52 protein-coding genes, 4 tRNA genes, 1 pseudogene and 1 riboswitch (1 of these 58 running past the window's edge) are annotated in these 56004 nt (G+C 61.7%); of the genes and pseudogenes, 25 read left to right on the top strand and 32 right to left on the bottom strand.

Annotated elements, in window-relative coordinates:
- From ACK3BK_RS04780 to ACK3BK_RS04770, 3 genes are all read right to left on the bottom strand, one after another.
- Positions 1–165 carry the 5' portion of an N-acetyltransferase gene (locus tag ACK3BK_RS04780; RefSeq protein ID WP_186710684.1) on the bottom strand. 522 nt of this gene lie to the left of the window's left edge, so only the first 165 of its 687 coding nucleotides appear in the window; it begins with the start codon at positions 163–165; its stop codon lies off the left edge, out of view.
- 166 nt (positions 166–331) lie between these two features.
- Positions 332–1543: an enoyl-ACP reductase FabV gene (fabV, locus tag ACK3BK_RS04775; protein ID WP_186667709.1), complete on the bottom strand. Its 1212-nt coding sequence runs from the start codon at positions 1541–1543 to the stop codon at positions 332–334.
- Positions 1544–1868: 325 nt separating this feature from the next.
- Positions 1869–2720 (bottom strand): LysR substrate-binding domain-containing protein, encoded by an 852-nt coding sequence (locus tag ACK3BK_RS04770; protein WP_411383827.1) that lies wholly within the window; start codon positions 2718–2720, stop codon positions 1869–1871.
- 135 nt (positions 2721–2855) lie between these two features.
- On the opposite strand from ACK3BK_RS04770, the gene ACK3BK_RS04765 reads away from it, so the two are divergent.
- The 5 genes from ACK3BK_RS04765 to ACK3BK_RS04745 all read left to right on the top strand — a co-directional run bounded on the left by ACK3BK_RS04765 (position 2856) and on the right by ACK3BK_RS04745 (position 8407).
- Complete coding sequence (locus ACK3BK_RS04765; protein WP_186667705.1) at positions 2856–3911, top strand: agmatine/peptidylarginine deiminase; 1056 nt, start codon at positions 2856–2858, stop codon at positions 3909–3911.
- Positions 3908–4804, top strand: a complete 897-nt coding sequence (gene aguB / locus ACK3BK_RS04760; RefSeq protein WP_288374270.1) for an N-carbamoylputrescine amidase — start codon at positions 3908–3910, stop codon at positions 4802–4804. The genes ACK3BK_RS04765 and aguB overlap by 4 nt, the downstream gene beginning before the upstream one ends.
- Positions 4805–4807: 3 nt before the next feature.
- Entirely contained in the window at positions 4808–5902 is a 1095-nt protein-coding gene (locus ACK3BK_RS04755; protein WP_186711812.1) for an extracellular solute-binding protein, read from the top strand.
- 3 nt (positions 5903–5905) lie between these two features.
- Positions 5906–7024, top strand: coding sequence for an agmatine/peptidylarginine deiminase (locus tag ACK3BK_RS04750; protein ID WP_411383826.1), 1119 nt, complete (start codon positions 5906–5908; stop codon positions 7022–7024).
- Between the two features lie 204 nt (positions 7025–7228).
- Complete coding sequence (locus ACK3BK_RS04745; protein WP_186667700.1) at positions 7229–8407, top strand: acetyl-CoA C-acetyltransferase; 1179 nt, start codon at positions 7229–7231, stop codon at positions 8405–8407.
- A 51-nt stretch (positions 8408–8458) separates the two neighbouring features.
- On the opposite strand, the gene ACK3BK_RS04740 is transcribed toward ACK3BK_RS04745, so the two are convergent.
- On the bottom strand, positions 8459–9178 hold the full coding sequence (locus tag ACK3BK_RS04740; RefSeq protein ID WP_411383825.1) for an SDR family NAD(P)-dependent oxidoreductase: 720 nt from the start codon (positions 9176–9178) through the stop codon (positions 8459–8461).
- 344 nt (positions 9179–9522) lie between these two features.
- Between ACK3BK_RS04740 and ACK3BK_RS04735 the strand changes: the two genes are divergently transcribed.
- Entirely contained in the window at positions 9523–11016 is a 1494-nt protein-coding gene (locus ACK3BK_RS04735; RefSeq protein WP_411383824.1) for a methylenetetrahydrofolate reductase C-terminal domain-containing protein, read from the top strand.
- Between the two features lie 87 nt (positions 11017–11103).
- The gene (locus tag ACK3BK_RS04730) at positions 11104–12060 is read left to right on the top strand and encodes an arsenic resistance protein (RefSeq protein ID WP_411383823.1); all 957 of its coding nucleotides are present in this window, start codon (positions 11104–11106) and stop codon (positions 12058–12060) included.
- Positions 12061–12076: 16 nt separating this feature from the next.
- On the opposite strand, the gene ACK3BK_RS04725 is transcribed toward ACK3BK_RS04730, so the two are convergent.
- The 4 genes from ACK3BK_RS04725 to ACK3BK_RS04710 all read right to left on the bottom strand — a co-directional run bounded on the left by ACK3BK_RS04725 (position 12077) and on the right by ACK3BK_RS04710 (position 15660).
- Complete coding sequence (locus tag ACK3BK_RS04725; RefSeq protein WP_411383822.1) at positions 12077–12499, bottom strand: organic hydroperoxide resistance protein; 423 nt, start codon at positions 12497–12499, stop codon at positions 12077–12079.
- 79 nt (positions 12500–12578) lie between these two features.
- Positions 12579–13142, bottom strand: coding sequence for a hypothetical protein (locus ACK3BK_RS04720; protein WP_411383821.1), 564 nt, complete (start codon positions 13140–13142; stop codon positions 12579–12581).
- 310 nt (positions 13143–13452) lie between these two features.
- On the bottom strand, positions 13453–14382 hold the full coding sequence (locus ACK3BK_RS04715; RefSeq protein WP_063543033.1) for a carbon-nitrogen hydrolase family protein: 930 nt from the start codon (positions 14380–14382) through the stop codon (positions 13453–13455).
- Positions 14383–14400: 18 nt separating this feature from the next.
- Complete coding sequence (locus ACK3BK_RS04710) at positions 14401–15660, bottom strand: MFS transporter (RefSeq protein WP_411383820.1); 1260 nt, start codon at positions 15658–15660, stop codon at positions 14401–14403.
- Between the two features lie 137 nt (positions 15661–15797).
- On the opposite strand from ACK3BK_RS04710, the gene ACK3BK_RS04705 reads away from it, so the two are divergent.
- The 3 genes from ACK3BK_RS04705 to ACK3BK_RS04695 all read left to right on the top strand — a co-directional run bounded on the left by ACK3BK_RS04705 (position 15798) and on the right by ACK3BK_RS04695 (position 18422).
- A complete protein-coding gene (locus ACK3BK_RS04705; protein ID WP_288374260.1) occupies positions 15798–16724 on the top strand; it encodes a LysR family transcriptional regulator in 927 nt (308 codons plus the stop codon).
- Between the two features lie 343 nt (positions 16725–17067).
- Complete coding sequence (locus tag ACK3BK_RS04700) at positions 17068–17976, top strand: NAD synthetase (RefSeq protein WP_411383819.1); 909 nt, start codon at positions 17068–17070, stop codon at positions 17974–17976.
- Positions 17973–18422, top strand: a complete 450-nt coding sequence (locus ACK3BK_RS04695; RefSeq protein WP_186710024.1) for a hypothetical protein — start codon at positions 17973–17975, stop codon at positions 18420–18422. The genes ACK3BK_RS04700 and ACK3BK_RS04695 overlap by 4 nt, the downstream gene beginning before the upstream one ends.
- A 90-nt stretch (positions 18423–18512) precedes the next feature.
- On the opposite strand, the gene ACK3BK_RS04690 is transcribed toward ACK3BK_RS04695, so the two are convergent.
- The gene (locus tag ACK3BK_RS04690; protein ID WP_186667693.1) at positions 18513–18734 is read right to left on the bottom strand and encodes a hypothetical protein; all 222 of its coding nucleotides are present in this window, start codon (positions 18732–18734) and stop codon (positions 18513–18515) included.
- Positions 18735–19308: 574 nt separating this feature from the next.
- Here ACK3BK_RS04690 and ACK3BK_RS04685 point away from each other — a divergent pair.
- The gene (locus ACK3BK_RS04685) at positions 19309–19566 is read left to right on the top strand and encodes a DUF2790 domain-containing protein (protein WP_063543005.1); all 258 of its coding nucleotides are present in this window, start codon (positions 19309–19311) and stop codon (positions 19564–19566) included.
- Positions 19567–19618: 52 nt separating this feature from the next.
- On the opposite strand, the gene ACK3BK_RS04680 is transcribed toward ACK3BK_RS04685, so the two are convergent.
- From ACK3BK_RS04680 to ACK3BK_RS04670, 3 genes are all read right to left on the bottom strand, one after another.
- Entirely contained in the window at positions 19619–20779 is a 1161-nt protein-coding gene (locus ACK3BK_RS04680) for an ATP-binding protein (protein ID WP_411383818.1), read from the bottom strand.
- The gene (locus ACK3BK_RS04675) at positions 20772–21584 is read right to left on the bottom strand and encodes an alpha/beta fold hydrolase (protein ID WP_411383817.1); all 813 of its coding nucleotides are present in this window, start codon (positions 21582–21584) and stop codon (positions 20772–20774) included. The genes ACK3BK_RS04680 and ACK3BK_RS04675 overlap by 8 nt, the downstream gene beginning before the upstream one ends.
- 416 nt (positions 21585–22000) lie before the next feature.
- Positions 22001–22504, bottom strand: a complete 504-nt coding sequence (locus ACK3BK_RS04670; protein WP_063542999.1) for a winged helix-turn-helix transcriptional regulator — start codon at positions 22502–22504, stop codon at positions 22001–22003.
- 96 nt (positions 22505–22600) lie between these two features.
- On the opposite strand from ACK3BK_RS04670, the gene ACK3BK_RS04665 reads away from it, so the two are divergent.
- On the top strand, positions 22601–23542 hold the full coding sequence (locus ACK3BK_RS04665) for an aromatic alcohol reductase (protein ID WP_411383816.1): 942 nt from the start codon (positions 22601–22603) through the stop codon (positions 23540–23542).
- Positions 23543–24292: 750 nt separating this feature from the next.
- On the opposite strand, the gene ACK3BK_RS04660 is transcribed toward ACK3BK_RS04665, so the two are convergent.
- From ACK3BK_RS04660 to ACK3BK_RS04635, 6 genes are all read right to left on the bottom strand, one after another.
- Complete coding sequence (locus ACK3BK_RS04660; RefSeq protein ID WP_411383815.1) at positions 24293–24841, bottom strand: hypothetical protein; 549 nt, start codon at positions 24839–24841, stop codon at positions 24293–24295.
- A gap of 388 nt (positions 24842–25229) precedes the next feature.
- Positions 25230–26129 carry a DUF4435 domain-containing protein gene (locus ACK3BK_RS04655; RefSeq protein ID WP_411383814.1) on the bottom strand — a complete coding sequence of 300 codons (900 nt, stop codon included), beginning with the start codon at positions 26127–26129 and terminating at the stop codon, positions 25230–25232.
- Positions 26126–27388 carry an AAA family ATPase gene (locus ACK3BK_RS04650; RefSeq protein ID WP_232895161.1) on the bottom strand — a complete coding sequence of 421 codons (1263 nt, stop codon included), beginning with the start codon at positions 27386–27388 and terminating at the stop codon, positions 26126–26128. Before ACK3BK_RS04650 ends, ACK3BK_RS04655 begins: the two co-directional genes overlap by 4 nt.
- A 1014-nt stretch (positions 27389–28402) precedes the next feature.
- A complete protein-coding gene (locus ACK3BK_RS04645; protein ID WP_411383813.1) occupies positions 28403–29731 on the bottom strand; it encodes a tyrosine-type recombinase/integrase in 1329 nt (442 codons plus the stop codon).
- 164 nt (positions 29732–29895) lie between these two features.
- Positions 29896–29971: transfer RNA gene (locus ACK3BK_RS04640), tRNA-Thr, on the bottom strand.
- Positions 29972–30023: 52 nt separating this feature from the next.
- A complete protein-coding gene (locus ACK3BK_RS04635) occupies positions 30024–30464 on the bottom strand; it encodes a pilin (protein ID WP_411383812.1) in 441 nt (146 codons plus the stop codon).
- Between the two features lie 214 nt (positions 30465–30678).
- Between ACK3BK_RS04635 and ACK3BK_RS04630 the strand changes: the two genes are divergently transcribed.
- Genes ACK3BK_RS04630 through yacG form a run of 4 tightly spaced genes read left to right on the top strand, consistent with a single transcriptional unit; the run spans position 30679 to position 33575 of the window.
- Positions 30679–31887 carry a type II secretion system F family protein gene (locus ACK3BK_RS04630; protein WP_411383811.1) on the top strand — a complete coding sequence of 403 codons (1209 nt, stop codon included), beginning with the start codon at positions 30679–30681 and terminating at the stop codon, positions 31885–31887.
- 1 nt (position 31888) lies between these two features.
- On the top strand, positions 31889–32755 hold the full coding sequence (locus ACK3BK_RS04625; protein ID WP_411383810.1) for a prepilin peptidase: 867 nt from the start codon (positions 31889–31891) through the stop codon (positions 32753–32755).
- Positions 32755–33378: a dephospho-CoA kinase gene (coaE, locus tag ACK3BK_RS04620; RefSeq protein ID WP_411383809.1), complete on the top strand. Its 624-nt coding sequence runs from the start codon at positions 32755–32757 to the stop codon at positions 33376–33378. The genes ACK3BK_RS04625 and coaE overlap by 1 nt, the downstream gene beginning before the upstream one ends.
- Entirely contained in the window at positions 33375–33575 is a 201-nt protein-coding gene (yacG, locus tag ACK3BK_RS04615; RefSeq protein WP_054895240.1) for a DNA gyrase inhibitor YacG, read from the top strand. The genes coaE and yacG overlap by 4 nt, the downstream gene beginning before the upstream one ends.
- A 167-nt stretch (positions 33576–33742) precedes the next feature.
- Here yacG and ACK3BK_RS04610 read toward each other — a convergent pair whose 3' ends face one another.
- Complete coding sequence (locus tag ACK3BK_RS04610; RefSeq protein ID WP_411383808.1) at positions 33743–34438, bottom strand: energy-coupling factor ABC transporter permease; 696 nt, start codon at positions 34436–34438, stop codon at positions 33743–33745.
- 112 nt (positions 34439–34550) lie between these two features.
- Between ACK3BK_RS04610 and ACK3BK_RS04605 the strand changes: the two genes are divergently transcribed.
- The 3 genes from ACK3BK_RS04605 to ACK3BK_RS04595 all read left to right on the top strand — a co-directional run bounded on the left by ACK3BK_RS04605 (position 34551) and on the right by ACK3BK_RS04595 (position 36877).
- Entirely contained in the window at positions 34551–35180 is a 630-nt protein-coding gene (locus tag ACK3BK_RS04605; RefSeq protein WP_065863331.1) for a DUF1780 domain-containing protein, read from the top strand.
- Positions 35181–35323: 143 nt separating this feature from the next.
- Positions 35324–35497, top strand: a complete 174-nt coding sequence (locus ACK3BK_RS04600; RefSeq protein ID WP_054895237.1) for a DUF3094 family protein — start codon at positions 35324–35326, stop codon at positions 35495–35497.
- 84 nt (positions 35498–35581) lie between these two features.
- Positions 35582–36877, top strand: coding sequence for an NAD(P)/FAD-dependent oxidoreductase (locus tag ACK3BK_RS04595; protein WP_288374235.1), 1296 nt, complete (start codon positions 35582–35584; stop codon positions 36875–36877).
- A gap of 105 nt (positions 36878–36982) precedes the next feature.
- Here the strand turns inward: ACK3BK_RS04595 and phnN are convergent, their stop codons facing one another.
- From phnN to ACK3BK_RS04555, 8 genes are all read right to left on the bottom strand, one after another.
- Positions 36983–37543 carry a phosphonate metabolism protein/1,5-bisphosphokinase (PRPP-forming) PhnN gene (gene phnN / locus ACK3BK_RS04590; protein ID WP_186710068.1) on the bottom strand — a complete coding sequence of 187 codons (561 nt, stop codon included), beginning with the start codon at positions 37541–37543 and terminating at the stop codon, positions 36983–36985.
- 346 nt (positions 37544–37889) lie between these two features.
- Positions 37890–37965 (bottom strand) — tRNA-Lys (locus tag ACK3BK_RS04585).
- A gap of 6 nt (positions 37966–37971) precedes the next feature.
- Positions 37972–38048: transfer RNA gene (locus ACK3BK_RS04580), tRNA-Pro, on the bottom strand.
- Between the two features lie 4 nt (positions 38049–38052).
- Positions 38053–38128: transfer RNA gene (locus tag ACK3BK_RS04575), tRNA-Asn, on the bottom strand.
- 336 nt (positions 38129–38464) lie between these two features.
- Positions 38465–41029, bottom strand: a complete 2565-nt coding sequence (gene clpB / locus ACK3BK_RS04570; RefSeq protein ID WP_411383807.1) for an ATP-dependent chaperone ClpB — start codon at positions 41027–41029, stop codon at positions 38465–38467.
- A gap of 208 nt (positions 41030–41237) precedes the next feature.
- Positions 41238–42602: a DUF1329 domain-containing protein gene (locus tag ACK3BK_RS04565; RefSeq protein ID WP_411383806.1), complete on the bottom strand. Its 1365-nt coding sequence runs from the start codon at positions 42600–42602 to the stop codon at positions 41238–41240.
- A gap of 24 nt (positions 42603–42626) precedes the next feature.
- Positions 42627–44513: a DUF1302 domain-containing protein gene (locus tag ACK3BK_RS04560; protein ID WP_411383805.1), complete on the bottom strand. Its 1887-nt coding sequence runs from the start codon at positions 44511–44513 to the stop codon at positions 42627–42629.
- Between the two features lie 324 nt (positions 44514–44837).
- Entirely contained in the window at positions 44838–46520 is a 1683-nt protein-coding gene (locus ACK3BK_RS04555) for a fatty acid--CoA ligase (protein ID WP_186667675.1), read from the bottom strand.
- Positions 46521–46715: 195 nt separating this feature from the next.
- Between ACK3BK_RS04555 and ACK3BK_RS04550 the strand changes: the two genes are divergently transcribed.
- The 3 genes from ACK3BK_RS04550 to ACK3BK_RS04540 all read left to right on the top strand — a co-directional run bounded on the left by ACK3BK_RS04550 (position 46716) and on the right by ACK3BK_RS04540 (position 49790).
- Entirely contained in the window at positions 46716–47675 is a 960-nt protein-coding gene (locus tag ACK3BK_RS04550) for a 2-hydroxyacid dehydrogenase (RefSeq protein ID WP_186711665.1), read from the top strand.
- 276 nt (positions 47676–47951) lie between these two features.
- On the top strand, positions 47952–48950 hold the full coding sequence (locus ACK3BK_RS04545; protein ID WP_186711664.1) for a class I SAM-dependent methyltransferase: 999 nt from the start codon (positions 47952–47954) through the stop codon (positions 48948–48950).
- A gap of 41 nt (positions 48951–48991) precedes the next feature.
- Positions 48992–49114, top strand: a riboswitch (yybP-ykoY riboswitch).
- An 88-nt stretch (positions 49115–49202) separates the two neighbouring features.
- A complete protein-coding gene (locus ACK3BK_RS04540; protein WP_054895644.1) occupies positions 49203–49790 on the top strand; it encodes a TMEM165/GDT1 family protein in 588 nt (195 codons plus the stop codon).
- A 203-nt stretch (positions 49791–49993) separates the two neighbouring features.
- Here the strand turns inward: ACK3BK_RS04540 and ACK3BK_RS04535 are convergent, their stop codons facing one another.
- Positions 49994–50809, bottom strand: coding sequence for a M48 family metallopeptidase (locus tag ACK3BK_RS04535; protein WP_186711794.1), 816 nt, complete (start codon positions 50807–50809; stop codon positions 49994–49996).
- Positions 50810–50964: 155 nt separating this feature from the next.
- Between ACK3BK_RS04535 and ACK3BK_RS04530 the strand changes: the two are divergent.
- Together ACK3BK_RS04530 and ACK3BK_RS04525 are read left to right on the top strand one after the other, a co-directional pair.
- Positions 50965–52167 (top strand): annotated as a pseudogene (locus ACK3BK_RS04530) (methyl-accepting chemotaxis protein); the annotation flags it as partial.
- Between the two features lie 60 nt (positions 52168–52227).
- Positions 52228–53070, top strand: a complete 843-nt coding sequence (locus tag ACK3BK_RS04525) for a methyl-accepting chemotaxis protein (protein WP_411384440.1) — start codon at positions 52228–52230, stop codon at positions 53068–53070.
- A 58-nt stretch (positions 53071–53128) separates the two neighbouring features.
- On the opposite strand, the gene ACK3BK_RS04520 is transcribed toward ACK3BK_RS04525, so the two are convergent.
- From ACK3BK_RS04520 to ACK3BK_RS04510, 3 genes are read right to left on the bottom strand one after another with little or no spacing between them, the layout of a single operon-like run.
- Complete coding sequence (locus ACK3BK_RS04520) at positions 53129–53749, bottom strand: SOS response-associated peptidase (protein ID WP_186667670.1); 621 nt, start codon at positions 53747–53749, stop codon at positions 53129–53131.
- A 12-nt stretch (positions 53750–53761) separates the two neighbouring features.
- Positions 53762–54022: a putative signal transducing protein gene (locus ACK3BK_RS04515; RefSeq protein ID WP_186667669.1), complete on the bottom strand. Its 261-nt coding sequence runs from the start codon at positions 54020–54022 to the stop codon at positions 53762–53764.
- Positions 54022–54207, bottom strand: coding sequence for a CPXCG motif-containing cysteine-rich protein (locus tag ACK3BK_RS04510; protein ID WP_186667668.1), 186 nt, complete (start codon positions 54205–54207; stop codon positions 54022–54024). The genes ACK3BK_RS04515 and ACK3BK_RS04510 overlap by 1 nt, the downstream gene beginning before the upstream one ends.
- A gap of 127 nt (positions 54208–54334) precedes the next feature.
- Here ACK3BK_RS04510 and ACK3BK_RS04505 point away from each other — a divergent pair, with 127 nt between their 5' ends.
- Positions 54335–55501: a 1-acyl-sn-glycerol-3-phosphate acyltransferase gene (locus ACK3BK_RS04505; protein ID WP_186667985.1), complete on the top strand. Its 1167-nt coding sequence runs from the start codon at positions 54335–54337 to the stop codon at positions 55499–55501.
- A 55-nt stretch (positions 55502–55556) separates the two neighbouring features.
- Here ACK3BK_RS04505 and ACK3BK_RS04500 read toward each other — a convergent pair whose 3' ends face one another.
- On the bottom strand, positions 55557–55967 hold the full coding sequence (locus tag ACK3BK_RS04500; protein ID WP_186667667.1) for a hypothetical protein: 411 nt from the start codon (positions 55965–55967) through the stop codon (positions 55557–55559).
- Between the last annotated feature and the right edge of the window lie 37 nt (positions 55968–56004).

Genomic DNA, 56004 nt, shown 5'->3' with positions numbered 1-56004 from the left:
CGGCGGGTGTTCCTTGAGTTTGTGGGGCGGCACGGGGGTGACCAGGTCGCGCTCCATCCACAGCAATTCCCAGTGGAAGAATACGTAGCGTTCGACAAGGGTCTTGAAGGTACGCTTGAGCCCCTTCTGGCGGATCCGTTCTTGTAGTTTTTGCAATACGCGCATGCTGCCTCCCCGGCCCAGGCGAAATTGCCGGACCAATAGCTGCTGTATAGATCAGGGAGAAAGCGGCCATGGCAAAGGGCCAGCGGAGGATTTGTTGCAGAATGTTAACAAGGCCCCGGAGGGAACCGCGCAGCCGAACCAAACGGCTGCGCGGTCAAGGGCTTGCTTACAGCTCGATGCAGTCGAACCGTACGTCGGTGGCCACGTCTTCGTCGTAGTTGACGTCAGCGCGCTCGAAACCGAACAGGTTGAGGAACTGTTTCTTGTAACCGGCGTAGTCGGTCAGCTCGAACAGGTTTTCGGTGGTGACCTGCGGCCACATGGCCTTGCAGGCGTCCTGCACGTCGTCGCGCAGTTCCCAGTCGTCCAGGCGCAGGCGGGCCTTTTCGTCCACCTCGGCCGGAGCACCGTCGGCGCGGTACATGCGGTCGCGGAACATGCGGTCCAGCTGGTCCTGGGTGCCTTCGTGAACGCCCTTCTCCTGCATGATCTTGAAGACCATCGACAGGTACAGCGGCATCACCGGAATGGCCGAGCTGGCCTGGGTGACCACCGACTTGAGCACGGCAACGTTGGCGCCGCCCTTCACTTCACCGGCCAGCTTCTTGTCCAGGCGCAGGGCGGTTTCGTCCAGGTCCTGCTTGGCCTGGCCCAGGGCGCCGTGCCAGTAGATCGGCCAGGTGATTTCGGTGCCGATGTAGCTGAAGGCCACGGTGCGCGCGCCTTCGGCGAGCACGTCAGCGCCGGCCAGGGCGTCGATCCACAGCTGCCAGTCCTGACCACCCATGACGGTGACGGTGTCGGCGATTTCCTGCTCGGTGGCCGGCTCGATGCTGGCCTCGATGATGGTGTCCTTGTTGGTGTCGATGGCGGTCGACTTGTACGGCTGGCCGATCGGCTTGAGCGCCGAGCGAATCAGCTCGCCGGTCTGCGGCAGCTTGCGCACGGGCGAGGCCAGGGAGTAGATGACCAGGTCGACCTTGCCACCCATCTCGTTCTTGATCAGCTCGATGACCTTGGCGCGAGCTTCGTCGGAGAAGGCGTCACCGTTGATCGACTTGCTGTACAGACCCTCGGCCTTGGCGAACTTGTCGAAGGCGGCGGCGTTGTACCAGCCTGCGGTGCCGGCCTTGGTCTCGGTGCCCGGTTTCTCGAAGAACACGCCCAGGGTGTCGGCCTTGAAGCCGAAGGCGGCGGTGATGCGTGCTGCCAGGCCGTAGCCGCTGGAGGCGCCGATCACCAGGACTTTCTTCGGACCATCTTCGCGCACGCCCAGTTTGCGGGTGGCTTCGATCTGGTCACGGACGTTGAGCTCGCAGCCCTTGGGGTGAGTCGTGGTGCAGATGAATCCGCGTACCTTGGGATGAATGATGGCCAATGTCTGTACCTCGTCAGGTTTATGCTGGGGAAGCGCCGCAGGGGCGATTCCGATTGATCAGAGGGTGAGACTACCCCCGCAAGTCATCCGACACATATTACGGGGTCAATGGCCCGAGCAAAACCCGAATCCGAAAGCGACTCGCTCCCTGTAGGAGCAACTGTCTTGTTCAAAATCTAAAGGCCAGCCCAATCCCTGTGGGAGCGGCGGTTCGGCGCCCCGACTTGCCCGCGAGCACGGGCGTAGCCCGTGCCAGGCACCGCGGTGTGCTTTTCGCGGGCAAGCCCGCTCCCACAACAAGCCCGCTCCTACAAGAATTGGCTACTCAGTGGGAATCCAAGGCCGCGCGCAACCACGCCAGGAACTGCCGCGCCAGCGGATCGTCCTGGCTGTCGCGGTGCACCAGGCAACTCCAGGCCGGGCCTCGCACCCGCTGCGCCGACAACGCCTGCAAACGCCCGTCGTCCACCAACCCCTGGGCCAGCAACTGACTGACCAGCGCAATCCCCAGGCCCTCTCCCGCCGCGTCCAGGAGCAGCCCCGGGTCGGAGAAATTCAGCCCCTTGCCCTGCTGCCCCACCGCTTCGCCGCCCTCCAGTTGCCAGTGGCTCCAGTCCATCTCCCGTTCGCCGTGCAAGGTGGTGCGCCCGGTTTCGGGCAAGGCGGGATGGCAGGCGGGGTACAGGCGGTCCTGGTGCAACACGCTGAAACTGCACTCGGCCTGCGGGCCAAGATCATCGCGGATCGCCAGGTCGATGGTCTGGCTGCTCATGTCCGGCACCTCGAAACTGGTGAACAGCCACAGGTCTACCTGCGGGCAGCGCGCATGGAAGTCCGCCAGGCGCGGCAACAACCAGTGCCGGGCAAAGGCCGGGGTGGTGTTGACCACCAGTTGGTTGGGCTTGCGGTACTGGTCCAGCCGACGGATGCCCACCGCCAATTGTTGCAGCATGACCTGCGTAGTGCTGAGCAGGTCATGGCCCGCGTCGGTGAGGCTGACACTGCGCCCGGTCCGGTGGAACAACGGTTGCTCCAGGTAGCTTTCCAGGCTGCGGATCTGCTGGCTGATCGCCGACTGGGTGAGGTTCAGCGCCTCGGCGGCCTTGTGAAAACTGCCCAGGCGGGCAGCGGCTTCAAAGCCACGCAGGGCATTCAGGGGCGGCCAGTGCTTGAGCATGATTGATAAGCCATTCTAATCAGAAATACGCTAAATCTATCGTTAGTCCACGCCCATTCATAGCCATATCATGGGCACCAACACCCGCAACGGCGGGCTTCGTTGATAAAAATCACTAATACATTGGAGCTAACCATGGACCTGTCCATCGCCAGCGGCTGGCGCATGCCCGCCGAATGGGCCCGCCACGCCGCCACCTGGATGATCTGGCCGCACAACCAAGCCTTATGGGAGTCCGGTTGGCGCGTGACCCTGGCCGACGTACAGCGCGACTACGCCCGGGTCGCCAGCGCCATCGCCCGTTTCGAGCCGGTGAAGATGGTCGTCGCGCCGTCCGCCATGGCCAGCGCCCGCGCCCTGTGCGGCGCCGGTATCGAGCTGATCGAACTGGCCGTGGACGACAGTTGGTGCCGCGACAGCGGGCCGACCTTCATCGCTCACCCGCAACACGGCCTGGCCGGCCTGAGCTGGCGCTTCAACGCCTGGGGTGGCAAGTCCGAGCACGGCCTGGACCGCAGCCTCGGTCGGCGCATCCTCGACCACCTGGGCCTGGAAGGCTTCAGCACGCCGCTGTGCAACGAAGGCGGCGCCATTCATGTAGACGGCGAAGGCACCCTGATCACCACCGAGTCGGTGCTGCTCAACCCCAACCGCAACCCCGGCCTGAGCAAGGCGGACTTCGAGGAGTGCTTCGCCCGTCTGCTGGGCATCCGCAAGACCATCTGGCTGCCCGGCGATCCGCAGTATGTCACCGGCGACATGACCGATGGCCACGTCGACGGCGTCTGCGCCTTCGCCCGGCCCGGCGTGCTGCTGGTCGATGCCACCCACGAGCAAGGCTCGGTCTACGCCGACGTCGCCCGGGAAAACCGCCGCGCCCTGGAGCTGGCTCGCGACGCCCAGGGCCGGCGCTTCGAGCTGCTCGACCTGTTTGAGGCCAGCGCCGCAGTGGACAAGGACGCCGAAGTGTTCTGCGCCTCCTACACCAACTTCTACCTGGCCAACGGCGCAGTGATCATGCCGGCCTATGGCATCGACGCCGACCAGGCCGCCGCTCGTCAGTTGGCCCTGGCCTTCCCCGACCGCGAGATCGTGCCAGTGCGTATCGACCACATCGCCCACGGCGGCGGCGGTATCCACTGCATCACCCAGCAACAACCGGCCTGGCCTGTGACGGAGGACCGCCCATGAGCCTGCTGCGCATCGCCACCACGCAGATGAGTTGCGACTGGAACCTTGCGGCCAACCTCGACCGCGCCGAGCAACTGGTGCGCCAGGCCGCCGCCCGGGGTGCACAGGTAATCCTGTTGCAGGAGCTGTTCGCTACGCCGTATTTCTGCATCGAGCAGTGCCACAGCCACCAGGCGCTGGCCCAGGACTATCACGACAGCCCCCTGCTGCGCCGCTTCGCCGCGCTGGCCAAAGAGCTGGGGGTGGTGCTGCCACTGAGCTGGTACGAGCGCGCCGGCAACGCCTTCTTCAATTCGCTGACCGTGGCCGACGCCGACGGTCGCCTGCTGGGGATCTACCGCAAGACCCACATCCCCAACGCCATCGGCTACCAGGAAAAGGAATACTTCAGCCCCGGCGATACCGGTTTCAAGGTCTGGGACACCGCCTTCGGCCGCCTGGGCATCGGCATCTGCTGGGACCAATGGTTCCCGGAAACCGCGCGCTGCCTGGCGCTGCTCGGCGCCGAGGTGCTGCTGTTCCCGACAGCCATCGGCTCGGAGCCTGGTGCCGCCGAACTGGACTCACGCGACCACTGGCAGATGGCGATGCGTGGCCATGCCGCAGCCAACCTGCTGCCGGTGGTGGCCGCCAACCGCGTCGGCCAGGAAGTGGCGCGCAGCGACGAGCACCTGTCGATGCGTTTCTATGGTTCCTCGTTCATCTGCGACCACAAGGGCGCGATGCTCGCCGAAGCCGATCGCGACAGCAGCGGCGTATGGCTGCACGACCTGGATCTGGCGCGCATGCGTGAAGACCGCCTGAGCTGGGGCGTCTACCGCGACCGCCGTCCCGAGCTGTACGCACCGTTGATGACCCTCGACGGCCGCACCCCACAACCGACGAGGGCCTGAGCCATGCCACGCCGTCCATCACAACTGTTCGCCGCCCTCGCCCTGGCCTGCTGCGCGTCCGTCGCCCAGGCACAGCAGGAAGCCCTGCGCCTGTACAACTGGGCCGACTATTTTGCCGAAGACACCCTCAAGCGCTTCACCGCCGAAACCGGCATCCCGGTGATCTACGACGTCATGGACGGCAGTGAAGTGCTCGAGGCCAAGCTGATGTCCGGGCGCAGCGGCTACGACCTGGTGTTTCCCGGCGACACCGTGGCCGAGCGCCTGATGCGCGCCGGCAGCCTGCAGCCGCTCGACCGCCAGCAACTGACCGCGCTGGACGACATCGACCCTGGCCTGCGCGCCCTGCACGCGCGCTACCCCAAGGCCAGCGAAGCGACAGTGCCCTACACCTGGGGCACCATCGGCCTGACCTTCAATGCCGCCAAGATCCGCGAGCGCATGCCCGACGCACCGCTGGACAGCCTCGACCTGCTGTTCAAACCGGAGCTCGCCGCCAGGTTCGCCGATTGCGGCATCTCGATGATCGACTCGCCCGACGAAGTGCTCGCCGTGGTGCTCCACTATCTGGGGCGTGAACCCCGCAGCGCCAGGCGCGAAGACCTGGCTGCCGCCAGCGAGCTGCTCAAGTCGATCCGGCCCTACGTGCGCAAGTTGCAGTCGCAGCCGGTGACCGAACTGGTCAACGAGAACACCTGCCTGTCGCTGGGCTACAGCGGCGACGTGATCCAGGCCCAGCGCACCGCCGAGGCCGCAGGCAAGGCCATCGACTTCCAATACCGCGTGCCGCGCGAGGGCACCACGGTATGGATGGACACCATGGCGATCCCCGCCGATGCACGCCATCCGGAGTACGCCTATCGTTTCATCAACTTCGTGATGCGCCCGGAAAACATGGCCGCGATCAGCAACTTCACCGGCTACCCCACGGCCAGCGCCAAGGCCCGTCCGCTGGTGGACGCGCGCATGCGCGACAACCCCGACATCTACCTCGATGCCGCCACCTATGCCCGGCTGATTCCGGGCAAGGATATTCCCCAGGCCGACATGCGTGCGCGCATGCGCGTCTGGACCCGTTTCAAGACTGCCCAGGACTGACCCATGCCAACCCGTCGTACCTTCCTCCAGCACCTGTCGATCGCCGCCGGCCTCGGCGCCGCCGCAAGCATCGGCCTGCCGCTGGGCAGCGCCCGCGCCAGCGAGGCGGGCCGCTGGTTCATGCCCGACGAGGGCGAGCCGCAGCGGTGCGCCTACCTCGCCTTCGGCGCCCAGGACGCGATCTGGGAAGACTTCACCGAAGACGTGCAGGCGGCGCTGGGCCGCATCGCCCGCGCCATCGCCAACTACCAGCCAGTGACGGTGTTCTGCCGCGAGGGCGAGCGCGACCTGGCCGAGGAACACTGCGCCAGCCACAACACCACGTTCGTGATCACTGAGCTGGACGACATCTGGATGCGCGACATCGGCGCCAACTTCGTGGTCGACGACGACGGCGAGCTGGGCGCGGTGGATTTCAACTTCAACGGCTGGGGCGGCAAGCAACGGCACCGCTTCGACGCGAAGCTGGCCAAGCAGGTGGCCACGCGGGCGAACGCTGCCTACCAGCGCAGCGAACTGGTCGGCGAAGGCGGCGGTATCGAGGTCGATGGCCATGGCACCGGAATCATGACCGAGAGCAGCTGGATCAACGGCAACCGCAACCCCGGCTGGAGCAAGGCCGAAGTCGAGCAGGAGCTCAAGGCGCGCCTGGGCCTGCGCAAGATCATCTGGCTGCCGGGCATCAAGGGCAAGGACATCACCGACGCGCATGTGGACTTCTATGCGCGCTTCGTGCGCCCCGGCGTGGTGCTGGCCAACCTCGACACCGACCCCGATTCCTATGACCACGCAGTGACGCTGCGGCATCTGGAGATACTCAAGCAGGCCACCGATGCCGATGGCCGGGCGTTGCAGGTGCACACCGTGTCGCCGCCGCTGAAACCACGCAAGAGTGCATTCAACAAGGGCAACCCGGATTTCGCGGCGGGGTATATCAATTATTTCGTGATAAACGGTGCGGTCATCGCCCCGCAGTTCGGCGACCGCGAGGCCGATGAAAAGGCCCGGGCGTTGTTGGCCGAGTTGTATCCGGATCGGGACGTGGTGCAGTTGGATATCGATGCCATCGCGGCGGGAGGTGGCGGCATCCATTGTGTGACCAGCCATTGTCCAGCGGTGTGAGTACCGGCCCTATCGCGGGGCAAGCCCGATCCCATAGACCCCGATGCATTCAGGTTCTGTGGGGGCGGGCTTGCCCCGCGATAGGGCCGGCACAGACACCCTATTCATTTGCAAACCCGATCAATCACAAAGAAAAACAAACTTCTCAAATGAGCCCCGGGCAGTGATGCTGTCGCGATCCACTTCGCCTCCCGGAGAACAACAATGAACGAAGTCGCCATCGTCGCCGCCACCCGTACTGCCATCGGCAGTTTCCAGGGCACCCTGGCCAATGTCTCGGCCATCGACCTCGGTGCTGCGGTGATCAAGCGCCTGTTGGAGCAGACCGGCCTTGACCCCGCGCAAGTCGACGAGGTGATCCTCGGCCAGGTGCTGACCGCAGGCGCCGGCCAGAACCCCGCCCGCCAGGCCGCGGTCAAGGCCGGCCTGCCCCACGCGGTGCCGGCGCTGACCCTGAACAAGGTCTGCGGTTCGGGCCTCAAGGCCCTGCATCTGGCGGCCCAGGCGATCCGCTGCGGCGACGCCGAGGTGGTGATCGCCGGCGGCCAGGAGAACATGAGCCTGGCGCCGTACGTGCTGCCCTCGGCCCGCACCGGCCAGCGCATGGGCCATGGCCAACTGGTCGATACCATGATCACCGATGGCCTGTGGGACGCCTTCAACGACTACCACATGGGCATCACCGCCGAGAACCTGGTGGACAAGTACGCCATCTCCCGCGAACAGCAGGACGCCTTTGCCGCCGAGTCCCAGCGCAAGGCCGTGGCGGCTATCGAAGGCGGTCGTTTCAAGGACGAGATCACCCCCATCCACATCCCGCAGAAAAAAGGCGATGCGCTGGTGTTCGACACCGACGAACAACCTCGCCCAGGCACCAGCGCCGAATCGCTGGGCAAGCTGCGTGCAGCCTTCAAGAAAGACGGCAGCGTCACCGCTGGCAACGCCTCGAGCCTCAACGATGGCGCCGCTGCCGTGCTGCTGATGAGCGTCGACAAGGCCAAGGCCCTGGGCCTGCCGGTGCTGGCCAGGATCACCGGCTACGCCAGTGCCGGTGTAGACCCGGCGATCATGGGCATCGGCCCGGTCTCGGCGACCCAGCGCTGCCTGCAGAAGGCGGGCTGGCAGTTGTCCGACCTGGACCTGATCGAGGCCAACGAAGCCTTCGCGGCCCAGGCCCTGGCAGTGGGCAAGGAGCTGGCCTGGGATGCGGCGAAGGTCAACGTCAACGGCGGTGCCATCGCCCTGGGCCACCCGATCGGCGCCTCGGGTTGCCGGGTGCTGGTGACCTTGTTGCACGAGATGATCAAGCGTGATGCGAAGAAAGGCCTGGCGACGTTGTGCATCGGTGGTGGCCAGGGTGTCGCGTTGACGATCGAGCGATGAGTCTGGGGTGAGTGCTGCGCAGGCGAGCCCGCGAAGCACTCACCGCTAATCTCAGAATCTTTCATCCAGGATCGCCGGCAAGCTCAGCTCCCTGACAAAGCTGGCCGGCGACAGTGACAGGATCATCCTGACCACCTGCACCACATCGTGCACCGGTATCAGTTGCCCTTCCCCACGCCGCGCAGCCTCAGCAACCGGCACCTCCAGGCCGTCCTCGGTATTGAGATAGCCAAGGTTCAGACAGGTCACGCCAAGATGCCGATCGCGGTAGCCCTCGCGCAGGGCGTCGGCGATGCCTTGCAGGGCGAACTTGCTGGCACCGAAGGTCACCTCAGGGCGCCCGCTGCGCGGCAGGCCCGAGGTTGAGCCGGTCAGCAGGATGCGTGGGTGCTGGCTTTGCAGCAACAGGGGCAGCAGACGCTTGATCAGCAGGATGGTCGCCGTGATGTTGCAACCGACCATGGTTTCAATCTGGGCGTCCTGGTCGTCGAGAAAATCGTAGGCGGGGTGGAACGCCAGGGGCTCCCAGATGCCCAGGTTGTAGATCAGGGTGTCGATGCCTTGATCGGCCACAGCCTTGGTGATGGTGGCGACGGCAGTTGCGGGTTGAGTGAGGTCGGCTTCGATCCAGCGGGTGTCGATACCGGTGATGGCAGGGACGTGCGCAGGGATGGCGCGGGCGACGCCGATCAGGGTGTCGCCGGGGTTGCCCAGGCCTTGCATCAGGGCCTTGCCCAGTCCTTTGCTGGCGCCGATTACCAGGGTTTTCATCAATAACTCCATTTATCGAGGTTTGGGGAAAGAGGCCGGGACAGCGGTGACCTTTTCGCGGGCAAGTCGGGGCGCCGAACCGCCGCTCCCACAGGTACTCCACAGTCTTCCGAGCCGCAGGGCCTGTAGGAGCGGGCTTGCCCGCGAAAAGGTCACCGCCAAAAGTAGATTCGATCCACTAGCGCAGCATCCAAGCAACCCGCCAGCTCGATGACAAAGCCTGGCTTGTATCCAGATGTAAACCGCGGCGCGTGTCTGTTTCAGATCAATGCCGTACGCTTGCAGACAACCCACCGCCCCCCAATCCAGCCACACTGTCATCCTGCCCGCACCCGGTACCCGCCATGAGCCTGCTCAGACAAGCCCTGAACGATCAATCCTTCGTCTGCATCATGGAGTTCGTCCCCAAGCCTTCTGCCCAGCGCTTCGCTGCACTGGAGAGCATCATGGCGCGTGCGCAGTTGTGCGGCTGGCCACTGGCGGTGTCCATCGCCGACCGGGTCGGCAGTGCGCTCGACATGTCGCCGCTCGACGCCTGCCGCAGCTTCAACACACCGGTCCCGACCCTGTTGCATTTCTCCGGCAAGGACCGCGAGCGCCAGGACCTGCTCGCCCAGCTGTCACACATGGACGCCGCAGGCCTGGACCAGCTCCTGCTGCTGACCGGCGACCGCCTGCCCGGCCACACGCCAGGCCAGCGTCCGGTGCGTTACCTCGAATCTGTCGCGGCCCTGCAGATCGTGCGCCAGGCGCGCCCCGACTGGCTGCTCGGCGCGGCACTGAATCCGTTCAAGTACCGCGAGGAAGAAGGCGGCGCACAATACTTCAAGGCCGAAAAGAAGCTCGCCGCCGGCGTCGACTTCTTCATCCTGCAACTGGGTTTCGACTTCCAGAAATACCGCGAGGCCATGCACTGGATGCAGCGCCAGCCCACGCCTCGGCCCATGCTCGCCTGCATCATGGGGCTGACCGAGGGCCGCGCCGGGATGCTCGAGCATGTGGCGGGGGTCACCGTAAGCCCCGCGATGCGTGCGCTGCTCGCCGCCGAGGCGGCAGTGTCCAAGGCCCACGCCCGGCAGCGTGCCACGGAGCGCCTGGCCCTGCAGATCATCGGCCTGCGCCTGCTGGGCTACGCCGGGATCAACCTCTCCGGCGTGCACGAACTCGAACAGTTTCTCGAACTGGAACAAGCTCTGGAAGACTGGCTGCCACGCATCAACAGCCTCGAGCAATGGCGCAGCGCCTGGGACGCCGCCTGGCAGATGCCCGGCGTTGCACCGGTCACTTTCCACCCACCCGGGCATCACTGGCAGCAAGGCCAGCGCCAGGTCCAGGCGTCGTTTACGGAAAAGGCCCGCTACCATTTGCTGTCGGCCATGCACCACCAGTTGTTCAGCCGCGAAACGCTGTTGAGCAAGGCATTCGGCTGGAGCGTGCGCCGGTCGCTGTGGTCGACCCCAGCCGCGGCGCGCGTTCTGCACCGCGTGGAGCGCGGCCTCAAGCGGCCGGTGGTCGGTTGCGATACTTGCGGTCAATGCCGGCTCGAAGACACCTTGTACATCTGCCCGGAAACCTGCCCCAAGGGCCTGGCCAACGGGCCCTGCGGCGGGACGCAACTGAACCGCTGCGAGTTCGGCGACCGGGAATGCATCCACAGCCGCAAATACCGCACGGCGGTGTCGGTCGGGCAGACAGACGTACTCAGGGACAAGCTGATCCCCTGCGTCGAGGTGGGTGGGCGCCAGCAGAGCTCCTGGCCGCGCTGGTTCGCCGAGCCAACCCCAGTACAACCCGCAGCGCGCGCCAAGCGCCCGCAACCCGAGGCCGCGGACCTGTAGGAGCGACTCGGCAAGCTCTGGCACAGGGGGCCCGACAGCCTCTATCCTGAGCGGCCATCGCCCTACACTCGCCCACAGGACCGCCGCGTGACCCGAGCGCAACTTGAAACCCAGCAGATCCCCCTCTACTTCGCCGCCGTGGTCCTGGCCATCGCCGCAGGCCTGCTCGCTCCCGACACCGCCAGCCACCTGCAAGCGCTGGTGACTCCGGCGATTGCCGTGCTGATGTACGCGATGTTCCTGCAGGTCCCCTTTCTCGACCTGCGTCAGGGGCTGGGCAGCCGCCGCTTCATGGGCGCGCTGTTGCTTGCCAACTTCGTGCTGGTACCGCTGCTGGTGTGGGCGGCCACGCGCGGTCTGGTCGAGCATCCGGCGATCCTGATCGGTGCACTGCTGGTACTGCTGACGCCCTGCATCGACTATGTGGTGGTGTTCACCCACATCGGCAAAGGCGACTCGCGCCTGACCCTCGCCGCCACGCCGATGCTGTTACTGGCGCAACTGGCCCTGCTGCCGCTGTACCTGACCCTGATGCTCGGCGCGCAAAACCCTGTGGCACTCTCCATCGCGCCGTTCGTGGAAGCCTTCGTGCTGCTGATCGTGCTACCGATGCTGCTGGCCGTGCTCACCAGCGTCGGTGCACGCCACTCGCAGGCCATCGCCCGCTGGAGCGACGCCTGGGCGTGGATGCCGGTGCCGGCCATGGCCCTGGTGCTGATTGCCGTGATCGGCTCGCAGATCGCCGTGGTGCTGGGCGACTTCCAGCGCCTGTTGCCGGTGATTCCGGTGTATGTCGGGTTCGCGCTGCTGGCACCGCTGCTGGGGCTGCTCTCGGCGCGGCTGTTCCGGCTGCAGGCGCGCGAAGCGCGATCGGTGACGTTCAGCGCCGCGACCCGCAATTCGCTGGTGGTACTGCCGCTGGCGCTGGCCTTGCCGGAAGAGTTGCGGGTGCTGGCGGCAGCGGCGGTGATAACCCAGACCCTGGTAGAACTGGTGAGCGAACTGATCTACGTGCGGGTGGTGCCGGCAGTGGTACGAACCTGACGGGCGCCATCCCAACTCACAGGATCACGAACCCCACCTCGATATTGCCCCGCGTCGCCTTGGAGTAAGGGCAGATCTGGTGCGCCTCGGCCACCATCTTCTGCTTGTCCTCCAGGGCTAGCCCGGGCAAGTGCACGGTCAACTGAGCGGCCAGCGCAAAGCCGCCATCGGCGGTATTGCCCAGCGCCACATCAGCCTCCACCGCCACGCCCTCGGGCAGGCGGATGTCGAACTTCTGCCCCGCACGACGCAGTGCGCCGATGAAGCAGGCCGACCAGCCGATGGCAAACAATTGCTCGGGGTTGGTGCCTGGACGTCCGGAGCCTGGCGGGCTCAACGGCAGGTCCAGCGCACCATCACTGGAGCGACCGCGGCCGTCGCAGCCTCCGGTGGTGTGAGTACGGGCGGTGTAGAGGGTGGTTGTCAAAGGGGTGATCACGGTACATCTCCTTCTTGCCGATCAGGACGTTTCGCACAGCCCTCCCCGACCAAGGGTGCGGGAAGGGCGCGGATGGCCGTTACTGCTTGGCCTGGCTCAGGCGGCTGTACAGGTCGGACGGGAACGGTTTGCCGTTGGCGTCGAACTGATGCTTGCGGAACCGATACACCTCCGCCTCGGACAGGTAACCATCGTGGTTGGCGTCGATCGCATCGAACTCGGCGTTGGCCTTCGGTGCCACGGCCAGCAGCTCGGCACGCGAAACGCGGCCATCGTGGTCGGTGTCGGTGCGGGCGAAGGAGGCATCGCCACACTTGCCTTCACCACACTTGCCCTCCGCCCCGGTGGCTTTCGCCTGGCCACCGCACTTGCCCTCGCCACACTTGCCTTCGGCCTTGGTGGCCTTGCCCTCGGCACCGCACTTGCCTTCCCCACACTTGCCTTCGGCCTGGGTGGCCTTGCCCTTGGCGCCGCACTTGCCTTCCCCGCACTTGCCTTCCGGGGCCTTGTCGTTGGCCGCGAGCTGGTAGCCCTGCGGCAGTGCTTCAACGGCGAACGCGGAGCTGGTGACGTTGATACCGCCTGCCAGGGCGATGGCGAACAGGCCGATGCGAGCCTTGCTGGAAATCGGGGTATGGGACATGGCGTTTCTCCGGATGTCAGTGCGGTCGTACCGCTGGGTTCATTGCCCCTAGGGCGAGAGAGCCGATGAACCGGGGCGCCTGGCCCCGTTCGTTCGGGTGGAGCCATTTGAACGTCAGCGTGTATCGGGGGCGTATCCGGGGAGGGAGGGATTTGTATGCAAGTACGCAGGATCAGGGATGAGATACAGGGCGATACAATCGCGGGACAAGCCCGCTCCCACAGATACCTGCGCTGACACTGGACTCAGCGCACGTATCTGTGGGAGCGGGCTTGTCCCGCGATTGGGCCGCAAAGCGGCCCCGGCGATCTCAGCCGTCGAAACTCACCGCCCGCAACGGCGCGGTATTGACCTTCAGCTCGAACACATCCGGCCGCGCATAATGGCCCACCACATCGAAGTCGAGATTGCCCTGGCTCAACTGGCTCATGTCCAGATCCGCGTACAACTCGGTCTCGCAATCGAACACCGGCCCGGCCAGTACCTCGCCCAAGGGGCTGACGATCATGCTCCCCCCGCGCATCACGTAGTCGTCGTCGGCGAAGTCCAGCCCGAACGCCTCGCGGTGCTGCTGCGGATACTCGCCCAGGCGAATCGCCTGGCAGGCCGAGAGCACGAACACCCGGCCCTCCAGCGCCACATGCACCATGGAGCTGGCCCACGACGGTCGATCGTCGGCAGTCGGTGCGCAGTACAGTTGCACCCCTTGCGCATACATGGCCTGGCGCAGCGCCGGCATGTAGTTCTCCCAGCAGATCACGCTGCCGAGCACACCGAAGTCGGTCTGCACCGGCTCAATGGTCGAGCCGTCGCCGAAGCCCCAGATCAGGCGCTCCTGCCCGGTCGGCATGAGCTTGCGGTGATAACCGGCAATGCCCCGGCCCGGCGCGAGGGTGACAGCGGTGCAGTACAGGGTGCGGCCATGACGCTCGATGATGCCGACCACCGCGGTCACCCCCGTCTGCTCGACGCTTTCGGCAAAGGCCGCAAGCTCCGGGCCGTCCAGGGCCACGGCTCCCTCGACGTAGCGCTGGTACAGCGCGCGCCCGGCAGCACTGCGATTGCCCACCACACTGCCGAATGCCGCGCCCTTGGGATAACCGCCGATGAACGCTTCGGGGAACACCGCAAGTTGTGCGCCCTGCTCCGCCACCCGCCGCAGGATGCCGGCGGCCTTCTCGACACTGGCCATCGCGTCATAAGGAACGGAAGCGGCCTGGATGATTGCTACACGGGTCATGATGACTCCTGTCTGTGGTTAGAAACGGCTGATGTCGTTGTCACGGGTTTCCGGCAAGGTCTTGCACAGCACCAGCAAGCACAGCAGCGAGACCCCGGCGAGGTAGGCAGCGGGCAGGTTGGCGTCGCCGGTCATGCGGATCAGCGCCGCGGCGATGAACGGCCCCGGGCCTGCCAGAATCGCCAGCGCCAGGTTGTGCCCCAGCGCTGCGCCGGTGGAGCGGATCGAGGCCGGGAAGACCTCCACCAGCAGCACCACGTCCATCACTGCCGTGACCGCCACCAGCACCCCCAGGATGATCAAGCCGAGCAGGATCGCCGCGCTGTTGCCGCTGTTGATCAACAGGAAAATCGGAAACGCCAGCACCGTCAGCGCCGCGGCAGCACCCAGCAACAGTTTGCGCCGGCCGATGCGGTCACTGAGCCGGCCGATCAGCGGGTTGACGATCACGTACACCACCAGCGCGATGCTACACAGCCACAGCGCCATGCTGCGCGGCAGCCCCACGGTGGTGACCAGGTGGTTGTTGGCGTAGGTGACGAAGTAATAAAGCGACACCCCGAACAGCGCCGAAAAGGCAAAGGTGGTGATGAACGCCCGGCGCCGCACCGCCTTGCTCGGGGCCTGCGCCGAATCGCGCTGGCGCACCATCTCTTCGTACACCGGGGTATCGCCCAGCTTGCGGCGAATGAAGATGGCGATGCCGGTCATGACGATCGAGGCCACGAACGGCAGGCGCCAGCCCCAGGCCGTCAGTTGCGCGTCGCTGAGCGTGGTGGTGATGGTCGCGGCGACGAAGGTGCCGAACAGGAACGCCAGCCCGGCAGTCCCGGTGATCACGCTGGCCGCCGTGGCGCGGCGATTCGCCGGCGCACTCTCGACAATATAGATGCCTGCGCTCGACCACTCGCCGCCAACCATCATCCCCTGCACGAAGCGCATGGCGATCAACAGCACGGGCGCTGCGATACCAATCGCCTCGTAGGTGGGTAACAACCCGATGATCGTGGTACACACCCCCATGCCGAACACCGTGATGATCAGCACCGCCCGGCGGCCGAAACGGTCACCGATCGGCCCCAGGATCAGCGCCCCGAACGGCCGCGAGAGAAAGCCCACGGCGAATACCGCCAGCGACGACAGCAGCGACACGCCAGGCGCGCTGGACGGGAAGAACAGCATCCCGATCACCGCCGCGAAATAGCCGTAAACGGCGAAGTCGAACCACTCCATGAAGTTGCCGATCCCTACCGCGATGGCGCGCTTGCGGATATCCACCTGCCCACCCCTGGTATGGGTATTGCTTTCACCCACGCTATGCGAAATCGTGCCCACCGGATCCACCTATGTGTTGTTATCTGTTGTGGGCACCAGACTAGAAACACCACCGACCACGGGGCAAACGATTAGGAAATATGAGCCGGATTAACGTACGTAATATTTCTCGGATCGACCTGAACCTGCTGCTGACCTTTCACTGCCTGATGACCGAACGCAGCGCCACCCGCGCCTCAGCCATGCTGCACGTGACCCAGGGCGCAGTGAGCTCGGCCTTGCGCCGCCTGCGCGAACACTTCGGCGACGAGCTGTTCATCCGCACCGCCTCGGGCATGCAACCCACGCGCAAGGCCATGGAGCTGGCGCCGAAGATCACCGAAGCCCTGACCTCCATATCCGGCCTGTTGGGCACAGAACCCGACTTTTCGCCGCACGATTCCAGTTATGTCTTCAATATCGGCCTGTCTGACGATATCGAGGCCTGCCTTGCGCCGCGCATCGTCAACGCCGCAGCGGCCGAAGGCCTGGGCGTGACCTTCGCCTTCCACCAGAGCAACAGCTCGCTGTGGAAACAGTCGCTGCAAGACCCCGACATGGACCTGGTGATCTGTGCCGAACCCAAGGACTTCAACACCAGCTATTCCTCGCAGGTGCTGTTTTCCTCGTCCTACGCCTGCCTCTACCGTCCACGCAATGGAGCGGCAAACGACCCCATCGCCCTGGAAGACTATTTCGCCGCCAATCACGTGCGGATTTCCTACGATGGCCGCCGCGGCTTCATCGACGACATGTTCGAGGCGGCAGGCTATGCGCGGCATGTCACCGCCTCGTTCACCCATTTCAGCGGTGCACTGAGCACCTTGATGAACAGCGAAGTGATCGCCACGATCCCCAGCTTCGCCGCCGAGAGCTATGCGGCGATGACCGACCTGACCGTGAGCCCGGTGCCCTTCCCGGTGCCGTCGTTCCGCTGTTTCATGGTCTGGGACATTGCCCGGCACAACAAACCGCATCATGAATGGCTGCGGCAGTTCATCGGCAACCTGGCCCAGGTGGTGAGGTAGCCTCCGGACCGACTGTGCCTACGAAACTAGGGCCCACGCGCATGACGAGTTCATGCCCATGGTGCCCGGGCAAGGGATGCTGCGCTTCAAGGACGAACAGACTGACCGCACCACCTCAAACCGGTAGTGGTTACGGAAGATGATGAAACTTCGCTGGCAACAGTCCGCGTCGTTGCGACGTGTCCCACGACCAGGGGCAAAGCTCGCGGCGGCGCTCTCCCACAATCATATCGGAACGGTCCGACATACCCGCCAATAGCGCCTTCTTATGCTCGCGAGTCCCTCAATTGCGGGCTAGCGGCTGACCCAACGGTCTCTCCTGACGCCCTGCTCAGGACCCGTCATGCCTCGCCCGCCCATCACGGAATTAGGTGGCAACCCGTTCAAGCCTTTCGCCCGAGCGCGGATCGAAAGCTCGATCGATCTTCCCAAACTGTATGCCGCAATCGACCGCGATCCCGCCATCGTTGGGGCGGGGGTGGTTTATGTCGATACTCATTACAACGCGATTACCTTGCGGGCGTTTCAGCCTGTTTGCAGTGTGCTGCCGAAGAGGGTGGTGTTGCAGGAGCTGCCTAGGCCGGTTACGGCTGAGCAGCATCTTGAGCAGCAGGTGAAGGATCCGCGGCAGTCCAGGTTGATTTCGGATCTCTGGAATACTGGGGTGGCGTGTACGGGATTTATCGGCGGGTTGCTGTTGATAGTGAATGGAGGTGTTTTGACTGCTATCACCGGTGGCCCTGGGATTGCTATCAGCATTGCTGGTTACGGAGCTTTATTGGCATCTGCCGCCCAGTGTGCGATTGGAGTGCGCCGTGTTCACTTGGAGCTTCACGCCCCGGAAAGCAATGATGAACTCGATAATCAAACTTGGTTCAAGATTGTTGCACCGCTGCTAGACATCATCTCTTTGCTCGGAATCGCCAGCGCCTCTCTGAACACGATCAAATATCTCCAGATGCGCAAAAGCCTGACAGGTGCAGGATGGTTCTCGTTGAGTAGAACACTGAGTCGCCAGCAACGCAGCACGCTGATGAGAGAAATCCTCTCGATCAAACACCCGTCGCTGACGAGTAAACAACTAAAACTCAAACAACGTCTCGGTACCCTTCCCAAACGCTTTATGCCCGCACAAATCAGGAAATCGACCATTGCACTTATCAGTGAGTCCATCCTTAGCGGCATCGGCATCATCGGGAACGGGATGGTCCAGAACCTTGCTGTAATGCTGATAGAGGAAATCAGCGAATGATGTTTCTTACCTTTTGTTTAGGCACCTTTCTCAAACGATTTTTCCCGATCCTTGCGCTGGCAATGTTGCTGGCAATTATCGCCATCTCTACGGGAGCAGGCGCCATAGCAGATGTCTACTTTCGCAAGCATCCAAACTACCTTGAGTACTCCTTTACTCTGCTGATGTTGGGCACGACCGTGCTGGGGTGCGCTCAGTACTCGGTAATCCGTGGCAGAGGAAAATTCACATGGTGGATTGTAGGGGTATTGGTGATATGCCTTGCAGCCAACTGCATAAGCTACTTCAAGCCTGGATTAGAGTTGTTTTCGTTGGTGGGCATGCTCTCGGCCACCTCGGCCCTCGCCTGCTACAACAGCCGCCGCTACCGCCAAATGTGCAAAAGACTTCAAGTGATCCGGCGAATGCGCGAGGAATGGATCGCCTATGAAAAGCTCCGTCGGTAGCTCAAGCCCAGTCGGTGTGGGAGCGGCCTCGTGCCGCGAAAGGGCCGCAAAGCGGCCCCGGCGGTCGAGGGCCAACAACACCTCCAACAGCTACACAGCCTCCCCCGCCAAATCAATCAACCTCCCACACTCCTCCGCCGTCATCCGACCGATGATGCGGATGGCCTGGTGAATCCCCGCCGCACCTCGACCGCTCAACTGCGGGTTGTGCTCACACTCAAGCAGTTCATCGTATTGAGCCAGTGCCTCGCCCAGGAGTTCGAGGGTCCAGGCATAGGATTGGATTGTGGAAAGGCGCTCGTGGTCAGTCATGGGACACCTGCCTCAGTTCGCGGGTGGACTGACTGTGGACAGGGTAAAAGCGATGGGGTCGAGATACCGGCGCTGATGAACAGCGGCGGAGAGCGGATGCGAGGATCCTGTAAGGGATAGCGATAAGCATGCATGAGATCCTTTTCAGTTGAAGCACCACGTCAATCGTCGCCAAACGATTGGGTGGCAGCTGTACGCAGGTTGGCGAACCGAGGAAAAGGAACCCGGCAGACCCGAGGGTCTCCCACGCACAGCCGCCATTGCACGAAACTGCGGACACAAAAAAAGCGCCTGCAATCGTGATCGGGGCGCCGATGCGCCTTTTCGTACGGGTCGCCAAACCCGGTCGCGGAGGTTGCCGCGACTGGAGGGAATTTATGCCTAACGGGGCATCAGTGCAAGGCGCGGCGAAGCCCGAAGAAGCCGTGAACCGCATTTTGGGAACAGTCCGACATACGCCCAGGGCCGGCGACCCTGCTCTGTTAACCCTCAACTAATCCGCCTGTAGAACACTGGGTGCAACTCGGCGCTCGCGGCGCCGCAAGCCCCCTCACTACAGACAGGTAACTTGAAAATGAAAGCGTTAGTGGCATTGGTGTTTGGCGGCCTTTGCAGCACGGCAATGGCCAATGAAGTGGCGCAGGATTTCAAGCAGCCGCCGGTTGAACGGTACAACTACTCGCAGCACCTGGACATTGCCCGAGTGATCTCCGTGAGCGAAGTGCCCGACGTGCGCGAATTGGTACCCGCGCGCATGATCTACGAAGACTCCAAAGGCCAACGGCATACGCTTGAATACACAGCGATGGGGAAAGGTTTGACTGACGACTGAGGCTCTGGAGTGTTGCTTAATCCGTGAGGGAATGTTCGGCAGTGCCGGCAGTTCAATAGGGCAAGTGGATGATGAAAGTGGTGCCATAGATTGGGTTGGACGTCACGGTAGCCCGGCCACCATGGGCTTCGGCGATCTGCTTGACGATAAACAAACCAAGCCCGAGCGAACGCAGCGTATCTTGCCGGTCGCTACCACGCGTCATCGGCTCGAATAACTTCGGCAGCAATTCCTCGGCGATGGCAGGGCCGTGGTTGTGAACGCTCAAAACCACACCGTTGCCGCAGAACTCAGTAGTGAGCGTGATGGGATAGCGAAGGTCGCCATATGCCGCACTGTTGGCGACCAGGTTACCGATCATCTGATGCAACCTGTCCTGATCCACCTCGAATGTCCCTTGCCCCCGAGACAAATGACGAATGCTTGCGTTGCCAAAAACAATCCTGAGCTCACTCACGGATTGGTCCATGGCCTTCAGAAGATCAACTTGTTGGCGACGGATACCGATGCCCTGACCGAGTTTGATCGAAGCGAAATCCAAAAGATCGACGATCATGCGCTGCGCTCTTTCGGCAGAAGTGCCAATGCTGCCCAGCAGGCGACGCCCCCGGTCGGATTGGACATCGCGTGCAAGCAGCTCAGTAGCCATCTTGATGGCCGTCATCGGATTCTTCAGGTCATGGCTAGCCACAGCGACCATTCGTTCGGCGAGCAGTGCCCGATGCTGCACATCTTCATAGGCTGCGGCCAACTCGACTTGGGCGCGTTGCAAAGCTGATTCGGCGGCGGCCTTCTGTGCCAGCAGTTCCTCGGCGCGCTGCATTGCCAAGAATACCCCCCGCTCATTGCGGTCTCGCTGGCTAATGCCGAACAACGCCAACTGGTAGACGACCCCGTCGTCACTTGCCTGCCGGACACCATTGAGCAACATGGCAACGGCTGTTCCATTGCGATGTTGCAGGTCGACCTTAACCTCCGCAACAGAGCCCTGCATGTCCATCAATGGCTTCCAGTGTGTGCTTTGGAACACACGCCCAGCCACCGTCAGCAACTGCTCGAAACTGCACGCGTGCATCAGCGTCGAGTCGTATCCCAGCCAATCGCAGAACGTTTGGTTGGCGCGGATGATGGTGCCATCCGCGGCCATGACAACCAGTCCGCACGGGGCGTTCTCGAAATACGCTGCTGTGAGCAACTGCGCGGTGTCATCCATCACTGAACCCACGTTCTACGAAGAAAGCATCCATTGCAGCCGTGCATGCACTGGGCGCGCTCAGCTGCGGGAAATGGCCGATATTGTTGATGATGCTCAACGTACTGTCGGGCAGCACCTGGTGCAGATAATCGCCAACCTCCATTGGCACGACCACGTCGCCGGGACATTGCAGGATCAACGTGGGTGTCGACAGCCCGCAAATGTCCTGCCGGTGATCGGACAGGAAGATCACACGGGCAAAATGCCTGGCGATAAAGGCGTTGGTGCGAGCAAAGTTTTCCAGCAGCTCTTCGTGAAGCCCCCGCTGCCCCGGTGCCCCCATCAAGACAGGCGCCATGGTCCCGGCCCAGCCGAGATAATTGTCGTCGATGGTTGCCAGCATTTGCAGCACTTCATCCGGCGAGAATCCGCCGGTGTAGTCACCCTTGTCTACGTAGCAAGGCGAACCGCCGATCATCACCAGCGCAGCAATCCGCTCTGGCGACTGCACAGTGGCCAAGGCGCAGATCATCGAGCTGACCGAGTGCCCCACCAGGATCACGGGGCCCTTCGCAAACGCGTTGATGATCTCGTTAAGATCCGCTGCGTGCCCCCACAGCGACGCGTGCCTGCCATGATCGTACGCCTCAAGCTCAGACTGCCCAGCGCCGGTCAGATCATAGGTAACAACGCGGAAGCTCTTGGAGAAATGCGGCACCAGCAACCGCCACATGCTCTGGTCACAGCCAAACCCATGCGCCAGGATCAAGGTTACCCCTCCGTCCCCAACAATATGGACGTTGCTACGCTTCTGCAGGGTCATAAAAATCCTGGTGTAATTGGCTATTAGCAGCGCCCGACTGCCCGATCTTCCGAAAGATTAGGTGAGTCATGGGACAAGCGGGGTGCGACTGTGACTCCGCAGCAGTCGAAAGTAACTGTTGTACCAGAACAGGCACACGTGGGCACCATACGCGATACGCCTGGACATAGCCCGCGGATTATTGAACGAGGCGCCGTTCGAGCTGATTTCGGCACGGGCGGGCTAAGGTGTAGGCCAGATTCAAGTGCTCGACCTGCTTGCTGATCGAGCACAGATCCGATCTACAGGTTACAGCGCTAAGCCCCGCCATGTGGACAGGACGTGGCTGTAGACGTTGAAAGCGGAAGCGTTAGCCGCCATGAGGGTATCGCGGACCAGACACTTTCGAGGTGAACTCTCGATGTGTTCCGCAACAATCATTTGTCTCTCTTCGCTGTTATAGCCTGCTCTATCAGCGGGCTGTCATAGCCAGTAACCGAACTTGCAGGCATCGGAACGGGCTCTTGCCAGAACGGTGTCTTTCCGTCCTGACTGTCGAACCTGTGGCGGGCCTCGCGGATCTGCTCCACGTTTTCAACCACCCACGTCCAAATAGGTGACATGCGGACAAGCAGCTGCATCCCCAGCGCAGTCAGGTCATATTCAACACGGGGCGGAATCTCTTGGAACTCGTGGCGGCTGACCAAGCCATCCCGCTCAAGTGATCGCAGTGTCTTGGTCAGCATGCGCTGTGTAATGCCACGCAACTGCCGTTTGATATCGGCGTGGCGCATCGTGCCGTAGACACCTAGCGCATGCAGAATGCCCAGAGACCAGCGACTGCCCGCATGTGCAAGTACCTCACGCCTGACCCCATCGTCATCCTCTCTAAGCGTCTGGCAGATGGCTTGCGCCTGCCTCAAAGCTTCATGATCGGCCATGCTTCCCCCTGGTATCACGCGTGTGCCTTCTTACGAGCGCTGCATAGTCGTGCAAGCATTTGTCCATCTTACAGGCAACTTTAACCAGGACAAATCATGACCCATTCCACCCAGCCAACCCCTCAATCGATCCTCGTATTAGGCGCAGGAGAGCTTGGGCTGCCCGTGCTTCGCAACCTTGCTCGGGTTGCAGAACGAGCCCCAGGCTCAACGGTCAGCGTGCTGCTGCGCGAATCCACCATCAACACCCAAGTCCCGGCGAAAAAAGCCGAAATCGATGAACTTCGTAGCCTCGGCATTCAGATGGTCGCTGCCGATCTGGTGAGCGACTCCATCGACCAGCTTGCGGCGGTATTCGCTCAATTCGATACCGTCATTGGCTGCGCAGGGATGGTTGCAGGCCGAGAAACTCCGATGAAGCTTGCCACTGCGGCTCTGAAGTCCGGCGTCAAGCGCTATTTCCCGTGGCAGTTCGGCGTGGATTTTGAGGTGATTGGACGCGGAAGCCCGCAGGACCTTTTCGATGCCCAGCTTGACGTTCGCGAGTTGCTGAGGGCTCAAGACAAGACTGAGTGGGTCATCATCTCGACGGGCATGTTCACCAGCTTCATGTTTGAGCCCATTTTTGAAGTGGTGGACTTCGAGAATGACACGGTGAACGCGCTGGGCGGGCTGGATAACAGCGTCACACTGACCACACCCGATGACATCGGGGCGCTGACAGCAGAGATCGTTTTCTTCGAGCCCCGCTTGCGCAACGAAATCGTGTATCTCTCGGGCGACACGGTTACTTACGATGAAGTTGCTGGGCTGCTCGAACGTGTCCTTGGACGACCTTTCAAACGTAACGAATGGACGGTTCCGTATCTGATGGACGAACTGGAAAAAGACCCGACTCATCACATCAAGAAGTACCGGGCCGTGTTTGCCCAGGGCCGAGGCGTGGCCTGGCCGAAAGCGGGCACATTTAATGAACAGCAAGCGATTAACGTCACGACCGCCGAGCAGTGGGCTCGCGCAAACCTTCAAGGGAGGTAGGCGCTGGTAGAGGGTGGGGAAGTTCGGAGATGCGCCTGGGGGGGGAAAGGGGTGGGACTGGTGCGGAGACAGACGGACGGTTGTTGGGCGTGAGGGCACGGTTTTCGCGGGGCTGGAATTTGGTGGATTTTTTGATGTACCTCATAGGGTGTCTATAAAAAAATCAGCTGGTTATGGCTGTCCGTGGAATCGAACTGGGAAAATTTTGGCTCCGGTGAGAGCTACGACCACCCGCTTCAAATCCTCTATAGGGATCGGCAGAAAACGACTCAAAGTCGCCTATAGATCAACCGTTTCTAGCCAATATCTACCGCCTCCCACACCACCGGTCTATACGAACCACTCGAATCGTTAATGCCCTACGGGTGCTACGCCCGCTTGACCACGACAGAATTGAGGGTGTAGTGGCGTAATGATGTTGTGGTAGCCTAATCGAGCATCACCTCCTGACGTTCGTTGGCGCTGGGCAGGCTAAAAACTTATGTTTCATCAGCGGCAGGTGCTTAGCGACCTGCTCGACTGGTCGAGGACACGAATACGCAGATCACTGGCCACGTGCATGGCTCCAACTCGCCGTCTGAATGCGGCGGAAGTTGCTGCGAAAGCTGTTCTGGTCGGCGGCGCTGGGATCTGTCACGCTTTGAACCGACGAAGCAGTCTGTAACATGAAGCTCTCGTTGAAGTGCCCTGTGAAAGAAAAACCGCCCTACTAAGGCGTCTTTTTGTTTTCAAGTACTATCGTTGGATTGGTCAGGCGGTTTTCTTTTTGTTGGCCTTACGCATAGCCTTTTTCTGCTGATTGTAATAATCCAGCACCGGGCTTCTAAATTTCGCTTTCGTCATCAGTGTGAACGAACTGTTCACATCCTGAATTCCTGAGGCTTTTTTCAACATGTCCTTTGTATAGCGTAATTGGAGATAAAAGCTTTCGATCTTCTCTCCCTTTTCGGCCTCATCAACCATGTCCTGTACGTCCTCGACACCCATGAGTAGAGTTACACATTGAATTGTAACTTCCTCATCTAGATAAAGACTGTGTTCATCGCACCACTGGACAATGTCTACGATAGCCCCATTGACCAAATCAAATCGATCTTCAAAACAAAGCGATGAGTCCTTGATGGCTTTAGTGCCTGCTGCACCGCCTGCGTTGACGAGCTGAAACAGAACTTCATAAATTTCAAGTCGCTTTTCAAAAGTCTTTTGAGCATAGCTTTCTATGCGGTTTCTCCGGCGAATCCATTCATTTGCAACGATCCCGATGATCACACCTAAAATCCCAAGCAGCGCGCTGTCCACTTACCAATCCCCATTGATAAAAAATCAAACCAGTACTGTTGTTCTAAGTCCATGACCCTATCAATCTAGATCTACCAATCTTTCAGAGGCCTCATCCTTCGCTTGGCGGAGTTGAAATTTCCATTCGGCAGCCTCTTCATCGGTACAGACACCGACTTTTGGCAGATCGGCCAAGAAGCCTGACGCGTATCCGAAACGCTCGGCTAGCTCCCCATTAGTCTGGAGAATGAACGTCACAACCTTCGAGGGAGCGATTCGAGTGCCGCATCTTGAAGCGGCACATGCCCAAAGTTTATGTTTCATCAGCGAACATCACAAAAAATAAATCTGCCCCTTTGAGTCCGATGCAGCCAAAGACACTAGCCGGATATATGGACAGCTTTGAAGACTATACATTTATGCGGGCCATCATACTTTGATAGTAGTCTCTCAACTCTGGAAGCGAGTTCAAGTCGCCTTTACTCAGGGCTTGAGCCATCATGTTGTCTGCAAAGTGCCTAGGGATGTTTTTTTGGCCAGTAATTAACTTGTAGTAGTCGCAAAATACCGAATAGCAGAACATAGACACCATCTTTCCATAGCAATCATTGTAAGCTGATATACGATTATGACCGGAGTACCTTAGCGGGACGGTTCGACGAAGTTTGATGTCCTGTATGAGAGCCTTAAATTTATCTTTTTTGACCTTATAGCCTGAAGGCGAAGAGGTGTCTATTAAACCCCAGTATTGCTCTCTGTCCACGCCCTTGATGCGTTTCAGCCCGCATAGTAAATCGACAAAAACTACTCTATTTATGCTTTTTAGGAAAAGATCAAATTTAAACCTGATTTCCTCTGAGAATTTAGCGGGGATCGTGCCGCTAGGATGCACTGATCCCAAAATGGATATGAGGAACTCTGGTCGGCATGAGTCGTTCTCCCAACTGTATCCATAAGTGTAGAGGACCCTTGGGTGATTAATTATTTCACCTCTATAGCAATCGTAGTCACGATCGAATACGGCAATAGAATTTTTTATCGAATTAGTTTGAATTTTTTCTGCATAAGGGCGCACAAAATCTTTTGAACCAAGTGACTTAATCTTGATTGCAGTTCCTGGTAGGAATTTTGAGAACACACTACGCCAGAAAATAGAGTCGATAGACCATACTTCATCAATTGTTGCATCGTCGGAATGTTCATTTTTTTTTGATTTTTTCGGGTCACCACCTTCCGAGTAAACTATATACTCAACACCAAAGAAGGCATGGAAATTTGAGAGCCCTGAGTTGGTCCGCACAAAAGTCATTTTATGCAGCGCTCCATATTTATCAAATTCCCCTGGTGTTCACCTACAACGTCAGGGGAGTGGGTAGCAAATATAATCTGAGCGGACGGATTTAGGCTTTTTATGTTCTTTGCAAGAGTTTCTTGCCATGCTACGTGCAACGAAATCTCTGGCTCGTCTGCCATGTATATAAAGGTGTTGCCTTCTTGCAGTAATGCTTCACCAAGAATAATTAGTATCTGCTTTTCGCCAGATGACAACTGATTTGGCTTTAGGGTTTTCCCAGAGCTCGTGGTTATAACTATTTCATTCCTTTCATTTATATGCAGAGTTTTCCGCTGCATAAGCTCATTTAGCAGACTAATAAATAAGTCTCTAGGCGCGAGAAGCTTTCTTTTGTTTGATGTAATGTCCTCCCAAAAATCTACTGTACTCTCAATCCTATGCAAAGAGAATAAAGCCATTATTTCTGTGCTAGTAGGGGCCTCGCTGGCCTCCATCTTTTTTCTAAGTCGATCAAGAACCCCGAAGTGAGATTGAATTTTCTTTGTGTAGTTTTTCTTATCAACGCGAAACTCAGAAAATATTTGTACAAGAGCAGCTTTTTCACTCTCAAGCTTTGTCGCAATTGGAATGGGAAATTGTTTATCCTCATCAATGACAAGTAACGATAGAAAAACTTGTTCTTGAAAGTTTTCGTTTAGTACGTTTATTTTTTTGCTCAGCGCTGATAAATACCTGACTAGTCTATTGGAAAAGTCTTCGAGCCTTGAGTCCAATGGATCTGAGGAATTTTCGTTCGCAATTGTATTTATGCGCTGGACTGAGAGCCAGGTCAGTGAAACCATCTCTTTTAGATGCGTGGTCAGAGTTTTTCCGGCAGCTGCCTTGCCGGCTAATTGCATTCTGAGGAAATAGTTTCTTCTGAGCGCGTTATCATAACCATCATTTTCTGTTAGGACGTATGCGTACGGCTTCTCAGAAGAGGTTTCAAATATTTTGTAGTCACAATGGAAGAATGGTGCATCTCTGTTTCGAGTTACCTCGATGTAGGGTTTTTTTCTTGAGCCCGGATCTTTTAGTGCAATCTTTATGTAATCAAAATCAAGAGTTGCCAAGTAACTTTGGTCGGCAAACAGCACCCCTGCGATCAATTTTAAAGTTGTAGATTTCCCTGAACCATTAGGTCCAATTATAAAATTGTAGGAGTCATTGGTTTTGATCGAAACCTCATGATCTCCCCAGAAACCCTTTATGTATACACTTTCGATGATGTTCATAGCATCCTACTAAATTTCACCATTGAAGAAATTCTCCTAGCCGCAATGATGGCACATTGATCTCGCAACTGAACAGCCCATAGGGTTTCAAAATCACACCACTCTCATAGCAGCCTATTTCGATTCAGCCCCCTTCATTGACCATGTGTTGAGCCCCCACGTCATCCCGCCAAGAATGCTGAGTGTTATCAGGGATCAAGGCCCCTGCGACCTGTGGGGATGTCCTTTAACGCGGGACTGGCGGCTCCTTACGGCCGGGAGCACGGGCATCTCATGATCTGGCCTCCTGAACACCGTTACCGGTGGGCGGGTGGAGGCAGCACTGGCTGACGAGACAAGCGCCTGAAGATCCTGAGCCATGTGCAAGCAGCAATGCGATGACCGGGGCATGCCTGACTGTCAGTCAGGTGCAGTCCATTCCCTGGTCTGCGGCACCGTCATCTACATCGCTGTTGCTGGTGACATCGGCGTTTGTCACGCCGATTGTCACGAGGGGGATTGCCGCAAAGCCTTGTGCGATCAGGGCTGCAGCAGTGGTAGAAGTGCCCGTCTCTTTCCAGAAGAAAGAGACGGGCACAGGTTGGCGCAATATTCGGCCAAGCGGATAGGTTGCTGCAGGGCAGCGAGGTACGGTGTGTCTGGCGCACGAGCGCTATATGTGTAAGAGCATCCATCACATGGGTAGTGACCGGGCGAGCTGCCGGATGCGAATCGCCTTTGGGGAGAACCACCGCGAGAGCGGCGTGACCTTGAAGGTTCGGGCCACCTGGGATGCTGTCATCGACAGCGCTTGCACGGCCAGTTCTACGCCTGTGGATAAACCCGGTCAAGGGCCGAAATTCAGCGCTACTTGGGACCTGAAAAGCGGTTATCCACCGGTAGAATTCCGTGGTACATCCCGGATAACGTCGTGGCTTTTAGCTCTTCAAAGTGAGGTCCATCCAAACAGGGCGGCTTTGCAGCCCTGTTTGGATGGACCCGCGTGAAAGAGCCGCCAGCGCCGATCTTTCAGACTCACCCGCGATTGAATGCGCCATGCCCATTTGGCAAGACGGTGACGTTGTCGCCTACCGGATGGGCAAACTCATGCGGGGTGACATGACCCGATCTGTTGGCATCGATGTAGTTACTCCACCACGCCATGATCAACCGACGCTGCTCCAGAAATTGGGCTTTGTGGATGTAAGCGGCGCGAACGCGGTTACGCTCCTGATGGCTCATCTGCCGCTCAATCGCCGCATCCGTCCACAACCCTGATTCGAGCAAGGCACTACAAGCCATGGTCCTGAACCCATGCCCGCACACGTCCTTGGTGGTGTCGTAGCCCATATTGCGCAGCACCTGGTTAACCGTGTTCTCCGACAAGGGTTTCCAGTACCTGTGATCACCGGGCAACACCAATTCAGAGAAGCGATTCAAGCTGCGCAGCCGTTCAAGGATCTCGATGACTTGAGGCGACAGCGGCACTATCTGAATGTCCCCACTCATCTTGGTCCCGCGTGTGGAATAGCGGACACCTTCAATCGGCTTACGGGTATCCGGGATCTCCCACATCGCCCGTTGCAGGTCGAATTCATTCCACCGAGCGAAGCGCAGTTCACTGGAGCGCACGAACACATGCAGCGTCAGCAGCACTGCGAGCCGAGTCAGCTCGCGACCGGTGTAATTGTCGATTCGGCTCAACAATTCAGGAAGGCGGTTCAGCGAGAGCGCAGGACGGTGCACGGTACGTGGCGCTTGAATCGAGCCGGCCAGATCGAGCGCCGGATTTTGAGTGATCTGCCGCGCCCGCTTCGCACCCCGCATGATCGTGGATAGACAGTTCTGCACACGCAGGGCTACATCCATGGTGCCGCGATCCTTGATCCGCTGGGTGACCTCAAGGAGATCATGGGTGTCGAGTTCAGCGATAGGCCGCTGGCCGATTAGTGGAAACACATGGGTACGCAACCTGCTCAGCACCGTCTTGGCGTGCCCCTCAGTCCAGCGCCGGGACATTTCGACATGCCACTCCAAGGCGACAGCTTCAAAGAGAAGACTCGCCCGCTGGGCTGCGATCTTGGCCTTCTGCTTTTCTTCCATCGGATCAAGGTTGTCGAGCAACAGTGCCTTGGCCTCATCACGCTTGGTCCGTGCGACAGCCAACGAAACGATGGGGTACTTGCCGATGATCAGCGTGCCTTCCTTACCGTTGGGTTTGAAATACCGCAGCCGCCAAGTCTTCGAGCCACTGGGCGCGACGTACAGGTACATGCCCCCGCCGTCGAACAGTTTGTAGGCGCGATCACGCGGTTTGGCCGTGCGACATTTGAGGTCGCTGAGCGGAGTGGCTAGGCGTGGCATTGGGGTACGTTCTCCATTCAGGAAAGACGCTGTACCCCAAAAATACCCCCGGTTATTGGGGATTTTGTTGGTTCCCGACGGAGGGTCGTGGAAATGAAAAACCGGCCAGAAGGCCGGTTTAGAGGGCTTCCAAAGCATTCAGCGGAATGCAGTGGAGCTGGATGTGGTGCCGGAGACAGGAATCGAACCTGCGACCTTCGCGTTACGAGTGCGCTGCTCTACCGACTGAGCTACACCGGCGTGTCCGCAAAGCTACCACCGCCGCCATCCATACGCAAACCCCTGTTTCCCCTCACTTATTACCCTGCGCCCCACCCTGCCCCGCCGAACCTGCACAGCCGCTGGGCGCGAGATCCTCTTCGATGTCGGTGGTGCACGCCCACCCGGTCGCCGCGCGGGTCAGTGTCAGGCGCTTGCCCACCACGTTCGCAGGCGCATCCGCGAGGGTGCAGACGATGCTGCCGGTGCCTGCAGCGGCATTGCCGCTGGCGACGATGGCGCAGTGGTTGGTCGTGGGTTGCCCGCCCAGCGCGGTAACGTCGGCGACGTCCTTGCCTTCGTTCAGGCGCAGGTCCATCGGGGTCTTGAGCGCGGAGATTTCCAGGAGGCCGGCCGCTGCTTTGGTGCGGGCCTGGTGGTTGGTGTACATGGGGATCGCGATGGTCGCGAGGATGCCGATGATCGCGACGACGATCATCAGTTCGATGAGGGTGATACCGCGTTGGCCTTTCATAACAGGTTCCTTGTCGATTCGTTCAGGCCGCGAGCCGCTGGGCGGGCCGGGGCCGGCTGGGGCGCAGTAGAGCCCAACGGACACCTTTTGTCACCCCTGCGTGGCTGGACGTCATGTCCGCTCGACTACTCTAGTGGGCGTCTGGAGTTTCTGCCCTGGGTGGGGCGCGGCAAGCTGTTACGGAGCTTGTCGGGGTGTAGCAAGGAGCTGGTGAATGAAGGGTTCGACTCGGTTGTATGCGTGGCAGGGCGTGGATGCGCAGGGGGCGCGGGTCAGTGGGCAGATGCTGGGACGTAGCCCGGCATTCGTGCAGGCGGGGTTGTTACGCCAGGGCATCGAGGGCGCGCGAGTGTGGCCTGCGGGTGGGCGGGGTTGGAAACTGCCGGTGCGACGGGAGAAGGTGGATGCGCCGGGGTTTTCGCGTCAGTTGGCGACGCTGTTGAAGGCGGGAGTGCCGCTGCTGCAGGCGTTCGAGGTGATGGGGCGCAGTGGTGCTGACGCTGGGATGGTGGGGTTGCTGGGGCGCTTGCAGCAGGATGTTTCTGCGGGGCTGGGGTTGGCGGATGCGTTGCAGCGGCACCCGCGTTGGTTCGATGCGTTGTACTGCAACCTGGTACGGGTCGGAGAGCAGTCGGGGACGCTGGATCGGCAACTGGAGCAGTTGGCAGACCTGCTGGAGCGGCGTCAGGCGCTGCGGCGCCGGGTGCGCAAGGCGATGCTGTATCCGCTGATTCTGCTGCTGACGGGGCTTGGGGTGTCGGCGTTGCTGTTGCTGGAGGTGGTGCCACGCTTCGAGGGGGTGTTTGCGGGGGTGGGTAAGGAGCTACCTGCATTTACCCGGTGGGTTATCGAATTGTCTGACGCGCTGGGGCGCCATCTGCTCGGTGTGCTGGGGGTATTCGGTGTGGCGGGGCTGGCGTTGCGCAAGCTGTACCGGGAGCATCTGCCGGGGCGGTTGTGGATGATTCGCCAGGCGCTGCGAGTGCCGGTGTTCGGGCGGTTGTTGAGCCATGCGGCGTTGGCACGGTTCGCACGCAGCCTGGGGACGGCCTATGGTTCGGGGGTGGTGCTGCTCGATGCGCTGGAAACCGTAGCGGCGGCGAGCGGCGATGCCTTGCACGAGCGGGCGATTCGCCAGTTGCGCCAAGGCATGGCCAATGGCTTGGGGCTGCATCAGGCGATGGCGCTGGAGCCGTTGTTCGCGCCACTGCTGGTGCAGTTGACGGCGATCGGTGAATCCAGCGGCACGCTGGAGGCGATGCTGAACAAGGCGGCCTGTCATTACGAGGAGCAGGTCGGGCAGGCGCTGGAGCAGTTGACCAGCCTGCTGGAGCCAGCCATCGTGCTGATCCTCGGTGTTCTGGTAGGTGGCCTGGTAGTGGCCATGTACTTGCCGATCTTCCAGTTGGGTAGCCTGATCTGACATGAATCTGTGGACTTTTCTTGCCGACCAGCCAGGGTTCTTCCTGGCGAGTGCAGCCGTGCTCGGGCTGCTGGTGGGCAGTTTTCTGAATGTGCTGGTGCATCGCTTGCCGGTGATGCTCGAACGCCAGTGGCAGAACGAGGCGCGGGAGGTGCTGGGGATGCCGGTGCAGGCGCATGAGCGTTTCGACCTGTGCCTGCCGGCCTCGCACTGCCCCAGTTGCGGGCATCGGATTCGGGCGTGGGAAAACATTCCGGTAGTGAGTTACCTTGCCCTGCGCGGGCGCTGCTCGGCGTGCAAGGGGCGGATCAGCCCGCGTTATCCGCTGGTGGAGCTGGTCTGCGCGGGGCTGTCGCTGGTGGTGGCGTGGCATTTCGGGGTGAGCGTGCAAGCGCTGTTGGCGCTGGTGCTGACGTGGTGCCTGCTGGCCCTGAGCCTGATCGATGCGGAACATCAATTGCTGCCGGATGTGCTGGTGCTGCCGACGCTGTGGCTGGGGCTGGTGGTCAATGCCTTCGGGCTGTTCGTGCCGCTGGCCGATGCGCTGTGGGGGGCGGTGGTCGGTTACCTGAGCCTGTGGTCGGTGTATTGGCTGTTTCGGCTGGTCACCGGCAAGGAGGGCTTGGGCTATGGCGACTTCAAGCTGCTGGCGCTGCTGGGCGCCTGGGGCGGCTGGCAGGTGCTGCCGCTGACACTGTTGCTGTCGTCGGTGGTGGGGGCGGTGATCGGGCTGTGTCTGCTGCGCCTGCGCAAGGCTTCGCTGGGGACGACGATGCCTTTTGGGCCCTATCTGGCAATTGCGGGCTGGATCGCATGGCTCTGGGGTGATGAAATATACGCTTCCTACATGCAACTGCTCGGATACTGATGACCACTGCTGCATTTACCCCCTGGATTCTCGGACTGACCGGCGGCATCGGCAGCGGCAAGAGCGCTGCTGCCGAGCGTTTCGTCGAGCTTGGCGTGCACCTGGTGGATGCCGACCAGGCGGCGCGCTGGGTGGTCGAGCCGGGTCGGCCGGCGCTGGCGAGCATCGTCGAGCGCTTTGGTGCGGGCGTGCTGCTGGATGACGGCACCCTCGACCGCTCGGCCCTGCGCCAGCAGATCTTTGTCGACCCTGCGCAGCGGCGCTGGCTCGAGCAACTGCTGCACCCGCTGATCGGGCAGGAGATCTTCAGCTACCTGGCCAAGGCCGAGTCACCCTATGCGGTGTATGTATCGCCGCTGCTGATCGAGTCGGGGCAGTACCAGAAGACCCAGCGCATCCTGGTGATCGATGTGCCGCAAGAGGTGCAGATCGCGCGCACGCTGCAGCGTGACAACATCAGCGAGGAGCAGGTGCAGGCGATTCTCAAGGCGCAGTTGGCGCGGGAAGAGCGCCTGCGCCATGCCGACGATGTGGTGGTCAATGACCGCGACCTGCCGTGGCTGCATCAGCAGATCGACCAGTTGCATGCCTTTTACCTGACTTTGCGAGGAGGCCAGCCTTGAGCCAGCCAATGACCGTCGATTGCCCGACCTGTGGCGCACCTGTGGAATGGAGCGAGAAGAGCCCGAACCGGCCGTTCTGCTCGGATCGCTGCAAGCTGATCGACCTGGGGGCCTGGGCGGCCGAGGAACACAAGATTCCAGCGGCGCCGGAGTCGGAGGATGAGCTGTATTCGGGGGATCTTGAGCCTCGGCATTGATTTGATGAGGGGGTGGGGATGGCACCGGCTTTGCCGGTGATCGCGGGACAAGTCGGAGCGCCGAACCGCCGCTCCCACAGGGGCTGTGCTGACCTTTAGATTTTCAACAAGACAGTTCCCCACAGGTGACTTCCAAAGGGGGTTCCACAGAGGTTTTTAGAGGCGATTCAGCCCTTCCCCTGGCCCTCGTCATCCTTCCATGGGGCCTGCAGATAGCGGGTGCGGTTGAAGGTTTCCAGCCACTCGGGGCAGAACACCACCAGGGCGCTGATCACGGTGCCGTTGATGAAGGCCTCGGGGAATATCATCAGCCACAGGTAGCCGACGAAATCGCTGAGCCACTCGGGCATGGCGAACAGACCGTCCAGCCATAGCACGCCCAGCGCGGCCATCAGACACAGCAAGGTCGCCAGGGCGGCGGCGAAGAATCCTGAACAGAAGATATAGACGAACAGGTTACGCGGCTGGGCGCGTTCGACCAGGATCGCGCACACCTCGGTGACCAGCACCGGCAAGCCGATGATCAACAGGCCGTTGACGCCCAGCGCGGCCAGGTCCTGACGGCCGAGGGCGAGCAGGCCGAGCTGGGCAAGAAAACCGCCGAGTATGGCCAGCGGCCAGTCCAGCAGGAGGGTCACGGCAGTCATGCCGATGAAGTGGTAGGACACGCCGGTGTCGAAATCGCGGCGCACCAGCCACAGCGCGAACAGGCAGAACACGGTGCCGAACAGCAGGTGCTGGCGGCGGGGGTCGCTGAACAGCTCGACCCAGCGAGTGCGGCTGGCCGCCCAGATCAACAGGGGCACGTAGGCCAGCCAGCCAAGCGTGAGGCTGGTGGAGGACAGGACCTGTGCGCTGATCATCGCGACCTCGCGTGCATGTCGGATGCTTTCGAGTCTACACCCATTCCCTGATGACGATTCCCACGAACAAACAAGCCCTTATCCTTCACAATTGCAGGCTAAGCTTGTTCCCATGGATGACTCAGACTACCTGCGCCTGCTTACCATCCAGGCCGAACAAGCCAACGCGTTCCTGTCCAATGCCCGCAAATGGGAGCGTGAGCGTTGGGTCTGCCAACGGCTGCTGCAAGGGTTGAACATTCCCTACCGCAGCGAAGACTTCACCCCGGCCGGGCAAGAGCCGCCAGACGTGCTGTTTCGCGATGCGGCGTTCGAGGTGTTCTTCGTCCTCGACGAGGGGCGTCGGCTCAACGACGAATGGCGCGAGGAACTGCAGCGCCGGCGCAGTGCCTTCTCCCTGGCCCAACTGGTGCGCCGCGAGGCGCGCCCCCGGCGCATCAGCGCGCAGGAGCTGCTCGCGCGCCTGGCCCCGACCCTGCGCAAGAAGGCGCACAACTACCGCGAGCGCGGGCTGGACTTGAGCGAGCTGGATATCATCGCCTTCGCCAGCCTCAAGCGCGAAGTGCTCGACCTGAACAGCCATTTCCCGCCACCCACCGAATACCTGCGCCAGGGCTGGCGCTCGCTGTCGCTGGTGGGGCCGACCTTCGCCCGGGTCTTGTTCGCCCACCCGGACGCGCCGGATTTCCTGCGCGGCAACCTGGGGCGCAGCATTCTGTTCGATGTCGGTATCAGTCTTTGATCGCGTGCCGGGTGTCTTTGCGATGGCGTACACTCGGCGGCGGAGATGAAAGGTATTATCATTTGTTGCACGTGCTTGCGATAACGCTGCAGCAAAGGTTGTAGCGTTCTCGTCATCCCAAGCGTCTACCCACGAGGCCCACCATGACCAGCCGCCTGAATCCGGAAGATCAGCGTCGCGTCGATGAGTATCTGCGAGCCCCCCAGCATCAAGTCGAGCGCAAGCCTTTCAGGCCCTGGCTGCTCCTTGCCCTGGTGGTGATCGTGACCATTGGTCTGGGCCTGTTGAGCCGCTTGCTGAGTGGACTGGTGCTATGAGCTGCCTTGCGCTCGCCCTCCTCTCTCGCACGCAGCGGCCGGACCTTGTGTCCAAGAATTCCGTAAAACTTGTGAGATATCCCCATGACTCATCGCATCGTGATTGTCGGCGGCGGCGCCGGCGGCGTGGAACTGGCGACCCGCCTGGGTAAGAGCCTTGGCAAGCGCAAACGCGCCGAGATCACTCTGGTCGACGCCAACCTGACGCACATCTGGAAACCGCTGCTGCACGAAGTGGCTGCCGGCTCGCTGAACTCCTCGGAAGACGAGCTGAACTACGTGGCCCAGGCCAAGTGGAACCACTTCAACTTCCAGTTGGGGCGCATGAGCGGCCTGGACCGGGAAGGCAAGCAGATCCAGCTGGCTGCGACCCTCGACGAACAAGGCCGCGAGCTGCTGCCCGCGCGCACTCTGGGCTACGACACCCTGGTGATCGCCGTGGGCAGCAACACCAACGACTTCGGCACCCTGGGTGCGGCGCAGCACTGCCTGTTCCTGGACAGCCGCAAGCAGGCCGAGCGCTTCCACCAGCAACTGCTCAACCACTACCTGCGCGCCCACGCCGGCGATCAGGCCAGCGAGCAGATCAGCGTGGCCATCGTCGGCGCCGGTGCTACCGGCGTGGAACTGGCGGCGGAGCTGCACAACGCTGCGCACGAGCTGGCCGCCTACGGCCTGGACCGCATCCAGCCCAAGGACATGCACATCACCCTGATCGAGGCCGGCCCGCGCGTGCTGCCAGCCTTGCCGGAGCGCATCAGCGTGCCGGTGCACAAGACCCTGGAGAAACTCGGGGTGACGGTGATGACCAACGCCGCGGTCAGCGAAGTGACCGAGGAAGGCCTGAAGACCGCGACCGGCGAAGTGATCCAGGCGAGCCTGAAAGTGTGGGCGGCGGGTATTCGTGCGCCGGGCTTCCTCAAGGATATCGACGGCCTGGAGACCAACCGGATCAACCAGCTGGTGGTGCGTCCTACGCTGCAGACCACGCGGGATGACGACATCTTCGCCTTCGGCGACTGCGCTGCCTGCCCGCAGCCGGGCAGCGACCGCAATGTGCCGCCGCGGGCGCAGGCGGCGCACCAGCAGGCATCGATGCTGGCCAAGAGCCTGAAGGCGCGGCTGGAGAACAAGCCGCTGCCAACCTACACGTACAAGGACTACGGCTCGCTGGTGTCGCTGTCGCGGTTCTCGGCGGTGGGCAACCTGATGGGCAACCTGACCGGCAGCGTGATGCTGGAGGGTTGGCTGGCGCGGATGTTCTATGTATCGCTGTACCGCATGCACCAGATGGCGCTGTATGGGGTGTTCCGCACGGCGATGCTGATGATCGGCAGCAAGATCGGCCGCGGCACCGAGCCGCGCCTGAAGTTGCACTGATCAGCTGAGATCACGAGGGCCGCTTTGCGGCCCTTTTTGCGAGCACGTCGCCGCGCATTGGCCGCAAGCTCTGGCGTGATCGGCAGGGCAGAGTGCCAAGCAGGGTCAGTTGCATGGCCGCTCCAGGTGCGCGAGCAGACGCGAGACGGTGTCGGCCAATGGCCCGGAGTTGTCGAGCACCAGCAAGTCGGGGTCGGCCTCGCGCGCTTCGCTGGCAAAGCGGGCATTACGCGCCAGGCGCGCCTGCACTTCCTCCTGCGACTCACGCCCCCGCGCCAGCAGGCGCTGGCGCAGGATGTCCTGTTCGACACTGAGCAGTACCACCTGCAAATTCGGATAACGCTGCCGCGCCGTATTCAGGTAGCCACGCGAGCCGTTCACCAGCACGTCGTGCCCTTCTTCCAGCCACTGGTCGATGACCCGTGGAATGCCGTAGTGCAGGCCGTTGGCCTGCCAGTGCAGGGCAAATGCACCGTCCTCGCGCATCTGCTCGAACTGTGCGGCGCTCACCGCCAGGGCGGCTTCGCCCATCGCTTCGGCAGACCGGGTGATGACCCGCCGGGCAATGCGACAGCCACGCGCTGTCAGTTGTTCGCGGGCGGCGTCCAGCAGGCTGTCCTTGCCGGATCCGGACGGCCCGATCAGGTAAATCAACCTGCCTGCCATCAGTACACCCTCTTCGCTTCTCGCCATACCTGCCGCACCGACGCGGATATCGCCACGGTCATGCGACTCTCGCAGCACTGATCCTTTGCACGGCCCGGGGCAAACCGATGCCGCTGTGCCCGGCGGTGCCGAGAATGAACGCGGCAGCAGGCTGGTCGAATGATAATCGCTGGGAAGATATCCAGCAGCCCCTCGCGCGCCAAGTCGGCCGCTGCCACCGAGACTGTGGCTGGCCTTCAGATTTTGAACAGGACAGTTGCAACCCCAGTAAAACAGCCGCGAGTTACGAAATGATTTTCTCGAGACAAAAGAAAAAGGGCATCTCATTCGAGATGCCCTTTTTACATGGTGGGTCGTGTAGGATTCGAACCTACGACCAATTGGTTAAAAGCCAACTGCTCTACCAACTGAGCTAACGACCCGGAAAATGGTCGGGGTGAGGGGATTCGAACTCCTGACATCCTGCTCCCAAAGCAGGCGCGCTACCGGACTGCGCTACACCCCGAAATTGGCTCCGCGACCTGGACTCGAACCAGGGACCCAATGATTAACAGTCATTTGCTCTACCGACTGAGCTATCGCGGAACTGAACTTCGTACAACTCTTACAGCTTCGAAGTTTGTGTTAGCTTCGATCTCTTCAGCGTTGTCGCTGCTGAGGCCGGCTATTCTACATTCTTCGTTTTGCTTGTCAACCACTTTTTTTTACCCAACTTACTGATTTGTAAGTTGTTTTCAGATCATCTTTACCGCCGGTGATCTGCGTAGTGCCTGACAGCGGTGCGAATATTAGGGGCACTCGTTTTTTTGTGCAAGCATTTTTTTCAAAATTTTCAGCGAGTTAGATCCCGCGCCGAAAAATCAGGGGTTTGCGGGGTTTGCGCAGGTGCCATCGCGGGGCAAGCCCGCGATGGCAACACCGTCAGGCAAAGACGATCTCGTCGCCTTCCACCTTCGCCGTGAGCGCCGCACCTGGCACGAACTGGCCACCGAGGATCAGTTGCGCCAGCGGGTTCTCGATCCAGCGCTGGATCGCACGCTTGAGCGGCCGTGCGCCATACACCGGGTCGTAGCCAACGGCAATCAGCTTGTCGAGGGCTTCCGGGCTCAGGCTCAGCGACAGCTCGCGCTCGGCCAGACGACCGCGCAGGCGGCCCAGTTGGATCTCGGTGATACCGGCGATCTGCTCGCGGCCCAGCGGCTCGAACACCACCACTTCGTCGATCCGGTTGATGAACTCCGGACGGAAGTGCGCACCCACCGCATCCATCACCGCCGCACGTTGCGCCTCACGGTCGCCGACCAGTTCCTGAATCTGCGCCGAGCCCAGGTTGGAGGTCATGACGATGACCGTGTTGCGGAAATCAACGGTACGCCCGTGGCTGTCGGTCAAGCGGCCGTCCTCCAGCACCTGCAGGAGCACGTTGAACACATCCGGGTGCGCCTTCTCCACCTCGTCGAGCAATACCACCGAGTAGGGCTTGCGACGCACCGCCTCGGTCAGGTAGCCGCCCTCTTCATAACCCACATAGCCTGGTGGTGCACCGATCAGGCGAGCGACAGAGTGCTTCTCCATGAACTCGGACATGTCGATGCGCACCATGGCCTCCTCGGTGTCGAAGAGGAACTCGGCGAGCGCCTTGCACAGCTCGGTCTTGCCCACGCCGGTTGGGCCGAGGAACAGGAACGAGCCGCTCGGGCGGTTCGGGTCGGACAGTCCGGCACGCGACCGGCGCACAGCGTTGGCCACGGCAGTGACCGCCTCGTCCTGGCCAATCACCCGCTCGTGCAGCAGGCCTTCCATCTTCAGCAGCTTCTCGCGCTCGCCTTCGAGCATCTTCGACACCGGGATGCCGGTCCACTTGGACACGACCTCGGCGATCTCTTCCTCGGTGACCTTGTTGCGCAGCAACTGGTTCTCGGTCTTGCCGTGCTGATCGACCATCTGCAGGCTGCGCTCCAGGTCGGGGATCACCCCGTACTGCAACTCGGCCATGCGGCTCAGGTCACCCTTGCGGCGGGCGGCTTCCAGCTCCTGGCGGGCTTGCTCGATCTTTTGCTGGATCTGCGCCGAACCCTGTACCTCGGCCTTTTCCGACGCCCAGATTTCTTCAAGGTCGGAATATTCGCGCTCAAGGCGCTCGATTTCCTCGGTGAGTTTTTCCAGGCGCTTCTTGGCCGCTTCGTCCTCTTCCTTCTTCAGGGCCTGGGACTCCACTTTCAACTGGATCAGACGACGATCAAGACGGTCGAGCACCTCTGGCTTGGAGTCGATCTCCATGCGGATGCGGCTGGCGGCTTCGTCGATCAGGTCGATGGCCTTGTCCGGCAGCTGGCGGTCGGTGATGTAGCGGTGGCTGAGCTTGGCCGCAGCGATGATCGCACCGTCGGTGATGGCCACCTTGTGGTGCACTTCGTAGCGCTCCTTAAGGCCACGCAGGATGGCAATGGTGTCTTCCTCGCTCGGCTCCTCGACCAGCACTTTCTGGAAGCGTCGCTCCAGCGCTGCGTCCTTCTCGATGAACTGGCGGTACTCGTTGAGCGTGGTGGCGCCAACGCAGTGCAACTCACCGCGGGCCAGGGCCGGCTTGAGCATGTTGCCGGCGTCCATCGCGCCCTCGCCCTTGCCGGCGCCGACCATGGTGTGCAGTTCGTCGATGAACAGGATGATCTGGCCTTCCTGCTTGGACAGCTCGTTGAGCAAACCTTTGAGGCGCTCTTCGAACTCACCGCGATACTTGGCGCCAGCAATCAACGCGCCCATGTCCAGGGCGAGCAGGCGCTTGCCCTTGAGGCCATCGGGCACTTCGCCATTGATGATGCGCTGGGCCAGGCCTTCGGCGATGGCAGTCTTGCCGACGCCGGGCTCGCCAATCAGCACGGGGTTGTTCTTGGTGCGGCGCTGCAGCACCTGCACGGTACGGCGAATTTCGTCGTCACGGCCGATCACCGGGTCGAGCTTGCCTTCTTCGGCACGCTTGGTCAGGTCGACGGTGTACTTGTCCAGCGCCTGGCGCGACTCCTCGGCGTTGGCATCATTGACCGCCTCGCCACCGCGCAGGTTGTTGATGGCGTTTTCCAGGGCCTTCTTGCTCACGCCCTGGCCGAGCAGCAGCTTGCCGACCTTGCTGTTCTCATCCATGGCGGCGAGCAGCACCAGTTCGCTGGAAATGAACTGGTCGCCCTTCTGCTGGGCCAGGCGGTCAGCCTGGTTGAGCAGGCGCGCCAGGTCCTGGGACATGTTCACGTCGCCCGTGGGGTTCTGGATTTTCGGCAGCTGGTCGAGCTCTTTGGTCAGCGCCTTGCGCAGGCTGCTGATGTCGAAGCCTACCTGCATCAGCAGGGGCTTGATCGAACCGCCCTGCTGCTCGATCAGTGCCTGCAGCAGATGCACAGGTTCAATGGCCGGATGGTCCATGCCAACGGCCAGGGATTGGGAATCGGATAATGCCAGTTGCAGCTTGCTTGTCAGTCGGTCTATTCGCATGGGGATACCTTCCTTTAAAGGGCAGGCGGAGCGATGGACAGCACCTGTAATGAAGAACCTGCCTGAGATGACCAATAGATAAGGCTGATTCTGGAAGATTCAAGCTTAGCGGGGTTGACCGGGGTCAGCCTGGTGAACCGACAGAAACAGAAACGCCCCGGCAAGCCGGGGCGTTCTGGGAGATTACACGGAGTTGGTTTTTGAACGCTTAACGCACGCCACTCTGACGCAGGGCCGCAGGCTGGAAGTCAGCCTTGCTGGCCTTGAAGCCGAAGTCGTAGGATTGTTTCTCCTCGTTCTTCATGCCCAGTGCCAGGTAACGGCCCGACTGCAGGTCGTAGATGGCTTCGAGGGTGTACCACGGGACCTGGTTGTTGTAGTACGGCTGGGCATGCGCCTCGGACACGCGCCACAGCTGGTTGCGCCCGTCGTACTGGTCGATCACCGCGGCCTGCCAGGTATCTTCGTCGATGTAGAAGTCACGCTTGGCATAGATATGGCGCTGGCCTGGCTTCAGGGTCGCGACCACATGCCACACACGGCGCAGCTCGTAGCGGGAGAGGTCCTGGTTGATGTGGCCGGCCTTGATGATGTCGGCGTACTTGAGCTTCGGATCGTCGAGCTTGTAGGCGTTGGAGGCGATGTACATCTCCTTCTTGCCTTCGAGCTTCCAGTCGTAGCGGTCGGGTGCGCCGTTGTACATGTCCAGGTTGTCGGAGGTACGCAGGCCGTCGGCGGCGGTTCCCGGGCCGTCGTAGGAGACCTGCGGCGCCTGGCGCACACGACGCTGGCCGGCATTGTAGATCCACGCCTTGCGCGGTTCCTTGACCTGGTCGAGGGTCTCGTGCACCAGCAGCACGGTACCAGCCAGGCGCGCTGGCGCAGTCACTTCCTGCTTGAAGTAGAACAGCACGTTGCCCGGGTTGTTCGGGTCGTAGTCCTTCATCTTGTCGCGGAACACGAACTGGTCGCTGAAGTACACCAGGCTGTAGGAGCCGTTCTGCTGCGGCGTAGCCTGGGTCACCATGCGCGACACGCTACCGCCGCGATAACGGGTGATGTGGTTCCAGATTACCTCGACCCCGCTCTTGGGAATCGGGAACGGGATCGCGCCGCGGAAGTTGTTCAGGCCGTTGCCGCCTTCGACCAGGGTGGTCTGGGTGGCGTTGGACTTGATGTCGGCGTACACGGCATCCGGCACGGTCGCGCCGCGGTGGGTCTTGTACACCGGCAGCTTGTAAGTGTCCGGATAGCGCTTGAGCATCGCCAGTTGGCCGGGGGACAGTTTGTCCTTGTACTGGTCGGCGTTCGCAGCGGTGATGGTGAACAGTGGCTTTTCGCTGCCGTACGGGTCGGACAGGAAGCCCCTGGCATCGACACTGCCGGCAGTCTTGGACAGCGGCTCCCACGGGCCGATCGAGCCATCGGCGTTGCCGGCCTTCTCTGCGCCCATCGGCGTGAGCGTGGTACCGAGCTTGGCCGCCTCATCGGCGGAAACCGCAGCCATGACGCTGGTCGCCAGCAGGGACATGCCCAGCACACCGGCTTTCAGCAGACTTGTGGTCATCTTCATCGTTGTCGTCCTGGATCAGAGTTCTTAGAAGTTCACGCCGAAGCTGAGGGCGACGAAGTCGCGGTCATCCACGGTGCTGTACTTGCCATCGAAGAAGTTGGTGTACGACAGGCTCGCCGTGTAGGTGTTCTGGTACTCGGCGTCCAGGCCCAGGCTGATCGCCTTGCGGCCTTCCTCGAAGTTGCCGCCAGGGCCCGGCGAGTAGCCGGACACGTCGTGGGACCAGGCCACGTTGGGCTTGAGGTTGACCCCGGCGAAGACGTCGTTGTAGTCCCAGATCACCCGGGCGCGGTAGCCCCAGGAAGTGCTGGTGGTGTAGCCGTCGTTCTCGCACTTGCGGTTGAGGTTGGTGGTCGACGCCCCAGCCCCGGCACCGGCGATGGTGCTGGCGTTGAGTGCCTGGCAGGTGTTGGCGCCGCCGGTGGCCGGCAGCGGGCCTGGGCCGAACACCGGGTCGCGGCCATAACGGGTGTCGTGCGCGCTCTCCAGGCCGCCCACGTGGGTGACGCCCAGCTCGCCCACCACGGTCATGCGGCTGGCGCCCATCACCTGGTCGAAGAAGTGCGTCAGGGTGGTCTGGAACTGGGTGATTTCCTTGCGGCGATAGCCGTGCAGGTCCTGGCCCGGAGTACCACTGAGCAGCGAGGCGTTGGCCAGGGCGCCGCCCAGCGGACGGACACCGGCGAACAGGATGTCGGTGGTGTTCAGCTGCACAGGCGCGTTGGGACGGTAGCTGATTTCACCGCTCCACGCCGTGCCGGTGGGCAGGGTGGTGGAGAAGCTCAGGCCGTAGAGGCGGATGTCTTCAGGGTACTCGACGAAGTACTGCGAGTTGCCCGCGACGATCAGCGGCGCCAGCGGACGCAGGCTGGCCGGCAGCGACGGAATGCCGGCGAAGACCGCAGGCGAGGCGCCGGTGGCGCTGAAGATCGGCGCACGGCTGTGGTAGTTCATGAAGTAGGCACCGAACTCGGTGTCCAGCGGCTCGAACATGTAGCGCAGGGCTACGCCGAACTGGCCGCTGTCACGCGCGTCGCGGTCCGGGCCACGGCGCACCATCACGCCTTCTTCGTTGATGTTCACGCCACGGGTGGCGAGGAACTGCTGCGCTGCGCCCGGCACCGCGCGGCTGCTGTTGAGCACGCGCAGGTTGTCGGTGCAACCGTCGGAGATGATGTCCGGCTGGGAGAAGAAGGTCCCGCAGTTGTCGGTGACGGTCTGGTCCCATTCGAGCTGGTAGAAGGCTTCGGCCGACAGGTTGTCGGTCAGGCTCTGGGAGATGTAGAACATGTTGACCGGGATCAGGCCTTCCTTGATCTCGGCGCCAGGACGGCGGAAGGCTGCGACGTCGATCGGGTTGATCGAGTTGATACCGCCACCGATGAAGGTACTTTCACCCCAGCTCACCACCTGCTTGCCGAAGCGCACCGAGCCGGGCATGTCGGCGATGGCGTAGTTGTGGTAGATGAACGCGTCGAGCAGTTGTGCACCCGAGGACTTGGCCCCCGACTTGCGCCCGGAGTCGCTGATATCCTTGAACTCGCGGCCCTCGTCCTTGAGCTCGAAGTCGTACCAGTACTTGCCACGGACGAAGACGCCGGTGTCGCCGTACTTGAGCTCGAGATCGTGGATGCCCTTGAAGATCTTGGAGAAGGTCTCGCCTTTCTTGAAGTTGAGGTGGCCATCGTCGGAGGTCTGGGACAGGCCCTTGCCGCCGTTGTTGACGCCGATCAGGTTCTTGTTTGGATTGGCAGTCGACCAGCTGGCCCCGATGGAGAGCGATGAGTCGAACTGACCTTCGATTTCCCCGATGTTGAAACTCACACCGAATGCGGGACTTGCGAGCGTGGAAGCGAGGCTGACGGCCAAGGGCAGCTTGGCCCGGCGCCAGAACGGGTTTGCAGATGTCATCGACGCTACTCCATGTACTTTTTTGTTATGGCAGTGAGTCCTTTCAGAAACGGCCCCGAGCGCTGCGAGCAGGCTCCTGCCAGAGGCAGCACGGCATGCGCGTGCGCCCTCCCCCATTCCTGAAAATCCCCTGACCCGACTATAGCCAGCGGCCACTCGCGCTTGATCCCTCTAAAGTGTGATTTGCGTCTCGCAAGCAGAGGCATCGCAAATGGCCACTTCGATCGCTGGCAGTGCAGAAGCATGGCTCAATTTCGCCGTTTGACAAGGCGCGATACCTCTAACACGCGGGTCACGCCAGAACAGACGTGACCCGGGCAGGTGTTACAGGGTAGAGAGGAAGGTACTGTTACTGGCCTGCCACTGGGTGACGTCCACGCGGATACGCTTCTTGTCGAGCTTGCCCACGCTGGTCTTGGGAATTTCAGTAACAACGGCGATCTGGCTCGGAATCGCCCACTTGTTGATGTGCCCCAACTCGACGAACGGCTTGAGATGCTCCTTGAGCAACTTGGCGTCCAGCTGCTGGCCTTCGTGCACCACCAGCAGCGCGAACGGCCGCTCGCCCCACTGCGGATCGGGCACGCCGACCACCGCCACCTCGCGCACCGCCCCGTGACGGCTGATCAGGTCTTCAAGATCAAGGGACGAGATCCACTCGCCACCGGTCTTGATCACATCCTTGATGCGGTCGCGGATGTCGATGTAGCCCATGCCGTCGAGGGTGGCGACATCGCCGGTATGCAGCCAGCCTCCGGCCCACAGCTCGTTGCTCTTTTCCGGTTCGTTGAAGTAGCCCATGGTCAGCCAGGGTGCGCGCAGCACCAACTCGCCTTGGGCCTCGCCGTCGGCGGGCAGGAAGTTGCCGTGCTCGTCGACGATGGCCGCCTCCACCAAGGGCACCGGCACACCGGCCTTGATGCGGTAGCTGACACGCTCGTCTTCACCACCGGCCAGCAGTTCTTCGTTCAGGTGCGCGCAAGAGATCAGCGGGCAGGTTTCCGACATGCCATAGGCCGCAGTGAGCTGGATGCCCCGCGCCAGGGCAGCCTCATACAGTGCCCGGTTGAGTGCGCTGCCGCCGATGATCACCTTCCAGCCACCGAAGTCCTGGCCCTTGGCGGACGGGCAGTTGAGCAGCATCTGCAGGATGGTCGGCACGCAATGGGAGAAGGTGACCTTCTCTTCGCGCCACAGCTTGATCAGCATGTCCGGCTCGTAGCGCCCCGGATACACCTGCTTGATGCCCATCATGGTCGCTGCGTAGGGGATGCCCCAGGCATGCACGTGGAACATCGGCGTGATCGGCATGTAGACGTCGTTGGTGCTGAGCAGGCGCACGCTGTCGAGGCTGCCGAGCACCGACGTTTCGGCCAGGGTGTGCAGCACCAGTTGGCGGTGGGTGAAGTACACGCCCTTGGGGTTGCCGGTGGTACCGGTGGTGTAGAAGGTGGTGGCCACCGAATTCTCGTCGAAATCGGGGAAATCGTAGTGCGGGCTGGCGGCGGCGAGCAGTTGCTCGTACTCACCGACCAGGTTCGGCAGCTCGGCGGTCTGGTCCGGGCCATCGGTGATCAGCACGGTCTTGTCGACCGTGGTCAGTTGCCCGGCGATGGCCTGGTAGAGGCCGACGAAATCGCTGTTGACCAGCACGAAGCGGTCTTCGGCGTGGTTCATGGTGTAGAGGATCTGCTCGGGCGACAGGCGCACGTTGATGGTGTGCACCACCGCACCGATCATCGGGATGGCGAACATGCACTCCAGATAGCGGTGGCTGTCCCAATCCATCACCGCCACCGTGTCGCCGGCCTTGACCCCGGCTTCGGTGAGCACGTTGGCCAGCCTGGCGATGCGCTCGCCGAGTTCGGGATAGGAGAGCCGCACCTTGTCGCGGTAGACGATTTCGCGGGTCTTTTCGTAGCGGCTGCCAGACATCAGCAGGCGTTTGATCAGCAGCGGGTAGGTGTAGGCGCCGTCGGCGGGCTTGAGGAGGCGGGTCTGCAGCATGGGTATCCCTTTTCTGAAAAGCGTGCCGGATATTCAAGGATTTACTGTAGATCGGTGACGCGGCAGTCAAATCAGCCGAAGGAATGATTTGGCGTCGCAAAGTATGAGTGGCAATGTGCGAACAGGGCGTTACAGCGCCGCAGAATCCGGAGCCGATGCGCTCCCCACCTCTGGCCTTTGCCGACGGAGCCGCCAATGTCGCGTCATGCAGTTTTTCTCGATCATCACTCCCTTGACCTGGGAGATCTCGACCTTTCTGCGCTCGAACAGCAGTTCGACAGCCTGCAACTGCATGCCGCCAGCGCTCCGGAACAGGTCAGCGAACGTCTGCAAGGCGCCAGCGTGGTGATCAGCAACAAGGTGATGCTCGATGCTGCGGCGCTCGCGGCCAATCCACAAGTGAAACTGATCCTGGTAGCCGCCACCGGCACCAACAACGTCGACCTTGCCGCAGCCCGTGCCCAGGGCATCACCGTGTGCAACTGCCAGGGCTACGGCACACCTTCGGTGGCGCAGCACACCCTGGCGCTGCTGCTGGCCCTGGCCACCCGGCTGTGCGACTACCAGCAGGCAGTCAAGGACGGTGCATGGGCCAAGGCCAGCCAGTTCTGCTTATTGGACTTCCCCATCGTCGAGCTGGAAGGCAAGACCCTGGGCCTGCTGGGGCACGGCGAGCTGGGCGGCGCGGTGGCGCGCCTGGCCGAGGCATTCGGCATGCGTGTGCTGAGCGGGCAGATCCCTGGGCGACCGGCGCGCGCCGAGCGCCTGGCGCTGGACGACCTCTTGCCACAGGTCGACGCCCTGACCCTGCACTGCCCGTTGAACGAGCAGACCCGCCACATGATCGGCGCCCGTGAACTGGCCTTGCTCAAGCCGGGTGCGCTGGTGGTGAACACCGCTCGCGGAGGCCTGATCGATGAGCAGGCGCTGGCCGATGCCCTGCGCAGCGGCCACCTGGGCGGCGCAGCCACCGATGTGCTGAGCGTCGAGCCGCCAGTCAATGGCAATCCATTGCTGCACGCAGACATCCCGCGCCTGATCATCACCCCGCACAGCGCCTGGGGTGCGGTGGAGTCGCGCCAACGCATCGTCGGGCAACTGGCCGAAAACGCCCAGGCGTACTTCGCTGGCCAGCCACGCCGGGTGGTGGGCTGAAGCGCAAACCCGCTCGGTCGCTCCTGCCAAGCCGTGCACGGTCCTCAGCGCCGGTGCGGCACCTGTAGGAGAGGCGGTTCGGCGCCCCGACTTGCCCGCGAAAAACACACCGCGCTGCCTGGCACGGGCTACGCCCGTGTTCGCGGGCAAGCCCGCTCCTACAGAGATTGGGCTGGCCTTGAGATTTTGAACAAGACAGTCGCTCCTGCAGCGTCGGCGCCGCGCCCCGATACGCCAGGTGATACACTTCGCGCTTTTTTCAGGAGGCGTCCGCCGATGGACCCGCGCAGTGAAGTGTTGCTCCGCCAAGCGGACCTGTTCCAGGGCCCGCTGCTGATCGCCGGTGCCGCCGCCGATGGCCTGCTCGGGCTACTGCCGCACGCGCAGGCCTGGACCTGGCACGCCGGCGATCAGGCGCTGCTGGAGCAGCGTTTCACGGGCCGCAGCCACTACGGCGTCGAGGCCCCGCAAGTTCCGTTCGACGCGGCGGTCCTGTTCCTGCCCAAATCCCGTGACCTCGCTGCCTACCTGCTCAATGCGCTGGCCTCGCGCCTGGGCGGACGCGAGCTGTACCTGGTCGGCGAGAAACGTGGCGGAATCGAGGGCGCGGCCAAGCAATTGCAGGCCTTCGGCAAACCGCGCAAGCTCGACAGCGCCCGCCACTGCCAACTGTGGCAGGTGACCGTGGTCAATGCGCCCAAGGCCACGCCCCTGGAGAGCCTGGCCGAACGCTTCGAGCTACCACTCGAGGACGGCCCGCTGCAGGTGGTCAGCCTGCCGGGCGTGTTCAGCCACGGTCGCCTGGATCGCGGCACCGCGCTGCTGCTGCAGCATCTCGAACAACTGCCGATCGGCCATGTGCTGGACTTCGGCTGTGGTGCAGGTGTGCTCGGTGCGACCATCAAGCGACGTTATCCGCAAAGCAGTGTCACCCTGCTCGATGTCGATGCCTTTGCCGTGGCAGCCAGTCGACTGACCCTGGCTGCCAACGGTCTGCAAGGTGAGGTGATCAGCGGTGATGGCATTGACGCAGCACCGGATAATCTGACCGTGATCCTGAGCAATCCACCCTTCCATACCGGGGTCCACACCGACTATCAGGCAGCAGAAAATCTGCTGCGAAAAAGCAGACAAATTCTGCAAAAAGGCGGGGAAATACGCCTGGTAGCGAATAGCTTCCTGCGCTATCAGCCGCTGCTCCAGGAGGCCTTGGGCAACTGCGAAATCCGCGCCGAAGGGGATGGCTTCCGAATCTATCGGGCAACACGCGGTTAAAAAATTAACGCTTGCCCAAACCGATTCGGCTAGGCAGAATCCGCTCCGTCCTAGGGGAGTAGTCTCCCGCAAGCACCCTCTGCTTGCCCGGTACGCGTCAACACACTTGGCCCACAGGCCATGGCGCGTGCGACCTCACGGCTCACACAGATGAGCCCGGGGTTTGACAAGACCTATGACACGCACACCTTACCCGGGGCGGGGAGGCTGTACGTGTCATAGCCGTGTCGACCCGCCCCCGTAGGAAGCCTGATGCTCGAATCCCTGCTCGTTCCCACCGCCATCGTTGCGCTCGCTGAAATCGGCGACAAGACGCAATTGCTCGCGCTCATTCTCGCGGCGCGCTTTCGCAAGCCGTGGCCGATCATCGCCGGTATCGTCGCCGCCACCCTCGCCAACCATGCGGCCGCTGGCGCCGTGGGGGCCTGGGTCAGCGGGTTCTTCACCGAAAGCGTGCTGCACTGGATCCTGGCGGCAAGCTTCACCGCCACCGCCTTGTGGACCCTGGTCCCGGACAAGATGGACGATGACGAAACCAGCAATGCACGCCGCTTCGGCCCGTTCCTGACCACCTTGATCGCGTTCTTCCTGGCGGAGATCGGCGACAAGACCCAGGTCGCCACGGTGATGCTGGCCGCGCAGTATCCGCACCTGATCATGGTCATCATCGGCACTACGCTGGGCATGTTGATTGCCAACGTACCAGTGGTCCTGGCGGGCAACTTCGCAGCAGACAAACTGCCGCTGGCCCTGATCCGCCGACTGGCGGCGGCAGCATTCTTCGTGCTGGCAGCGGTCGCGGTGTACTCGGCGATGAAGACCAGCGGGTGGATTGGCTAGGGCAACGAAGACAGGACTGGACCGTGAGAGCGGTCCTGACTGTGGGAGCGGGCTCGTCCCGCGATCACCGGCAAAGCCGGTGCCAGACACCGCAGCACCTGACACCGGCTTTGCCGGTGATCGCGGGACGAGCCCGCTCCCACAGGAATTGCTCCAGCCGCGGGATAGTTGAACCAGACAACTACCCCACAGCGCAGAGCGCTTTACTTCTTCGCCGCCTGGTACAGCGGCATCACCTTCGGAATCGCCGCCTGCAGCGAAGCAATGCGACTGGCCGAGGCCGGGTGGGTGCTCATGAACTCAGGCGGCGCGCCTTCGGAGGCCTTGCTCATCTTGTTCCACAAGGTGATCGCCGCATTCGGGTCATAACCGGCCCGTGCCGACAGTTCCAGGCCGATCAGGTCGGCCTCGTTCTCATTGGCCCGGCTGTTGGGCAGGGTCATGGAGTAGTTCACCACGGTGTCGGCCAGCGCCATGCTGTCCTGGCCAAGGCCGAAGATCGCACCGGCCCCCTGGCGCGCCATTTCGATACCGTATGCCTTGGACATTGCCTCGCGGCCATGCTCGCGCAGGGCGTGGGCGATTTCATGACCCATGACCGCAGCCAGCTCCGCGTCGGTGAGCTTGAGCTGATCGATCAGCCCGGTGTAGACGATGATCTTGCCACCCGGGCCGCAGTTGGCGTTGAGCTCGTCGCTCTTGATCACGTTGACTTCCCACTTCCATTGCGCGGCATCCGGCCGGAACTGCGGGGCCTGGGCAATCAGGCGGTCAGCGATGACCTGCACACGCTTGGCATCGACGCTGCTCTTGTCCAGCACGCCCTTGCTCGATGCTTCGCCCAGGGTCTGCTGGTACGACTGCGCATACATCTTGTTGACCTCATCGGTCGACAGCATGCTGAACATGTACTGCTTGCGCTCGACGCCAACCGCTCCGCCGCTGGTGGTATTGACCGCCTGGCAACCACCCAGCAGAACGCTGGCGCTCAACAGGCTGATCACGAAAGACTTACGCATGAAAACACTCCCTTTCTACATGCCGCGTATCCTAGGCCCACTCGCCTGACCCTGCCAGAGCCGCAGGGAAGATTTCTCTCATCTCCCCCTCATGCTTTCCCTCGACCACGCCGATAACAAAAGAAAACGACCTCCTTGCGTGGAGCTTTCCGGTAATGAAGTTCAAGTCGATCCAGTTTTCCGTGGCGGCCCTGGCCGGTGCCATTGTATTGAGCATTGTCGCGGCGCTGGTGCTGTACGCCGTGTACTCCGGGGCCCGCACCCAGGACCTGGTACAGCAGCGCACCCAGCAGCAGTTCGAAAGCGTGATCGAACAGCGTCTGTCGGCGCTGGCCCGCACCCAGGTCAGCGAGATCCAGCGTGGCCTGGAAGCGCCGCTGCTGATCAGCCGCAGCCTGGCCACGGTCAACGCCATGCTCGGCATGCAGGACGCCGACGGCAAACCGCTGATGCAAATCGACCGCGCCTACCTGAACAACCTGCTCAAGCGCACCGTGGAGGTCAACCCGACGGTGCTCGGTGCGTATCTGGGCTGGGAACCGAACGCACTGGATCACGCCGACATCAATGGCGAACGCTACCTGCCCTGGTGGTTCCGCAACGCCGACGGCAGTCTCGGCCAGGACCGCCTGGTGGACGTCAACGACCACACCGTGCTGTCGACCGGGGTACGCGCCAGTGAGTACTACCTATGCCCGAAGGAAACCAAGAAGGCCTGCGTGATCGACCCGGCGCCCTACAAGGTTGGCGACAAGATGGTGATGCTCGCCTCGTTCGTCGAGCCGATCATGGTCAACGGTCAGTTCCAGGGCATCGCCGGGGCCGATCTGTCGGTGAACTTCATCCAGGACCTGCTCAACGCCGCCGACCGCCAGCTGTACAACGGCGCTGGCGAACTGGCACTGGTGTCGAGCAATGGTCGCCTGGTCGCCTACACCAAGGACGCCTCCAAGTTCGGCGAAAAGGCCAGCGACGTGCTGGACCCTGCCGAAGCCGCAACCCTGGCCAGCATCAGCGGCGAAGACCTGCAATATAAAGTCGACACCGCCAAGGACCGTATCGAGCTGTTCCTGCCGTTCAAGGTCGCCAGCACCGACGCGCGCTGGGTCCTGCTGCTGGAAATGCCGCTGAGCACGGTCATGGCCGACGTCAACCAACTGCAGAAAGACCTTGGCGAGCAGCGCCGCACCGACATCGCCGGCATGACCCTGGTCGGCCTGGGCATCGCCGCCCTCGGCCTGCTGGTGATCTGGCTGCTGGCCCACGGCATTGCCCGTCCGCTGAAGCAGATGGTGGCGATGCTCGACGACATCGCCCAGGGCGAAGGCGACCTCACCCGCCGCCTGCAGAGCGATCGCGCCGACGAGCTGGGCGCCATTGCCAAAGGCTTCAACACCTTCCTCGCCAAGCTGCAGGCGATGATCAGCCAGGTGGTGACCTCGGTGCAGAAAGTCAGCGACTCCTCGGAGCACACTGCCGACATCGCCATCCGCACCAACCAGGGCGTGCACAAGCAGATGGCCGAGATCGACCAGGTAGCCACCGCCGTGCAGGAAATGACCGCCACCGCTCAGGACGTGGCACGCAATGCCACCCACGCCGCCCACGCAGCCAGCAACGCCGACCAGGCTGCCAACCAGGGCATGCAGATCGTGCGCGACACCTCGCAGTCGATCAGCGTCCTGGCCAGCGAGATCGGCCGCGCAGTGACCGTGGTGCAGACCCTGGCCCGCGACAGCGAGAACATCAATGCCATCCTGGTGACCATCCGCGCCATCGCCGAACAGACCAACCTGCTGGCGCTCAACGCCGCCATCGAGGCTGCCCGCGCCGGAGAGCAAGGGCGCGGCTTCGCCGTGGTTGCCGACGAGGTGCGCAACCTGGCGCAGAAGACCCAGCAGGCGACCCAGGAAATCCAGCAGATGATTCAGCAGTTGCAGCAGGGCACCCGCGATGTGGTCAAGGTGATGGAAGACAGCCAGGGCAAGACCGACGACAGCGTGCAGCAGGCCAGCCGCGCCGCCGAAGCGCTGGAGAGCATCACCCAGGCCGTGTCGGTGATCAACGACATGAACACCCAGATCGCCAGCGCCGCCGAACAGCAAAGCGCGGTGGCCGAGGATATCAACCGCAACGTCATCAACATCGGCCAGGTGGCCGGCGAAGTGGCCGGCGGGGCCGACGAATCGAGCCAGGCCAGTGCCGAGCTGACCAAGCTGGCCGAGCAGCAGCGGCGGTTGATCAATCAGTTCAGGGTTTGACTCACCCACCGCGTCGTTTTTTTCGCGAGCCTGTGGGGCGAAAAGCTCGACACCGACCTCAAGCCGGGGTCAGACACTCCGGCCCATCGAGCTTCGGATCGTTGACCAGATGCGCCAGCGCCCGCTCGCGCAACGCCGCTGGCGGGCTGGCCAGTAGTTCATGCAGCCGCGCCAGCGGTGTGTCGGGGTCCAGCCAGGCCGCCTGCCCGGCCTCGTCGAGGATCAGCGGCCGGCGCTGGTTCATCGCCGCCTGGGTGACCACCGCACAACTGAGCCATACCTGCTCCTGCACCGGATACACCTCCCATACCGCGGCATAGAACAACGACGCGCCCTCCCCCGGCGTCACCCAGTACGGGCGCTTGCGCGCCGTGCCGCGCCACTCGTAGAAACCGTTGGCCGGCATCAGGCAACGGCGCTGGCGAAAGGCTTCGCGAAACATCGGCTGCTCGGCGAGTGTCTCGGCGCGGGCATGGGCGGGGGTGCGGGACAGGTCGGTGAGCCAGGCCGGGGTCAGGCCCCAGCGCGCCCTGGCCAGTTGCAACTGGCCGTCGAGTCGGCGCTGGATCAGCACCGAGGCCCCAGGCGAGATGTTCCATTGGGCCTGCTGGTCGGCGGGAAACCCGGGCAGGGCGGCAAAAGCCTGGGACCAGCGAAAAAGGGCGTAACGTCCACACATAAGACAGCAAACCTAGCAGATCAGGGTACCGGGGATACTCTCCGGCTCGTCCCCGGCAAGGGGCTGGGCGGCATTGTACTCATCGATCAGCTGCCGTGCGTACCCGGCCTGCTCATCGGCCACCGCCAGGGCCAGCAGGCCCTGCATCGGCAGATCGCCCATGGCACCGACCAGATCGCCGCCGATCAGGTGCACCTCGACGCCTTCGCTGGCCAACATGCCTACCAGCATCTGCGCCTCCATCAGGCTTTCCGGTTCGTAGATCCGACGCATCAGGCATCGTCCTCGCGGCGCACTTCGAGCATCCATTCGTCACCATGCACCTGCAGGATGAACACGATGGGCTGGCAGCACACCTGGCAGTCCTCGGTATAGAGCTGGTCGCCAGCGGAAATATCGACCGTGGTCTCCACACGCTCACCGCAATAAGGGCAGTCATAAAAGTCGATTTCGAGCATCGGGGGCCTGCGCAGTGACTTATGCGTATAATTGCCGGTCTGTTTACGGGGTCCGTGTGTGTCCGAGCCGTTTTTTTCGGCCCCGCCCCTACTTTATTACTCTAGCCGTTTCCAACAAGAGAGCATGATGGGCGAATTCGATGCCATCCGACCTTACGACGACGCTGAAGTGCCTGCCGTTCTGGCGCGCCTGCTCAGCGACCCGGCATTCCTCGATATCCTCACCCACTTCCGCTTCCCGCGTATCGCAGGTGCCTTCGGCTGGCTGCTCAAGCCGCTGATCGCCCGGCGCCTGCGCAAGGAGTTCGCTGGCGTGACCAGCGTCTCGACCCTGCAGGACAAGGTCGAATACTACGTCGACCGCACCATCGACCGTGCCACCGACGGGGTCACCTACACCGGCGTCGAGCAGCTCAAGTCGGGCAGTGCCTACCTGTTCCTGGCCAATCACCGCGACATCGTCATGGACCCGGCGTTCGTCAACTATGCGGTCTATCACGCTGGCCTGCCGACGCCACGTATCGCCATCGGCGACAACCTGCTGCAAAAGCCGTTCGTCAGCGACATGATGCGTCTGAACAAGAGCTTCATCGTGCACCGCTCGATCAGCGGTCGTCGCGAGAAGCTTGCGGCATACCAGTTGCTGTCGGCCTACATCAACCACTCGATCCGCAGCGACGGCGCCTCGATCTGGATCGCCCAGGCCGAAGGCCGCGCCAAGGATGGTGACGATCGCACCGATTCGGCGATCCTCAAGATGTTCCACATGAGCCGCAAGGACGAGCCGTTCGGCGCCGTGATCCAGAGCCTGAACCTGATCCCGGTGTCGATCAGCTACGAATACGACCCGTGCGACCAGGCCAAGGCCCGCGAGCTGTACATCCGCGCCACCACCGGCACCTACAAGAAAGTGCCTGGCGAAGACGACAACAGCATCGCCCAGGGCATCACCGGCTACAAAGGCCGGGTGCACATCAACTTCGCACCGCCAGTGACCGAGTACCACGAGGACACCAAGCAACTGGCCCAGGCCATCGACCGGCAGATTCTCGGCGGCTACCGGCTGTTCCCGGTGCACTACCTGGCCTACGCGATGTGGGACGGGCAGGACGCAGCGCTGGAAGTACCCGCTGCAGAGAAGGTGTTTGCGGCCGAGGAACTGGCACGGGCCAAGGAGGAGTGGCAGCGCCGCCTGGAAGCCTGCCCTGCGGAGCACCGGCCGTATCTGGTGCAGCAGTATGCGACGCCAGTGCGCAACCAGTATCAGGTGAAGGTGCAGGCCGAGGCGGTCTGAGCCTGGTGCAAGCGCCGGTTCGTAGGGGGACCGGCGATTGCACAGCTGATGTTCGCTACACGACGGTGAGATCGAAATCAGCTTCCAGAGCATCCGAACCACTGCCAGGGTTCAGCCGCAGTACCCCTTTAAGACGTCGGTTATCGACAAACTCGCTGATCTGCAGTGTTCCTGAGTGGACGGGAACATTTTCGCCAAGCCCCACAACACCGACCGTGGTCACATGCGCCTGACCAGCAGACAGGCTGGTGGTGCCCGGCGCAAACACATTGGCGTTGGTCCACTTGAACACCAGCTTGAGTGGTTTGCCACCGGGCCGCGGCTGCACGGCGGAGAATGACTTCTGGTCAAACTTCAGTTCGCCGGTCATCTCATATGGCGTCCCCTTGACGGTCAGAACGACCTTTCCGGTCGCCTTGGCCTTCTTCAGGACGTCCGCATCAAACGCTTCGCTTGAACGCGACATGTTGCCTCCTTGAGATGGTTGACACGCCGATCCAACG

Origin of the sequence: Pseudomonas sp. L7 (assembly GCF_046605565.1) — a bacterium.
GTDB classification, from domain to species: Bacteria; Pseudomonadota; Gammaproteobacteria; order Pseudomonadales; family Pseudomonadaceae; genus Aquipseudomonas; species Aquipseudomonas wayambapalatensis.
The sequence above is the reverse complement of the archived record's forward strand: the minus strand, read 5'-3'. Positions and strand labels throughout refer to the sequence as shown.

Coding starts and splice junctions, on each gene's coding strand:
- ACK3BK_RS04675 (WP_411383817.1), bottom strand. CDS start 21,584: ATGACCCTGCAGAAGCGTAGCAACGTCCATATTGTTGGGGACGGAGGG.
- ACK3BK_RS04755 (WP_186711812.1), top strand. CDS start 4,808: ATGCCACGCCGTCCATCACAACTGTTCGCCGCCCTCGCCCTGGCCTGC.
- ACK3BK_RS04545 (WP_186711664.1), top strand. CDS start 47,952: ATGGACCCGCGCAGTGAAGTGTTGCTCCGCCAAGCGGACCTGTTCCAG.
- ACK3BK_RS04535 (WP_186711794.1), bottom strand. CDS start 50,809: ATGCGTAAGTCTTTCGTGATCAGCCTGTTGAGCGCCAGCGTTCTGCTG.
- ACK3BK_RS04610 (WP_411383808.1), bottom strand. CDS start 34,438: ATGATCAGCGCACAGGTCCTGTCCTCCACCAGCCTCACGCTTGGCTGG.
- ACK3BK_RS04745 (WP_186667700.1), top strand. CDS start 7,229: ATGAACGAAGTCGCCATCGTCGCCGCCACCCGTACTGCCATCGGCAGT.
- ACK3BK_RS04695 (WP_186710024.1), top strand. CDS start 17,973: ATGATGTTTCTTACCTTTTGTTTAGGCACCTTTCTCAAACGATTTTTC.
- ACK3BK_RS04520 (WP_186667670.1), bottom strand. CDS start 53,749: ATGTGTGGACGTTACGCCCTTTTTCGCTGGTCCCAGGCTTTTGCCGCC.
- ACK3BK_RS04560 (WP_411383805.1), bottom strand. CDS start 44,513: ATGACATCTGCAAACCCGTTCTGGCGCCGGGCCAAGCTGCCCTTGGCC.
- ACK3BK_RS04550 (WP_186711665.1), top strand. CDS start 46,716: ATGTCGCGTCATGCAGTTTTTCTCGATCATCACTCCCTTGACCTGGGA.
- ACK3BK_RS04705 (WP_288374260.1), top strand. CDS start 15,798: ATGAGCCGGATTAACGTACGTAATATTTCTCGGATCGACCTGAACCTG.
- ACK3BK_RS04680 (WP_411383818.1), bottom strand. CDS start 20,779: ATGGATGACACCGCGCAGTTGCTCACAGCAGCGTATTTCGAGAACGCC.
- ACK3BK_RS04600 (WP_054895237.1), top strand. CDS start 35,324: ATGACCAGCCGCCTGAATCCGGAAGATCAGCGTCGCGTCGATGAGTAT.
- ACK3BK_RS04715 (WP_063543033.1), bottom strand. CDS start 14,382: ATGACCCGTGTAGCAATCATCCAGGCCGCTTCCGTTCCTTATGACGCG.
- aguB (WP_288374270.1), top strand. CDS start 3,908: ATGAGCCTGCTGCGCATCGCCACCACGCAGATGAGTTGCGACTGGAAC.
- ACK3BK_RS04685 (WP_063543005.1), top strand. CDS start 19,309: ATGAAAGCGTTAGTGGCATTGGTGTTTGGCGGCCTTTGCAGCACGGCA.
- ACK3BK_RS04625 (WP_411383810.1), top strand. CDS start 31,889: ATGAATCTGTGGACTTTTCTTGCCGACCAGCCAGGGTTCTTCCTGGCG.
- coaE (WP_411383809.1), top strand. CDS start 32,755: ATGACCACTGCTGCATTTACCCCCTGGATTCTCGGACTGACCGGCGGC.
- ACK3BK_RS04650 (WP_232895161.1), bottom strand. CDS start 27,388: ATGAACATCATCGAAAGTGTATACATAAAGGGTTTCTGGGGAGATCAT.
- ACK3BK_RS04645 (WP_411383813.1), bottom strand. CDS start 29,731: ATGCCACGCCTAGCCACTCCGCTCAGCGACCTCAAATGTCGCACGGCC.
- ACK3BK_RS04605 (WP_065863331.1), top strand. CDS start 34,551: ATGGATGACTCAGACTACCTGCGCCTGCTTACCATCCAGGCCGAACAA.
- ACK3BK_RS04690 (WP_186667693.1), bottom strand. CDS start 18,734: ATGACTGACCACGAGCGCCTTTCCACAATCCAATCCTATGCCTGGACC.
- ACK3BK_RS04665 (WP_411383816.1), top strand. CDS start 22,601: ATGACCCATTCCACCCAGCCAACCCCTCAATCGATCCTCGTATTAGGC.
- ACK3BK_RS04765 (WP_186667705.1), top strand. CDS start 2,856: ATGGACCTGTCCATCGCCAGCGGCTGGCGCATGCCCGCCGAATGGGCC.
- ACK3BK_RS04740 (WP_411383825.1), bottom strand. CDS start 9,178: ATGAAAACCCTGGTAATCGGCGCCAGCAAAGGACTGGGCAAGGCCCTG.
- ACK3BK_RS04510 (WP_186667668.1), bottom strand. CDS start 54,207: ATGCTCGAAATCGACTTTTATGACTGCCCTTATTGCGGTGAGCGTGTG.
- ACK3BK_RS04540 (WP_054895644.1), top strand. CDS start 49,203: ATGCTCGAATCCCTGCTCGTTCCCACCGCCATCGTTGCGCTCGCTGAA.
- ACK3BK_RS04595 (WP_288374235.1), top strand. CDS start 35,582: ATGACTCATCGCATCGTGATTGTCGGCGGCGGCGCCGGCGGCGTGGAA.
- clpB (WP_411383807.1), bottom strand. CDS start 41,029: ATGCGAATAGACCGACTGACAAGCAAGCTGCAACTGGCATTATCCGAT.
- ACK3BK_RS04735 (WP_411383824.1), top strand. CDS start 9,523: ATGAGCCTGCTCAGACAAGCCCTGAACGATCAATCCTTCGTCTGCATC.
- ACK3BK_RS04635 (WP_411383812.1), bottom strand. CDS start 30,464: ATGAAAGGCCAACGCGGTATCACCCTCATCGAACTGATGATCGTCGTC.
- ACK3BK_RS04565 (WP_411383806.1), bottom strand. CDS start 42,602: ATGAAGATGACCACAAGTCTGCTGAAAGCCGGTGTGCTGGGCATGTCC.
- ACK3BK_RS04500 (WP_186667667.1), bottom strand. CDS start 55,967: ATGTCGCGTTCAAGCGAAGCGTTTGATGCGGACGTCCTGAAGAAGGCC.
- ACK3BK_RS04525 (WP_411384440.1), top strand. CDS start 52,228: ATGATCAGCCAGGTGGTGACCTCGGTGCAGAAAGTCAGCGACTCCTCG.
- ACK3BK_RS04700 (WP_411383819.1), top strand. CDS start 17,068: ATGCCTCGCCCGCCCATCACGGAATTAGGTGGCAACCCGTTCAAGCCT.
- ACK3BK_RS04515 (WP_186667669.1), bottom strand. CDS start 54,022: ATGCGTCGGATCTACGAACCGGAAAGCCTGATGGAGGCGCAGATGCTG.
- ACK3BK_RS04555 (WP_186667675.1), bottom strand. CDS start 46,520: ATGCTGCAGACCCGCCTCCTCAAGCCCGCCGACGGCGCCTACACCTAC.
- ACK3BK_RS04720 (WP_411383821.1), bottom strand. CDS start 13,142: ATGTCCCATACCCCGATTTCCAGCAAGGCTCGCATCGGCCTGTTCGCC.
- ACK3BK_RS04770 (WP_411383827.1), bottom strand. CDS start 2,720: ATGCTCAAGCACTGGCCGCCCCTGAATGCCCTGCGTGGCTTTGAAGCC.
- ACK3BK_RS04750 (WP_411383826.1), top strand. CDS start 5,906: ATGCCAACCCGTCGTACCTTCCTCCAGCACCTGTCGATCGCCGCCGGC.
- phnN (WP_186710068.1), bottom strand. CDS start 37,543: ATGGCAGGCAGGTTGATTTACCTGATCGGGCCGTCCGGATCCGGCAAG.
- ACK3BK_RS04655 (WP_411383814.1), bottom strand. CDS start 26,129: ATGACTTTTGTGCGGACCAACTCAGGGCTCTCAAATTTCCATGCCTTC.
- ACK3BK_RS04630 (WP_411383811.1), top strand. CDS start 30,679: ATGAAGGGTTCGACTCGGTTGTATGCGTGGCAGGGCGTGGATGCGCAG.
- ACK3BK_RS04505 (WP_186667985.1), top strand. CDS start 54,335: ATGGGCGAATTCGATGCCATCCGACCTTACGACGACGCTGAAGTGCCT.
- ACK3BK_RS04670 (WP_063542999.1), bottom strand. CDS start 22,504: ATGGCCGATCATGAAGCTTTGAGGCAGGCGCAAGCCATCTGCCAGACG.